Raw genomic sequence first — 57,671 nt, 5'->3', positions numbered from 1 at the left:
GCCGTAAGGCTTGCCGGTCTGCAGATCGACCAAGGGTTGCAGATGCATCTCCAGCCCATGATCGAACAGACTGCTGCGCCAGCGCTGGCGCAGCACCACGGGCACGGGCTGCTGGCGGCCGTGAGCGTGCAGGCGCTGCCAGGCGCGGCTGAGCGTCTGGCCGAGGTTGTCGAGAAAGCTGCGTGCCGCGCCGCGCTCGAACATGGCCGGGTAACCGCCGTACAGGCTGAGGATGACGACCACGCGGCCGTTGCGGTCGGTCAGCGGAACCGAGGCGGCGCTGCGAATGCCAGCGTCGCGCGCCGCCTCGCGCCAGGGGGCGCCGGGGGTGTCGTGCGCGTAGCTCGCCAGGGTGCTGATTTTCTCGGTCTGCCAGGCCGTGGCCGTGGGGCCGAGGCTCTCGGCGTGCGCACCTTGCAGCTTGGGTACTTTGATGCCGCCGTAGTGCTTCTTCATGGCGCGGGCGTAGGGTTCGAGCCCGGAAGACAGCTCGACGACGAACTCGCCGTTGGCATCGGGCGCGCCCAAAGCGGCCGCTTTGACCCCGGGCAGGGCGGCCAGCCGGTCGAGCGCCATTTGCATGAATTCGCTCCACGCGGCGCCGTCCTGCAGCGCGTGTTCCAGCGCGATGACGCTTTGCTGGAACTGCTCGCGGATCGTCTGCGCCGCCTCCACCTCGGTCTGCAGCTCGGTTTGCAGCCGCGCGGTGAACAACTGGACGATGCGCCGACGGTCGCGCGGACGGGCGCTCAAGCCCTGACTGCGATCGATCAGCGCCTGCAGATAAAGCCCTGCAGACTGCACCAGCAGCCGCGTGGGCACGCCCACCAGGGCGTGGATCTGGCCAATGCGCGTGGCTTCGCGCACATGCGTGTCTTCCAGCAGATCCGGGCTGAGCAGCAGCCGGAAATGATCGGCCTGCCGCGCCTTGAGATGATCGAATTCCTCTGGGGTGAGGTGGCTGAGGAGTTGGCGCGATTCGGCGTCGTGTTCGAGCAGGCGGTAAAACTGCGCGATGAATTCCGTTGCCGCAGCGACGAAAGACGAGGCGGCGATGCGCAACAGCTCCTGCGCTTGCGCTCCATAGGGCTGCGGCACCCAGTGCTCGGGGCCGTCGCCGAGAAAGTCGGCTTCGATCTCCTGCCCCCAGTGCAGCCACCAATGGCGACGCGTGTGCTTGTGCAGCTTGACGGTGTGCAGCGCGACGTCGGCGTGGCGCAGCAGGGTGTCGGGATCAGGGCCGTCCTGCGGGAACAGCGCCAGCCCCATGCTGAGCCGCAGGGGATGGGTTTTACCGCCGGGCAGCGGCACACTCAGCGGCAGCAAGGCGCCCAGCGCCTCGATGCGGCGGGCGATGGCTTGCGCTCCGCCTGCGCTGTGGAGCACGAGCACGAACTCATCGCCGCCGATGCGCGCGAGCAGGTCGTCGGGTTCGAGCCTGGCGCCGAGCTGGCGGGCGACCTGCACCAGCACCTCGTCGCCGACGGCGTGGCCCCAGTCGTCGTTGATCGCCTTGAAGTCGTCCAGGTCGAGCAGACCCAGCGCCACGGTGGCGCCTTGCGCCTGCGCAGCTTGCAGCCGCTGCGGCAGCCATTCGTCGAGGGCGTAGCGGTTGGGCAGGCTGGTGAGGGCGTCGTGCCGCGCCTGCCAGCGCAGGCGTTCCTGCGCGGCGCGGCGTTCGCTGATGTCTTGCCCGACCCAGACCGAATCGACTCCGGGCTGGCCCGTGACGGCCTGGCCGGTGAGTTCGCACCAAAACAGGCTGCCGTCGCGCCGCCGCATGTGCACCTCGCGCGTGACCGACTCGCCGCGCGCCATGGCTGCGTAGATATCGGCGCCGATAGCCTCGAACTCGGCGTCGTCGGCATAGATTTCGCGTGCCGGCACGCCCTGCAGAGACTGCAGATCGGGGTAGCCGAACATCTCGACCATGCGCGCATTGCCACTGCGGATGACGCGCTCTCCCACCAGCGCGATGCCCACCAGCGCGTTGTCGAGCATGGCCTGGCGCAGCCGCGCCTCGGTCTCGCGCTCGCGCTGCAGCGCGTCCATGCGCAGCAGCGCGCCGGCCATGGAGGCGACGAATTCGAGCAGCTGGGTTTGCGCCGCATCGGGCAGGCCGGGTACGGTGCTGGTCAGGGCAAAACTGCCGATCACCTGGGCGCCGTCGCGCACCGGCCACGACCAGCAGGAGCGCAGGTTGCATTGCTCGGCTGCGGCGCGCAGGTCGTCCCAGCGATCATCGGTGGGGATGTCTGCAATGAAGGTGGGTGCGTTGTGCAGCACCGCATTGCCGCAGGAACCGGCATGCGGCCCGGGCGTGAGCCCGTCGAAGGCGCCCAACAATTCCGGCGGGCCGCTGGGCAGCGCCAGCGGGTGCAGGTCGCCGTCCGGCCCCAGCCGCAGGAGGCTGGCGAGGCGTCCCGGCACCGCCTGCTCGGCCATGCGGCACAGCAGCGCCGCCAGCTCGGTTACCGGGCGCCCGGCCGCCAGCCCCCGCAGGATTTCGCTGGGCAATTCGAGCAGTCCGAGGGACGCGTTCTGATCGGGCATGATGAAGGATGCAATGGAGATCGGGCGGCAGTCTTTCGCCAGCGCCCAGTAAAACGCGACTTTACGATGCCGCGCCGCGCCGCGGGCGTGAATTTTTCTCGAAAACGCCCAGCCAAAGTGAGACTCGGCGACGCACGCGTGCAAACCCGCTATCTTGCGCAGCTTTGATCCGCACCCTGCGGCCTGACGTTTTTTCTATGCCGAACTCCTCCGCAATCACCTTGGCCGCCATCGGCGGTCTGATGCTCAATGCCTTCGTCTGGGGCGTGTCGTGGTGGCCGTTCCGCCATTTCAATGGTCTGGGCCTCAATCCGCTGTGGGCCACCGCGGCGATGTACGCGGTGAGCACGCTCATCATCGTGGCGGCGCGGCCATCGGCGGTGCGGGCGCTGTGGCGGCATCCGCCGCTGTGGGGCATTCTCATCGCCTCGGGAGCGACGAACGCGGCGTTCAACTGGGGCGTGACCGAGGGCGACGTGGTGCGGGTGGTGCTGCTGTTCTATCTCATGCCGGTCTGGGCCACACTGCTGGCGCGCTGGCTACTGAACGAAAAACTCACAAGGCTGGTCGGCCTGCGCCTGACGCTGGCCCTGGCCGGAGCGATGGTGGTGTTGTGGCCGCAAGGGGGCGGTCTGCCGCTGCCGCAACATCCGGCAGACTGGCTGGGTGTGATCGGCGGCATGTTTTTCGCGCTCAACAATGTGCTGCTGCGCAAGTATGCGCACACGCCGCCCGAGGCGCGCGGCCTGGCGATGTTCGCCGGCGGGGTGATCGTGGCGGGCGGCGTCGCGGCCCTGCTGACCGCCAGCGGCGCCGTTGCGCCCATGCCGGCACCGGCGCCGGGGTGGCTGATGGGCGTGGTGTTGATGGCGCTGGCTTTTCTGGCGGCGAATCTGGGGCTGCAGTATGGCGCAGAGCGGCTGCCGTCCACCTTGACGGCGGTGGTGATGACGGTGGAAATCGTGTTCGCCAGCGGCAGCGCCGTGCTGCTCGGCGTGGAGCGTCTGAGCGCGCAGGCGCTGTGGGGCGGCTGCCTGATTCTGCTGGCGATCTTGCTGGCCGCCTGGCCTGCGCGAAAGCAGGCCGAGGCCGATACGGTGCTGGAGGTCAGTGGCGGAAACCGCCGCTGGCCGTGATGCTGGTGGTGTCCACGTAGTCGGAGCCGGAGTGGTTGTCGGGCGAGAAGTGCACGGTGAAGCCGCCGAGGTTCTCGTTGCCCATGCTGTTGAGGGCGTCCATCAGGCTGGCGCGGGTGAGCGTCTTGCCGGCTTTGCGCAGGGCCTGCACCAGCACCTTGGCGTCGATATAGCCTTCCAGGCTGGTGAAGTCGTAATCGCCCTTATGCCCGGCGCTGTTCATCGCGGCCTGGTACTCGCGCACCAGCGGGGTGACGGTGGAGAAGGGGAAGGGCACGACCTGGGTGATGATCACGCCGTTGCCCTCGGGGCCGAGCGCCTTGGCCAGCGCTTCAGAGCCGACGAAGCTCACATTGGCGAACTGCCCGCCGTAGCCCTTGGCAATGGCCTGCTGATTGAATGCCGCCACTTCGGTGTAGGTGCCGACTTCCACGATGAGGTCGGGCTTGGAAGGCAGGATGGAGGCCAGCGCCCCGGCCACATCCACCGTATTGCGTTTGACCGTGCCGGTGGCCACGGGCTTGAGATTGTGCGCGGCCAGGGCTTTTTGCACGCCCGTCAGTCCAGCCATGCCGTAGGCGTCGTCCTGGTAGAACACGGCGATCTTTTTCAGGCCGAGGAAGAGGAACTGATCGACGATCTTGCGGGTTTCGTCGTTGTAGCTGGCGCGGATGTTGAAAATGTAGGGATCGACGGGAGAGCGCAGCCCCATCGCGCCGGTGAACGGGCCGATGAGGGGAATGCCGGCCTGATCGATCAGGGGTTTGGCTGCCAGGGTGGTGGGCGTGCCGACATAGCCCAGCAGGGCGAACACATCGCCGCCGTTGATGAAGGTCTTGGTATTGGCCACGGCGCGAGCCGGCTCGTAGCCGTCATCGAGGCTGACCAGCTTGAGGCTGCGCCCGGCTACGCCGCCGTCGGCATTGACCTGCTTGAAATACGCCTCGATGCCCATGCGCAGGCGGATGCCGAGCTGCGCCGCCGGCCCGGTGAGCGGGGCCGACTGGCCGATGACGATTTGCGTGTCAGTCACGCCCGGCGTGGCCGCAAATGCGGACGTGGCCGCCATCAGACTCAGGCCAGCAAACAGGGTGGCAAAAAATTTCATCGTGGTCTCGGAAAAAATGCGTCGGCAAGGATTCTGCAGTTCAGCCAGCCGGCCTGCGCTGCGAGCGTAAGGGACATCAGGGGAGGGGACGACCGGGTCGCGGAACAAGCCAGCATCCGCGCGTGAAGCGAGCAGGGCCCCCCGACCCCTGTTTTTTGTAAATTTTTTGCATTGTCCACAACCCGACCGAGGCTGACAACCGCATCCGCTGCGCTCAGAGGCGGAAATCCAACAGCGTTCAGGGTTTGCCGTGCAGCGCTTCGTCGAGCAGTTCCACCCAGTGCTGCACCAGAATGGTGGTGCCGGACTGCAGATGCTGGATGCAGCCGATATTGCTGCTGACAATGCGCTGCGGCGCGGTTTCGGCCAGATGCTGAAGCTTGCGGTTGCGCAGCTCTTTCGACAGCTCGGGCTGCAGCACCGAGTAGGTGCCGGCCGAGCCGCAACACAAATGGCTTTCCAGCGGCAGCTTGACCTCGAAGCCCAGCTCGCGCAGCAGGGCCTCGGCCCCGCCGCGCACCTGTTGCGCATGCTGCAGGGTGCAGGGCGGGTGGTAGGCGAGATGGTCGACCGGCTTGTTTTTCAGCAAGGTTTTGAGTGATGCGGCGAACTGCGGCAGGTACTCGCTGATGTCTTGGCACAGCGCGCTGATGCGCTGAGCGCGTTCGGCATAGGCGGGGTCGTGCAGCAGATGGTGGCCATATTCCTTGACCATGGCGCCGCAGCCCGAGGCGTCCATCACGATGGCTTCGACCGTGCCGCTTTCCACCAGCGGCCACCAGGCATCGACATTGCGTTTCATGTCGGCCAGCGCGCCGTCGTGGTCGGAGAGATGCTGGCGAATGGCGCCGCAGCAACCGGCGCCGTCGGCCAGCAGCGGCTGCACGCCAACGGCATCGAGCACGCGGGCGGTGGCTGCGCCGATATTGGGCATGAGCGTGGGCTGCACGCAGCCGCCCAGCATCAGCACTTTGCGGGCGTGGTCGCGCTGTGGTCGTTTGCCTGCGCGCTGCCGGGGGGGCACCTTGTCGCGCAGCGCGGCGGGCACCAGCGGGCGCAGCGCCTGGCCGAGCTTGATGGCCGGGGCGAACAGGCTGGAGGTCATGCCTTCGCGCAGCGCCCAGCGGGCAAATTTTTCTCCGGCGGGACGTTCCACCTTGGCATCGACCACGGCGCGGCCGATGTCCACCAGACGGCCGTATTCCACCCCGGACGGGCAGGTGGTCTCGCAGTTGCGGCAGGTCAGGCAGCGGTCGAGGTGGAGCTGGGTGGTGCGGGTGGGCGCCTCGCCTTCGAGCACCTGTTTGATCTGGTAGATGCGGCCGCGCGGGCCGTCGAGCTCATCGCCCAGCAGTTGATAGGTGGGGCAGGTGGCGGTGCAAAAGCCGCAGTGCACGCAGTTGCGCAGAATGGCTTCGGCCTGCTGGCCTTCGGGCGTGCTGGCGAATTCGGGGCTGAGATGGGTTTCCATCGGGATCAGAAGAGAGTGGGGAACACGCCGTGCGGATCGAAGGCGGCCTTAACGTTGCGCTGAATGCGCAGCAGCGTGGCCTGCGCGGTGTCGAACACAGGCGCGCTGGCGTCGCCGCCGCGAAAGCGCGTGGCATGGCCACCGGTCTGCCGGGCCGCTTCATGAATGATGGACGCCGGCGCGGCGCTGATAAGCCAGCGCAGGCCGCCGAACCATTCCACCAACTGCGTGCCGGAAAGATCGAGCGCGGGTGCGGTGGAGGGCAGCGACAGTCGCCACAGCGCGGCCTGCGAATCGCCCGGCCAGGTGGGGGCGAACCAGGGCAGGGTCTGCTCGCGCAGCCCGGTCCAGAAAGCGGCGGCTTCCGTCTCGGCCATGCGTTCGCCACCCAGACGGGTCTGCGCGGCCTGCACGGCCGCCTGCGCGCCGCGCAGCCGCAGGGTGAGCACGCCTTTGCCGGTGCCCGCGCTGCGGTCGGGCAGCCAGGCGCTGGCGTTGAGCGGCAGGGGTTGCGCGGCCCAGGTGTTGCAGCGGGTGATGGCTTCGTCCTGCGTCATGGAGAAGCGCAGCGTGGTTTGCGCCGGGGCCACGGGCATGATTTTGAGCGACACGTCGAGAATGACCCCGAGTGAGCCGAGCGAGCCGCACAGCAGGCGCGAGACATCGAACCCGGCGACGTTTTTCATCACCTCGCCGCCGAAGCGCAGTACCTCGCCCTTGCCGCTGAGCAGCGTGGCGCCGAGCACATAGTCGCGCACCCCGCCGGCGCTGATGCGCGCCGGGCCGCTCAGGGCGCTGGCCACCATGCCGCCCAGCGTGGCGCGGCCGGTGCGGGCGAAGTGCGGCGGCTCGAAGGGCAGGAACTGGTGATGCTCGGCCAGCGCCGCCTCAATCTCGGCCAGCGGCGTGCCCGCGCGCGCGGTGATGACCAGCTCGGTCGGCTCGAAATGGGTGATGCCCGACAGCTGCGTGGCGTCGAGCGTGTGTTCGGCGGCATCCACCCCGCTGTGCTGCGCGGCGGCCCACCACGGCGCTTTGCTGCCACCGCCGTGAATGCGAATGCGTTCGCCGCGCGAGGCGGCTTCTCGCACCAGGTCTTGCCAAAGAGGAATCAGATCGTCTGCTTGCATGTACGGGACGCTGCGGCGGGGGGTCGCAGCCAAGATCGGAATGCGACGCGGTTAAAACCGGGGAAGGTTGGGAAACGGCAGCAGGCCGCCGCGCACATGCATCTTGCCGTACTCGGCGCAGCGGGCGTGGGTGGGAATCTGCTTGCCGGGATTGAGCGTTTCACCCGGATCGAAGGCGCGGCGGAAGGCGAAAAACTGCTCGCGCTCTTCAGGGCTGAACTGCACGCACATGGCGTTGATCTTCTCGAAGCCCACGCCGTGCTCGCCAGTGACCGTGCCGCCCATGGCCACGCTGGTCTCCAGAATCTCGGCGCCAAATTCTTCGGCGCGGTGCAGCTCGCCGGGCTGGTTGGCATCGAACAGGATGAGCGGGTGCAGATTGCCGTCGCCCGCATGGAACACGTTGACGCAGCGCAGCCCGTACTTGGTCTCCATGTCCTGAATGGCTTCGAGCATGTCGGCCACGCGCTTGCGCGGAATGGTGCCGTCCATGCAGTAATAGTCGGGCGAGATGCGGCCGGTGGCTGGAAAGGCGTTTTTGCGCCCGCTCCAGAAGCGCAGACGCTCGGCCTCGCTTTCGCTGCACTTGAGCTTGGTTGCCCCGCAGCGAGACAGCACTTCGGTCATGCGGCCGATTTCTTCTTCGACCTCTTCGGGCGTGCCGTCGCTCTCGCACAGCAGTATGGCCTTGGCGTCCAGGTCGTAGCCCGCGTGCACGAAGGCCTCTGCGGCCACCGTCATGGGCTGATCCATCATTTCCAACCCGGCCGGAATGATGCCCGCGGCGATGATGGCCGCCACCGCGTCGCCCGCCTTGCGCAGGTCGTCGAAGCTGGCCATGATGCAGCGCGCCAGAACGGGTTTGGGCAGCAGCTTCACCGTCACTTCGGTGACGACCATGAGCATGCCTTCGCTGCCGATCACGGCGGCCAGCAGATCGGGGCCGGGACAGTCGCAGGCCAGCCCGCCGATGGTCAGCGGCTCGCCCTCCACCGTGTAACCGCGCACCTGCAGCACGTTGTGCACGGTGAGGCCGTATTTGAGGCAATGCACGCCGCCTGAGTTTTCGGCGATGTTGCCGCCGATGGTGCAGGCGATCTGGCTGCTCGGGTCGGGCGCGTAGAACAGGCCGTGCGGCGCTGCGGCCTCCGAAATCGCCAGGTTGCGCACCCCGCATTCCACCGTGGCGGTGCGGGCGATGGGGTCGATGCGCTTGATGCGGTTGAACCGCGCCAGCGCCAACAGCACCCCGTCTTCATTGGGCAGCGCCCCGCCCGAAAGGCCGGTTCCCGCGCCCCGCGCCACCACCGGCACGTTCAGCTTGTGGCAGGCCTTGAGCACCGCCGCCACCTGCGCTTCGGTTTCCGGCAGCACGACGACCAGCGGTTTGCGCCGATAGGCCGAAAGGCCGTCGCACTCGTAGGGCGTGACCTCCTCTGGCTGCCAGAGCAGGATGTGCGGCGGCGCCACCGCACCAAGCGCGGCGACCACTTCGGCCTGCCGCGCCGCGCGCGCGGCCAGGTCAGGTTGGAGGGGGGCATTCATAGCGAGTCTTCCGGAAAAATATATTGGTTTTACTGGCAGATTATCCCGTTTGCTGCGCTGCAGCGGGGCAGGAGTAACCCGGCTTTTTGCGATTTGTCGAAGGCAAAGCTGTGTTGCGCAAAAGTCAGGGCGCGGTGTACAACGGCGAGGCAGACTGATGTCCGTTTTCGGCCAGACTTCGTTGCGCTGTGCGACTAGAGTGAGGGCATGCAACTCGATCCCGACACCTGCTACAGCGCGCTGCTCACCCGCGACCGCCGCTTCGACGGCTGGTTTTACGTCGGCGTGTCGTCCACCGGGGTGTATTGTCGGCCGGTGTGTGCGGTGCGCACGCCGCTCAAACGCAATTGCAGCTTCTATTCCAGCGCGGCGGCGGCCGAGCAGGCGGGCTATCGGCCTTGTCTGCGTTGCCGTCCCGAACTGGCGCCGGGGCACGGCGTGCTCGACCTCTCGGGCCAGTTGGCCCGCGCTGCCGCTGCGCTGATCAACCAGGGGCTGACCAATCCCGCCGGATTGAGCGCCGTGGCCCGGCGCGTGGGCGTCACGCCGCGGCATTTGCGGCGCATCTTCGAGGCGGAGTTCGGCGTCTCGCCTGTGGCGTATGCGCAGACGCAGCGGCTGCTGCTGGCCAAGGGTCTGCTCACGGACACAACGCTGCCGATGGCGGCGGTGGCTGGCGCGGCAGGCTTTGGCAGCGTGCGGCGGTTCAACCATCTGTTTCGCACCCGCTATGGGTTGACGCCGCTGAGCCTGCGGCGCACGGGCGGGGCCTGCGGGCAGGAAGACCGGCTCACCGTGTCGCTCGCCTACCGGCCCCCCTACGCCTGGAGGCAGATGATCGACTTTCTGGCGCGTCGCGCGGTGGACGGTGTGGAGCGCGTCACCGCCGATGGCTACGGCCGCGCGGTGGCGTTCGCCGCCGAGCCGGGGGCGCCGCCGGTTACCGGCTGGATCGCGGTGAACCATGACCCTGAGCGCCACAGCCTGCGCCTCACCCTGCCGCCGCGGCTGGCGCGGCACATCGGCCGCATCGTGGGCGGTGTGCGGCGCTTGTTCGACCTCGATGCCCGCCCCGATCTGATCGACGCCCATCTGCCCGAATTCGCCGCCGAGGCGCCCGGCCTGCGCATTCCCGGCGCCTTCGACGGGTTCGAGATCGCCATGCGCGCCGTGGTCGGCCAGCAGATCGGCCTGCCGCAGGCGCGCCTCATTCTTGGCCGCCTGGCGCAGCGTCACGGCACCTCCGTGCCCGATGCGCCCGATGCGCCCGACGGTCTGCGCCGCACCTTGCCCGACGCGGCCACGCTCGCCGCCTGCACCCCCGAGGCGCTGCGCGCCTGCGGCCTGACCGGCGCCCGCGCCCTCAGCCTGCACGCGCTGGCGCTGGCCGTGACCGAGGGACGCGTGGCGCTGCAGCCGCTCGCCCCGGTCGAGCCCACGCTTGCGGCGCTGCAGGCTCTGCCCGGCATCGGCGACTGGACGGCGCAGGTGATTGCGCTGCGCGGTCTGGGCTGGCCGAATGCCTTTCCCGCCGGCGATTTGGTGTTGCGCAAACAACTCGGCCTGGCCCGTCCGGCCGACATGCTGGCCCATGCCGCGCGCTGGGCGCCGTGGCGGGGCTATGCCGCGGTGCATCTGTGGCGCCGCGCGACTGAAGGAGAAACATCGTGAAAGCCGTCTTGGTCATGGACAGCCCGCTGGGCGCGTTGCAACTCACCGCCGTGGAAGATGGGCTCACTGCCCTGAGTTTTCTCGACGACGCAAAGCCTCCAACCGCCGCCGACACACCTCTGCTGCAGCGCGCCCGCGAGCAACTTCAAGCCTATTTCAGCGGCGACGCCATCACCTTCGATCTGCCCTTGCGGCCCCAGGGCACGCCGTTCCAGCAGGCGGTCTGGCGGGCGCTGCAGACCGTACCCTACGGACAGACGATCAGCTATGCGCTGCTCGCGCAGCGGCTGGGCCTGCCCGCCAGCCATGCGCGCGCCGTGGGTGCGGCAGTGGGGCGCAACCCGCTGCTCATCATCGTGCCCTGCCACCGCATCATCGGCCATGACGGCAGCTCGACCGGCTACGCTGCCGGCCTGCCGCGCAAGCAGGCGCTGCTCGATCTCGAACGCGCCGCCTGAGCATGACGACCAGCGCTGCGCATCATCCGGATCACGCCCATGCCTTTCATCGAACTGTTTTTGCTCGCCGCCATCTGGGGCGCTTCTTTTCTTTTTCTGCGCATCGCCGTGCCCGAGTTCGGGCCGCTGCCGCTTATCGCGCTGCGCGTGGGCATCGCCTCGCTGGTGCTGCTGCCGGTGCTGCGAACCGCCGCGGCGCGCGCCCAGTTTCGCCACAAACTCTGGCCGCTGCTGGTCGTCGGGGTGACCAACTCTGCGTTGCCGTTCACCCTGTTCGCCGTGGGTGCGCTGCACTTGGGCGCGGGCTTCGAGGCCATACTGAATGCCACCACCCCGCTGTGGGCGGCGATGTTGGGGGCGACGCTGTTCGGCGCGCCGATCGGCCGGGCGCAGATCGTCGGGCTGGGCGTCGGCCTGCTCGGCGTGGTCGTGCTGGTGGGCGATCAGCCCGGCCTCTCGCAGGGGGCTGCGCCGTGGGCTGTTGCTGCGGTGCTGCTGGCGCCTGTGTCCTATGGCTTTGCCGTGCATTACGCCCGCCGCCATCTGGCCGGGGTCGATCCGGCGCTCACCGCGTTCGGCAGCCAGCTCACGGCCATGGTGCTGCTCGCTCTGCCCGCTGCATTCACCTGGCCTGCGCACGCGGTGCAGGGCGACATCTGGGCCGCCGTGGTGGCGCTGGGCGTGCTGTGCACCGGGCTGGCTTATGTGGTGTATTTCCGCCTCGTGGCGCAGGTCGGCGCGGCTTACGCCGCCTCGGTCACCTTCCTCATTCCGGTGTTCGGCATGCTCTGGGGCGCGCTGTTTCTGCAGGAAGCCGTCACCGGCGCCATGCTGGCGGGCTGCGCGATCATCCTGGCGGGCACCGCGCTGGCGAGCGGACAGTGGAAGCGGTTGGTGGGCCTGCGGGCGTAGGCCGTCCATCCCCGGCGGTTTGAGGCCGTGCAGGCGCTTAGGACGACGGCCTGTGCAGGCGACCTTCAGCTTCGCTTCAGGAACTCCGATCGCTGGAAAAGAACGAAAAAATCGCCGCGGCGACATCCATGCGCTGCGGCGTTGGATTCAGTTTGAGATAGGAGTTCGATCATGAAGATTCAATCCAAAATCCTGGTCGCAGCGCTGGCGATGACCCTGCCCGCGCTGGCCTTGGCAGCGCAGCCGCTTGCGGTGCGTTACGACGGGCATGACATGCCCATGCACCAGACGGTGGAGGTCATGCACACGGCCGCAGGCCCGGTGCAGGTCAAGACCTGGACTTGGCAAAGCCCGCAGGGCCATGCGCGGGTGGTGATCGAGCAAAGCTCGGGCGCAGCCGCCCCTGCCTGGGCGCTGCGGCAGATGCACGCGCAGTTTGCGCCGATGCAGCAGCTGATCGAGCGGGTGGACGCGCAGATGAATGCGCAGATGAACGCGGTGTTCGGGCCGATGTCCACCCTGCGTGTGCTGTTGCCGCAGTCGCCGTGGCCGATGCCGCCGGTGCTGCCCACGATGGTGCTGTTGACGCCGCTGCAAACCCCGCAAGCGCAACCGCCACAGCAGCACCCGGCGGCTCCGGCCGCGCATCCGGCGCAGCGCTGGCAGGCGTAAAACCCCCGCGCGGCAGCGCCGCTTGCAGCGGGCCACTTGCCAGCGTCATGACAGCATGAAATACTGTGTGTAAAAACAGTATTCCGGCGCGCCGTGCAAGCGGCGCGGGCTGCCATGACACTGCGTTGCCTGCTGGTCGATTTCAATTCCTACTTCGCCTCGGTGGAGCAGCAGCTTTGCCCTGAGTTGCGCGGGCGGCCGGTGGGCGTGGTGCCGATGCTGGCCGACACCACCTGCTGCATCGCTGCCAGCTACGAGGCCAAGGCGTTTGGTGTGAAGACGGGCACGCAGGTGGCCGAGGCGCGCCGGTTGTGCCCGGGCATCGTATTCGTGGTGGCGCGGCATGCCGAGTATGTGCAGATTCACCACCGCGCTGTGGCGGTGGTGGACACCATCGCGCCGGTGGAGCAAGTGCTGTCCATCGATGAGATGGCCTGCAGCCTGCCGATGGGCTGGACCAGCCGCGAGCGCGCCACGCAACTGGCGCTGCGCCTCAAGGCCGCGCTGCGCGAGGCGCTGGGCGAGTGCCTGCGTGTCTCGGTGGGCATCGCGCCCAATGTGTTTCTCGCCAAGCAGGCGTCCAATCTGCAAAAGCCCGACGGTCTGGTGGTGATCGACGCGAGCGATCTGCCCGGCCCGCTGCTGCGCATGCAGCTCACCGATCTCACCGGCATCAATGTGCGCATGCTCGCGCGGCTGCAGGCGCAGGGCATCCACAGCGTGGAGCAGCTCTGGCGGGCGCGGCGCGAGCAACTTCGCGTGGTGTGGGGCGGCATGGCGGGCGAGGCGTTTTACGACCGGCTGCACGGGCTGGCGTCTGGTGTGCAGGCCGCCAATCCGCGGCGTTCGCTCGGCCATTCGCATGTGCTGCCGCCGGAGATGCGCAGCGCCGAGGGCGCGCTGGCCGTGCTCGACCGCCTCACGCAAAAAGCCGCGATGCGCCTGCGCCGCGAGCACCTGCTGGCCGGCGCTATGACCGTGATGCTCAAGCTCACCCGTCGGCACGGCGAGCGTCTGCGTCCCGAGCGCGGCGCCCGCTTCGCGCCGACGGCCGACACCCGCGCCCTGCTGCACACCCTGCGCGAGCTGTGGCCCGGCATGGTGCCTGCGGGCTGGGCGCCGATGAAGGTGGCCATGCTGCTGCACGATCTGCGCCAGCCCGGGCAGACCAGCGCCAGCCTGTTCGAGGGCGATGTGCCCGGCTCGGCTGCGGAGCAGGCCGCGCTGTGGAGCGCGGTCGATGCCCTCAACGTGCGCTACGGCCGCCACACCATCTATTGCGGCAGCGGCTACCAGGGGCGGGAGGAAGCCCCCATGCGCATCGCGTTCAACCACATCCCCGATCTCGAAACGGAGGGGTAAATCGTGATCAGACCGCTTGCTGAACCTCTTTCGCCGGATGGCCCAGCAGGTTGACATGGGATTTCAGAAATTCGAGAAAAGTGGCGGCCACCACGGAGACGCGCTTTTCTTTCGATCTGACCAGGTACCAAGAGCGTCGAATAGGAAAACCTTCAACGTCGAGGACGCAAACCTGATGGTTCAAATGATCCTCGCCGATCGTACTGTCCGAGAGGATGGCAAGGCCCAGGCCGCCGGCCACCGCTTGTTTGATGGCCTCGTTGCTCCCCAATTCCATGCGAATGTTCGGGCGCACGCCATGCTCTTCGAAGAGTCGCTCCATCGTCAAACGCGTTCCAGAGCCCCGCTCTCGAACGAGAAAGTGCTCTTGCGCCAGTTCGGCAAAACGAACGGTGCGCCCCAACGTCGTCAGCCGGTGTGACGAGGGCGCCAAGACGACGAGCGAGTTTTCGAGAAAAGGCTCGCACTCGATGTTCATCCCATCGGGCGGGACGCCCATGACGTAAATGTCGTCTTGGTTGCGTGCAAGGCGCTCAAGCAGACGATCTCGGTTGATCACTTCCAGCGCAATGTCGATGCCGGGATATTGCGCGCAGAAGGGGCCGAGCAAGCGGGGCATGAAGTATTTGGTCGTGGTGACGGAGGCGATTCGGAGTCGACCTTTTTTCACCCCCTTCATGTCGGCAATGGTTTGCTCAAACCGGCCCCACGTTTCCAGCCAGTCGCCACAGGTGGCGTAGAGGTGCTCTCCGGCCTCGGTGAGAAAGACTTTCTTACCGATTTGCTCCAGCAGGGCAAGACCAATTTCATCGCTGAGCAAACGAATCTGCTTCGAGACCGTGGGTTGTGTCACATGAAGTTCTTCAGCGGCCCTCGAAAAGCTCCGCAGCCGTGCGACGGCCTCGAAGGTGCGCAACTGCCTCAAGCTGACATGCATCATGTCCGATCCTTTATGTATAGCTTTTTGTCTATGGTTTTTATTCTAATTATTCATTATTAATTTTGTCAGGTACTCCATAGACTGAGTTCCGCTGCACCACTGTTCTGCCGGAACAACCTCTAGGAGATATGCCATGTCGCCCTCATGGAATTCGCTCGGTCCACTGCTCGCCCTGTGCGTGCCCCTTGCCTTATTGGTCGTCGGCTGCGTTCCGACTGCGTGGGCCAACGCACGGCCTCGATTGATTGCACGGTTGAATGAAGCCATGGCCTGGCTGGCCTTCGTGCTGGCTATCACTGCTGGATTGCTCGGCACGCTGCAGGGCTCCACGCACACTTTCACCGTGGCATCCGCTGCGCTCCCTGCGGAACTGGGGCATCTGACCCTCTCGATTTATCTGAACGCGCTGACGATCATGATGCTGCTGCTGGTGTCCTTTGTGGGCGTGGTCGTATCGCGTTATTCCAAAAACTATCTTGCGGGCGACGCGCAACAGGGCCGGTTTCATAAGTGGCTCGCTTTGACCCTGGCCAGCATTCTCAGCTTGATCGTGTCGGGCAATCTTTTGATGTTCGCCTTGGCATGGATCGCCACCAGTCTGAGCTTGCATCAGCTTTTGATGTTTTACAGAAAGCGGCCGATTGCCGTGCTGTCTGCACACAAAAAATTCGTCGCCAGCCGCATCAGTGATGCCAGCCTTCTGCTCGCTATCGTTTTGATTGGCTCGACACTCCACACGCTGGAGTTCGAGCGCCTGTTTCAACTGATGGCGGCGTTCAGAGGCGAGATGCCGATGAAACTGCAGATCGCGAGTTACCTCATTGTTTTGAGCGCGGCATTGAAATCGGCGCAGTTTCCTCTGCATGGCTGGCTGCTGCAGGTCATGGAAGCACCGACACCGGTGTCGGCGCTTCTCCATGCGGGCATCGTGAATGCCGGAGCTTTTTTGGTGATTCGCATGAGCCCCATCCTGTCGCATTCCACAGGAGCGCTCGTCGCGCTGACCCTCATCGGGCTGGTCACCCTGGTGCTTGCTTCCCTGGTGATGTTGACGCAAACCAGCGTCAAGGTCTCTCTTGCCTGGTCAACCACTGCACAGATGGGATTCATGCTGCTCGAATGCGGCCTCGGGCTGTATAGCCTCGCCATGCTGCATCTCGTTGCACACTCGCTTTATAAAGCCCATGCTTTTCTGGCATCGGGCAGTGCAGTCGATGCCTTTCGGGCGCCCGCCCTGCAAGCGTCCCCCAAAGGCTTTGATCTTGTGCGGCTGATTGCCGCCCTCGCGCTTGGCGTGACCGCGTCACTCGGTATCGGCTCGCTATTGGGTGTCTATTGGCACGGGCAGGACACCTTGCTCGTTGTGGGCGTCATTCTGGCGGTGTCCATGAGTCAACTCGTGTTGCAGGCAGCCACGGCGCTGGGGCTGGTGCCTGCCTTGGTCATGGCGGGGGGGATGAGCGCGCTTCTATGCACGACCTACTTTGTGTTGCACGCATTGTTCGATCGCTTGCTGCTGAACAGTGTTTTGCCGGTGTCGGGGCTTGCTCACACGGCTTACAGCGTGCTCGTGCCCGTCGTGAGCGTGACGTTCGTCGCGCTGTTGATGATGCAGCAATTCCTGCAGGCGAGTGCTTCTCCGGCGCGTTTCAGGCTGTATGTGCACCTCTACAACGGGCTGTATGTCGATGTCTATGTCACCCGTCTGCTGCAAAAGTTGTGGCCTGTTCCCCAAACCAATGAAATTCAACTTCAAGGAGCTTGAGATGAACCTCGCCGACATGCCTACGCTGATGGAGCCAACCTTGTCGATTGATCCTCAGATCGACGCCGCCTGCGGCCGAATCGCGCCGCTCTGGCCGCTGAAGAATTTTGTGGCCGTCAATCCATTTTTTGGGCTGCGTGATCACGACTTTCAGAGCGCCTCTGATCTACTGGCTCGTGTCATGGGCACGAGCCTCTACATGCCGCGCACCTATTTCCAGGAGCAGGTGGCTCAAGGCCGGATCGGCAGCAAGGACATTCGCCAAGCGATCAGGCTCTGCGGCAGCACGCTCAGCCTGGAGGACGTTCAGGAAGCTCTGGCCACAGACCGCCCTCAGCCCCGCATGGGCATGGCGACCGTGAGTGATCTGCTCGACAAAGTCGAGGGAGGTCTGTGGACGCGATTTGTCGTTGAACGCATCAGCATGCACTGCGCCGCGTACTTCGACATCGGCCAGGCCGTCATTCCCATGCCCTATCGTGACCAATCGTTGTTTGCCGCCTGGCGGGAGACCGCCACCATTGACCAGAGCCCGGCGTTGATGGGGTTGCGTGGCCTGCGCGCTGCCATCGCCGAGGTTCCGCATGCCCCACGGGATGCGATTGCATGGGCCGTCGAGAAGCTCGACATTCCTGCAGAGGCCACCGAGCGCTATCTTCACGCCGCTTTGCTGAGCGTGGGGGGATGGGCCGCCTGGACGCGATACCTGAAGTGGCAAGCGGAACTCTCAGGCCAGACCGATGCGTCGATCGTCGATCTTCTGGCGATTCGTCTGGTCTGGGATGTCTTGCTGTTTCAGGAGAAGGGCAGTGCTGCACTTCAGGCCCGCTGGCGGGAGATGCTCGCAGCCAGCATGCGTGCGCCATCGGCCAGACGCCGTGCGGCTGCGGAGGTCGACAGAATCTTGCTCAGTGCCATGGAAATCGGGTTTCAGAACTCGGTGCTCGCAGCGCTGAAAGAAGCACAGCGTCCGCAGCCGCTGCCGACGCGCCCCGCTGTGCAGGCTGCTTTTTGTATTGATGTCCGCTCAGAGATATTCCGCCGCTCGCTGGAAATCGTGGCGCCGTCGATACAGACCATCGGCTTTGCCGGGTTCTTCGGAATTTTCATTGAGGTCGTTCCGCTGGGCGCCGATTGCGGGCACTCTCACGTGCCGATTCTGTTCACCCCCAGCTATTGTTTGCAAGAGCAGGGTGGAGACGAAACGGATCAACTGCGTCAACAGCGCCGAGCTCGGTTGAAATGGGCGAAGGTGTGGAAGGGTTTCAAATTTTCGGCGTCCTCCTGTTTTTCTTTTGTGGAGTCTGCCGGGCTGACCTACGCGCCCAAACTTCTGTCGGACAGCATGGGCTGGTCTCGACCCGTTCCTGACCCTAAAACGCAGGGCATCGGCCGGAAAAGGGCGCTGGCTCTTTCGCCGAGTTTGTTGCCCAAGACAAGTGATGCGTGCTGCTCGCATCACGGCGCAACAGGAATTCCGCAGGACCAACGGGTTGAGAACGCGGAAAGAATCTTGCGCGCCATGGGCCTGACCGGGCCATTTGCGCGCCTTGTCTTGCTCGTTGGGCATGGCAGCAGTTCTGTGAACAATCCGCATGCCACGAGTCTGGACTGCGGCGCGTGTGCCGGACAGACAGGCGAGGCGAGTGCGAAAGTGGTTGCAGCGCTATTCAACGACAAGCAGGTTCGGGTGGAACTGGCACGCCGTGGCATTCTCATTCCAGAAGACACCTGGTTCCTGGCGGCCTTGCATGACACGACGACCGACATCGTGCAGGTGTTCGATGCGCATGCCGTACCGCATGACCTGGCGCCTGATCTCGCCAACCTTGAACGCGCACTCGAACAGGCTGGCGATTTGACCCGCATGCAGCGTGCTTCGTCGATGGGCATCGATGCAATGACAGATCGCGATGTCGCCCAGCATGTGCAGGCGCGCAGCCGGGATTGGTCGCAAGTGCGCCCTGAATGGGCGCTGGCCAATAACGCCGCCTTCATTGCCGCCCCCAGGTTCCGTACACGTGGCGCCGACCTTGGCGGGCGCGCCTTCTTGCATGACTATGTTTGGAAAAACGATGCCGACTTCAAGGTGCTCGAGCTCATCATGACCGCCCCGATGGTCGTCGCCAACTGGATCAACATGCAGTACTACGGCTCGGTTGTCGACAATTCACGCTTCGGAAGCGGCAACAAGGTGCTTCACAACGTGGTGGGTGGCGCCATCGGCGTTCTGGAAGGCAACGGAGGTGATCTGCGGGTGGGCCTGCCCCTGCAGTCTTTACATGACGGTAGCCGTTGGATGCATGAGCCTTTGCGGCTCAGCGTCTATCTGGAGGCGCCAGCTGAAGCGATCGACAACATCATTGCTCGCCATGAAATGATCCGCCAATTGGTGGACAACAAATGGCTTCACATTTTTCGCATTGACGAGAGCGCAGAGGTGATCCGGCGTTTGGTAACGGAGGACGGATGCTGCTGGCAACCAGTCAGCCTTGAAAGCGAAAAAGCGATGACGGCACAGAGTTCATTCCAGACGGCACTACGCCCCTGAGTGCGCCCGACATCACACTGTGTTCACGAGACACGCAGGAGAACCCTATGCCCACAAGAATTCTGCTCGTCCGTCATGGCGAGACCCGTCTGACGCTGGAAGACCGCTTTGCCGGATCGAACGATATATCGTTGTCGAACGAGGGCCGAGAGCAGGCTGCGAGCCTGGGAATCAGGTTGTCCAGCGTGTCCATCGCTGCGGTCTATGCCAGCCCGATGGCGCGAACCCTGGAAACCGCCCGGATCATCGCAGGCCCGCACAATCTGCCCGTGCAAATCATTGATGCGCTGCGCGAGATCGACTACGGCAACTGGGAAGGCCTGACCCGGGACGAAGTCACCTGCCGATTTCCGCAGGCCTACAGCCTGTGGGAGGAAGACCCGCTACTGGTGGCGCCCGAAGGCGGCGAGTCGGGACTGAGCGTCATCCACCGGGCGTTGCCGATCATGCGCGAGATCATCGAGCGGCACCGGCATCAGACCGTGCTGGTCGTCTCGCACAAAGGCACCAATCGCCTGCTTGTCAGCAGCCTGCTGGGCCTGGATGCGCGCGGCTACCGCGAGCGCCTCGATCAAAGCCCCGCGGCGCTAACCATTCTCGATTTCATGAACGAGGTTCGCCCGCGCCTCAAGCTGTTCAACGACGTATCGCATTACCAGTCATATCCCGAGCGCGAGATTGCCGAACGCACCTCGAAATGGTGGCGTCCGACGGTGGAGGGTTGAGGGTGTTGCGGCCGGGGCCGCGTACAGGCGCTCCTTCGGCGTTCAATGTTTCTGCGCTTCGGGCAAAGTCGTGAAGTGCTCGACCACCGGGGGCTGCGCGAAGTAGGGGCCCACAATCGCCCGCCACTGCGAGAATGCCTCGGACTGGCGAAACCCCACGGTGTGGTCTTCCAGGGTGGCCCAGCGAATCATCAGCAGATAGCGTTCGGGCGTTTCAATGCCTTTGCGGATCTCGTAGCCCTCGAACCCTTTGGCATGCGCGATGACGGTGTTCACGCCATGGACGATGGCGGCTTCGAATTCGGCCTGACTGCCGGGCCGGATCTGAATATCAGCGAGTTCATGAATCATGTTGGGGAGTCTCCAGAGTTGGGTTCAACGTTCCTGATCGGTGGGGCGCATCAGGATTTCATTGATGTTCACATGCGCGGGCTGGCCGGCACAGAACACAATGGCGCGGGCGATGTCTGCGCTTTGCAACTGGCGCATGCTGTCGGCCCAGTTGTTGAGCGCCGTCTGCGTGGGCGCGTGGGCGATATGGTCGCGCAGCTCGGTCTGCGCCACGCCAGGCTCGATCACGGTGACGCGGATATTGTCTTTGTAGACCTCGCGCCGCAGCGACTCGCTAAAACCCACCACGCCCCATTTCGAGGCCGAATAGCCCCCACCGTTGGGGTTGGCTTGCCGCCCGGCGGTGGAGGCCATGTTGAAAATGTGCCCGTCCTTCCTGGCGCGCATACCGGGCAGGGCGGCTTGGCAACTGGCCATGAGCGCGAGCAGGTTCAGCTGGATCATGTGCTGCCAGCGGGTCATGTCCGCACTGTCGATGGGCTCCAGGTACATGACCCCGGCGTTGTTGACCAGGATGTCGAGGCGGCCGAAATGCGCTTCGGTATCTTGCACGATGGCTTGCGCGGCTTTGACTTCGGCCAGGTCGGCAGGAAGAACCAGCACCTCGGCGCCCAGTGCGCGCAGGCGTGCGGCCAGAGCGTCCAGCCGGCCGCCGCGGCGTGCGCTCAGGGCCAGGCGCGCGCCGGCTTGCGCGAACAGTTCGGCGGTCGCTTCGCCGAAGCCGGATGAAGCGCCGGTGATGAGGACGACGCGATCTTTGAGCGATGTAGGAGCGAGATTCAGGGACATGTTGTTTCTCCTTGGGCAAAGCCGAAGACTGTACGCGCGTGGCGTGTTTTCTGCAGGCGCGCTAATGGCGAAACTCCGGTGCCCGATGTCGTCCTACGCCGCCCCATCCGTCACGGTCTTGGGCGCTTCGCTGCTGCCTTCCGCAGCCGTGGTCAGGTGCAGCTGGGCGTCGCCCTGGAGAATGTCTTCCAGCTCGGCGCGGGCGTTTTTCGACAGGGCGATGAGCGCGGCCCTGTCGTGAAACACGGCCTGCTGACGGTCGAGCACTCGCAGGTCGTGGGCGGTGAACAGCGCGACCACCCGGTCGGCATCAACCTCGGGCTGCACGGTCTGCAGCGCCCGCCGTCCCAGCTCCACGCTCGTGCCCCAGGTTTCGCGCAGCACGTCTTTCACGCCAAGCTCGCGCAGGCGCATGAGATGGGTGCGGTTGCGCGCCCGCGCCAGCAGCGGCACGTCGGGGAAGTGAGTACGCAGCAGCTCGGCGATCTTCAGGCTGGCCTCGACGTCATCGACGGCGAGGACGAACAGCCGGGCGTCCTGCACGTGGGCGGCGCGCAGCAGCGACAGGCGGGTGGCGTCACCGTAGTAGATCTTGTTGCCGAACTGGCGCACGAAATCCACCTGTTCGGCGCTGGCGTCCAGCGCGGTGAACGCCACGCCTTGCGCGTTGAGCAGCCTTCCGACGATTTGGCCGACGCGCCCGTAGCCCGCGATGACGACGGGCTGGCCGGGTTCGTCGATAGTGCTGAAGGGCGGCGCCTGACGGTTGCGCGCCCACGGCTGGATCAGCCGGTCGTTGAGGATGAGCAGAAACGGCGCCAGGGCCATGGAGACGGCCACCGCCACGGTCAGCAGCTCGGCAGTGGGGCCGTCGAGCAGACCGCCACTGCGCGCGCTGGTGAACAGCACGAAGGCGAACTCGCCGCCGCAGGCCAGCAAAATGGCCAGCGGGCGACTGAGCGTGTCGTCGCCGCCGATAAGCCGTCTCCCCGCATAGAGCGAGAGGGCCTTGAGTAGCAGAATGCCCGCCCCCAGGCCTATCACCTGCAAGGGCTCGGCCATCACCAGTGGCAGCGCAATGCCCATGCCCACTGCGATGAAAAACAGGCCGAGTAGCAGACTCTCGAAAGGCTCGATGGCCGCCTCTAACTCATGGCGGAATTCCGAATCGGCCAGCAGCACCCCGGCGAGAAACGCGCCCAGCGAGGCTGACAGACCCACGCTGTTCAGCCCCACGCCGATGCCCACCGCGCCCAGCAACGCGGCGGCGGCGAACAGTTCGCGGTTGCCGCCACCGAACCGCGCCACATAGCGGAACATGGTGGCCAGCACCGGCCGCCCGGCCAGGGCCACGATCAGCAAAGCCGCCAGGGCGGGCCAGCCCGGCGCCTGCCCGCCGGCGCCGGTGAGGGCGAGCAGCGCCAGAATGGGAATCACGCTCACGTCCTGGAATAGCAGGATGGCGAAGGTCTCCCGACCGAAGCGCGTGGTCAGTTCCCGGCGCTCGGCCAGCAGCGGCAGGATGTAGGCGGTGGACGACATCGCCAGCGCCACGCCCACCAGCGCCGCGCCCGTCCACCCCAGGCCCAGCGCCGCGGCGATGGCGGCAACCGGCAGCGCCACCCCGGCCATTTGCAGCGCGCCCAGGCCGAACACCTGCCGCCGCAGCGCCCACAGGCGGCTGGGCTGCAGCTCCAGACCAATGAGGAACATCAGCAGCGTGACGCCCAGCTCGGCGGTGTGCAGCACCGACTCCGGCCGACTCACCACGCCCAGACCGTAAGGCCCGACGGCGATGCCCGCCACGAGATAGCCTAGCACCGAGCCCAGGCCGAAGCGTTTGAACAGCGGGACCAGCAGGACGCTGGCGGCCAGCAGGGTGAGCAGGGCGGTGGCGGACATGGGGCGATGGTACGAACAGCCGCCGTCTGGCGCTGCCGTCCGGTGCGCCTATCGCGCTCCGGCCGAAGCCGCTGGCGATGGGCCGATGGCCGACGTGTCGCCCGCGCCCCAGCCGCCGCCCAGCGCTTGAATCAGGGCCACGCTGGCGGCGTAGCGGCGGTTCAGCAGGGTGAGCTGCGCATTGCGCGCGCTGGTGGCTGTGGTCTGCGCGGTGATCACGTTGAGGTAGGGCGCGGTGCCCGCCTTGTACTGGTTTTCGGCCAGACGCAGCGAGACCTCGGCGGCCTGCACCACCTCGGCCTGTTGCTGCGCCTCTTGTGCCAGGATGCGCTGTGCGGCGAGGTTGTCTTCCACCTGTTGCAGCGCGGTCAGCACGCTCTGGCGGTAGTTGGCGACGGTCTGGCGGTAGGCCGCCTGACTGCTTTGCACCTGCGCGCGGCGCAGTCCGCCGTCGAACAATGTGGCCGCGAGCTGCGGGCCGATAGACCAGAACAGCGAGGGCGCGGAAAACAGCTCGGCAATACGCGCGGCCTGGCTGCCGCCCTGCGCCGAGAGCGTGAGGTTGGGGAACCAGGCAGTCTGCGCCACGCCGATCTGCGCGTTGGCCGCTTGCACCTGGGCTTGAGCCGCGGCCAGATCGGGGCGGCGCTGCAGCAACTGCGCGGGGATGCCCGCAGGAATTGCAGGCACTTCGGGCAGGGTGTCGCTGGCCGGCAGGGAGAACTCCGCCGGGGGTTTGCCCACCAGCACAGCGATGGCGTTCTGCAACTGCACGCGGGTCACGCCCAGATCGGTCAGGCTGGTCTGCGCCTGCAACAACTGGGTGCGCGCCGAGGCTACGTCGGCGGCGGTGCCCACCCCGGCCTTGTAGCGGTTGTCGGTGATCTGCAGAGCGCGCTGGTAGGCGGCCACGGTGTTTTGGGCCAGCACGATCTGCGCGTCCACGGTGCGTAGTTGCAAATAGCTGGTGGCGAGGGTGGATTGCAGGCTGAGCTGGGTGTTGGCCAGGGTGGCGGCGCTGGCGGCAGCAGTGGCCTGCCCGGCTTGCACCTGCAGCCGCACTTTGCCCCACAGGTCGGGCTCCCAGCTGGCGCCGAGCGAGGCGCTCAGGCTATTGCCCACGGCGCCGTTGCCTGCGGTTCTGGCGCGGTTGGCCGAAGCCCCGGCAGTCACTGCAGGGTAGTAGGCGGCCTGGGCTTGTGCCACCGCAGCTTGCGCCTGTTCGTAAGCGGCGAGCTGGGCGGCGAGGCTCTGGTTGTGCTGCGCCACCTGGGTTTCAAGGCTGGCGAGCACTGGGTCGTCGAACACGCTCCACCACGCGCCGCGTGGCGCCGCGGCCATCGCCTGCGCGGGCTCCCAGCCACTCTGGGCTTGGGCATAGCTGGCAGGCAGGGCGATTTTCACCGGAGCTTCAGGCGGCGTGGCGGCGCAGGCAGCCAGCGTCAAGACCAAGGGGACGGCGAGCGACAGGCGGGGTGGGACGATGGTTTTCATGGGGTTCAGGCCGTGGAATCGAGAGCCGCCGGGCGGTCGGTGCGGCCGAATTTGCGCAGCGTCCAGCGGCGCAGGCGGTCGAGTTCGAGGTAGATCACCGGGGTGGTGTAGAGGGTGAGCGCCTGGCTGACGATCAGTCCCCCGGCGATGGAGATGCCCAGCGGCTGGCGCAACTCGGCGCCGTTGCCGGTGATGAAGGCCAGCGGCAAAGCCGTGCCCAGCGCGGCCAGCGTGGTCATGAGGATGGGGCGCAGCCGCAGCGTGGCGGCCTGATAGATGGCGTCGCGCGGGCTGGCGCCATGTTCGCGTTCTGCGGTGAGGGCGAAATCGACCATGAGGATGGCGTTTTTTTTCACGATGCCGATCAGCAGGAACACGCCGATGAGCGCGATGATGGAAAACTCGGTGTGCGTGAGCTGCAGGGCCAGCAGCGCGCCTAGGCCAGCCGGGGGCAGGGTGGACAGAATGGTGAGCGGGTGCAGGGTGCTTTCATACAACATGCCCAGCACGATGTAGATGGCGAAGATCGCGGCCATGATGAACAGCGGCTCGTTTTTCAGCGTGTCCGAGAACAGTTGCGCCGTGCCCTGGAAGCCGCCGTGAATCTCGGACGGCAGGCCGATGGCGGCGGTGGCGTCGTCGATCTTGGTCTGGATGCTGCCGAGCGACACGCCCTTGTCGAGGTTGAACGAAATGGTGGACGAGACGAACAGCCCCTGATGGTTGACCGCCAGCGGGGTGTTGGTCAGTTCCTGATGCGCCAGCGCCGAGAGCGGTACGCGCTGGCCGCTGCTGCCCACCAGAAAAACATCGTTCAGCGCCTGGGCGTTGTTCTGATATTGCTGCGCGGCTTCCATCACCACGCGGTACTGGTTGAGCGGCTTGTAGATGGTGGACACCAGGCGCTGGCCGAAGGCGTCGTTCAGGGTCTGATCGATGGTGGACACGGCAATGCCATAGCGCGCCGCGGCCGCGCGGTCGATCACCAGAGAGAGCTGCAAGCCGTTGGCCTGCTGGTCGCTGTTGACGTCGTTCAGGCCCGGAATGCGCTTGAACGCGGCCAGCACCTTCGGCTCCCATTCGCGCAGGGTGTTCAGGTCGGAGGCCTGCAGGGTGTACTCATACAGCGCCGCCGAAGGCCGCCCGCCGGCGCGGATGTCTTGCACCGGGAACATGAAGGTCTGCGTCCCGGGTACGCGCGACAACGCCCGGCGCAGCTCGACGATGATGCTCTGCACGCCTTTGCGCTGATCGATCGGCTTGAGCTGCATGAACATGAAAGCGCTGTTGGTCGTGCCGCCGCCGGTGAACGCCACCACGTTTTCCATGCCCGGGTTCTTGCGCACGATGGCAACGATCTGCTGCAACTTTTTGCTCATGTCCTGGAACGAGATCGACTGATCGGCCTGCACCGAGCCGATCAGCAGCCCGGTGTCCTGCGTGGGGAAAAAGCCTTTGGGCACGACCTTGAACAGATACACCGTCAGCCCGATGGTGGAGAAAAACAGCACCAGCATCAGCAGCGGGTGCAGCAGCGCCCGGCGCAGGCTGCGCGCGTAGCCGTGATGGACATGATTCCAGCCCCGTTCCAGCCAGGAGCTTGGTTTGGGCGCGCCGTGAGCCGGGCGCGCTTGCGGCCGCAGCCAGCGCGAGGCCAGCATGGGCGTGACGGTGAGCGACACCAGCAGCGAGATGCCGATGGCCACCGACAGCGTGACGGCGAACTCGTGAAACAGCCGCCCGACAATGCCGCCCATGAACAGCACCGGGATGAACACCGCCACCAGCGAAATGCTCATCGACAGCACGGTGAAGCCCACTTCTCGCGCGCCCTTGAAGGCGGCAGCCAGCGGCGACAAGCCTTCCTCCACATGGCGCATGATGTTTTCGAGCACCACGATGGCGTCGTCCACCACAAAGCCGGTGGCCACGATCAGCGCCATCAGCGAGAGGTTGTCGAGCGAATAGTCGAGCAGCCACATGGCGGCGAAAGTTCCCACCAGCGACAGCGGCACGGCGATGGCCGGAATGAGCGTGGCGCGCCAGTCGCGCAGGAACAGCCAGACCACGGCAATCACCAGCAGCACCGCGAGGATGAGGGTTTTTTCCACCTCGTCTAGCGACGCGCGGATGGTGGTGGTGCGGTCGGACATGAGGGTGATGTTGATGGCCGCCGGGATCGAGGCTTTGAGCTGCGGCAGCGCCGCCTTCACCCCTTCGACCGCATCGATGATGTTCGCCCCCGGCTGGCGGTAAATGATGAGCTGCACCGAGGGCTGGCCGTTGGCCAGGCCCATATTGCGGTCGTTCTGCAGACCTTCATACACCTGCGCAATCTGGTCGAGGCGGATCGGCGCGCCGTTGCGGTAGCCCACCACGATGTGCTGGTACTGCTGCGGGGTGGAGAGCTGGTCATTCGCGCCCACCTGCCAGCGATGCGTGGCGCTGTCGATGGCACCCTTGGGCGTATCCACATTGGCGCTGGCGATAGCCTGGCGCACCTGCTCCAGCCCCAGCCCCATGCCGTTGACGCGGGGCAGGTCGAGCTCCACCCGCACCGCAGGCAGCGCCGCGCCGCCCACGGTGACCGAACCGATGCCCGCGATCTGCGAAATTTTCTGCGCCAGAATGGTCGAGCCGGCATCGAACATCTGCCCGCGCGACAGGCTCTTGGAGGTGAGCGACAGAATCATGATCGGCGCGTCCGCCGGGTTCATCTTTTTGTACGTGGGCCGCCCGGTCAGGCCGGATGGCAACAGCGGAATGGCCGCATTGATCGCCGCCTGCACCTCGCGTGCGGCATCGTTGATGTTTTTCGACAGACTGAACTGCAGAATGACGCGGGTCGAACCCAGCGAACTGCTGGAGGTCATCTGCGAAATGCCGGCTATCGTGCCCAAGCTGCGCTCCAGCGGCGTGGCCACCGTGGCAGCCATGACCTCCGGGCTGGCCCCGGCCATGCTGGCGTTGACCACGATGGTGGGGAAATCCACCTGCGGCAGCGGCGACACCGGCAGCAGCCGGAAGGCGATCAGCCCCGCCAGAAGCACCGCCAGCGCCAGCAGACTGGTGGCGATGGGACGGCGGATGAACAGGGCGGACGGGTTCACCGCACGTCCTCGTCGGATAGCGCTGTAGCCGGTGGCGCCGAGCCGAAGGTGCGCGCACGCCAGGCCGCCGTGCGGGTGGCGAGCCGGTCGAACGCCAGATAGATCACCGGCGTGGTGAACAGGGTGAGCACCTGCGACACCAGCAGGCCGCCGACGATGGCGATGCCCAGCGGCTGGCGCAGCTCCGAGCCCATGCCTGTGCCCAGCGCCAGCGGCACCGCGCCGAACAGCGCGGCAAAGGTGGTCATCAGAATGGGCCGCAGCCGCAGGTGCGCCGCCTGCAGCATGGCCTCATCGGGCGGCAGGCCCTGGTTGCGCTGCGCGTCCAGCGCGAAGTCCACCATCAGAATGGCGTTTTTCTGCACGATGCCGATGAGCAGAATGATGCCGATGATGGCGATCACCGTGAGGTCATGCCCGGTGGCCATCAACGCCAGCAGCGCGCCGATGCCGGCCGAGGGCAGGGTGGACAGAATGGTGATCGGGTGGATGTAGCTCTCATACAGCACGCCCAGCACGATATACATGGTGGCCACAGCGGCGAGCAGCAGCCAGAGCTGGTTGGACAGCGCCGACTGAAAGGCGCTGGCCGAGCCCTGGAAGGCGATGGTCACCGAGGCGGGCAGCGCAGCCTGCTTGGCCGCCTGCTTGATCGCGTCGACCGCTTCGCCCAGCGACACGCCGGATGCGAGCTGGAAGGAAATGAGCGCCGCTGGAAACTGGCCCAGATGGTCGATGGCCAGCGGCGTGGCGCGCGGCTCGATGGTGGCGATGGTGGACAGCGGCACCGCCTGCCCGTTGCTTCCCGTGAGATACACGCTGTTGAACGCGCCAAGGCCCTGGTCGGGCTGTTTTTCCACGCCGAGCACCACGCGGTACTGCGCCGATTGGGTGAAGATGGTCGACACCAGCCGCTGGCCGAAGGCGTTGTACAGCGCGCTGTCGATCGCGCTCATGGTGATGCCCAGGCGCGAGGCCGCGCTGCGGTCCACGTCCACATAAGCCTGCAAGCCTTGGTCTTGCAGATCGCTGGTCACGCCGGAGAGTTGCGGCAGCGCCTTGAGCCGGTCCATCAGCGCGGTGTTGGCGCGGGAGAGCTGCGCGGCGCTGGTGGCCGACAGGCTGAACTGATAGGGGTAGCGGCTGGCGATGTCGTTGATGGTCAGGTCTTGCACCGGCTGCAGATAGGTAGCTATGCCTTCGACCTTGGCGGCGCGCGAGCCGAGCCGGTTGATGAGGGCTTGCACCCGCGGGCGTTGTTCCAGCGGCTTGAGGTAGATGAGCAGCCGCCCGGTGTTCATGGTGGTGTTCACCCCGTCGATGCCGACCACCGATGACACCGATTCCACCGCCGGATCTTTGAGCAGCGCATCGACCAGCGCCTGCTGGCGCGCGTTCATCGACTGGAACGACACGTCCTGTGGCGCCACTGTCGTGGCCTGGATCATGCCGGTGTCCTGCACCGGGAAGAAGCCTTTGGGAATGAGCACGTACAGCACCACCGTGAGCACCAGCGTGCCCGCCGCGAACAGCAGCACCAGCGGCTGATGCCGCAGCACCCAGCGCAGCGCGCGGGTGTAGCGGGCCGAAAGCCGGTCGAAAAACGCGCCAGTGGAACGGAACAAATGACTTTGTTTTTCTTCCGGCGTATGCCGCAGCAGGCGGGCCGACAGCATGGGCGTGAAGGTCAGCGACACGATGGCCGAAATGACAATGGCCACCGCCAGGGTGATGGCGAATTCGCGGAACAGACGCCCCACCACATCGCCCATGAACAGCAGCGGAATGAGCACGGCGATGAGCGAGAAGGTGAGGGTGATGATGGTGAAGCCGATCTGCCCCGCGCCCTTGAGCGCGGCGGCGAGCGGCCGCTCGCCGGCTTCGATGTAGCGCGAGATGTTTTCAATCATCACAATGGCGTCGTCCACCACGAAGCCGGTGGCGATGGTCAGCGCCATGAGGGTGAGGGTGTTGATCGAAAAGCCGAACAGATACATCGCGCCGAAAGTGCCCACCAGCGCCAGCGGCACTGCGGTAGCCGGAATGAAGGTGGCGCGCACGCTGCGCAGGAACACGAAGATCACCAGCACCACCAGCAGCACGGCCAGCAGCAGCTCGAACTGCACGTCGGCAATGGCCGCGCGGATGGTCACGGTGCGGTCGGACAGCACCGTGAGCTGCGCGGCGGCCGGCAGTTGCGTCTGCAGGCTGGGCAGCAGCTTGTGAATCGCATCGACCACGGCGATGACATTGGCGCCCGGCTGGCGCTGCACGTTGATCACAATGCCGGGCTTGCCGTTGACCAGCGCGGCCTGCCAGGCGTTTTCGGCGCCCGTGCTGATGGTGGCCACGTCGCCCAGCCGCACCGGCGCGCCGCCGGAGTAGGCGATGATCATGTCGCGGTATTGCTGCGGCGATTGCAGCTGATCGTTGGCGTCGATGCTGAACGACTGCTGGCTGCCGCTGATGCTGCCTTTGGGGCTGTTGACGTTCGCCCCGGAAATCGCGGTGCGAATGCTGTCGAGCGTCAGCCCCAGCGCGGCCAGCGCCGGGCCGTTGACCGTCACGCGAATGGCGGGTTTATGTCCGCCCGAGAGGGTGACCAGACCCACGCCCGACACCTGCGAGAGCTTCTGGCTCAGGCGCGTATCGGCCAGGTCGTACAGGGTGGTGAGTGGCAGCGTGGCCGAGGTCAGGCCGAGGGTGATGACGGGGGCGTCGGCCGGGTTGACCTTGGCGTAGATCGGTGGCTGCGGCAGGTCGGAAGGCAGCAGATTGCTCGCGCCGTTGATCGCAGCCTGCACTTCCTGCTCGGCTACGGAAAGCGACAGCGACAGATCGAAGCGCAGGGTGATGACCGACGCACCGCCGGAACTCACCGACCACATCTGCGCCAACCCCGGCATCTGCCCGAACTGCTGTTCCAGCGGGCCGGTGACCGAAGAGGCCATCACGTCCGGGCTGGCACCGGGGTAAAGCGTGGTGACCTGGATGGTGGGGTAATCGACTTCGGGCAGCGCGGCTTGCGGCAGCAGCTTATAGCCCACGAACCCGGCTACCAGCACCGCAATCATCAGCAGCGTGGTGGCGATGGGGCGCAGGATGAACAGCCGTGAGGGGCTCGGCCGGTCTTCGAGCGGCTCCCCCTCCCAACCTCCCCCACGAGTGGGGGAGGAGAGGTCGGCGCTGCGTGTTTCCTTCGGATGCCCCTCCCAACCTCCCGCACGAGTGGGGGAGGAGAGGTCTACGCTGCGCGCTTCCTTCGGCTCCCCCTCCCAACCTTCTCCACCTGCGGGTGAGGGGTTTGCTCCCTCTCCGCTTTGCGGGGAGGGCTGGGGAGGGGAGGCTTTGTCGTCGTGTGGCGCACTCATGCTCAGCGTGCTCCGCTGGCGGCGGGCTTGGCGTGGGCGTCAGGCCGGGCACGCTCCTTCCCGGCGCCGCCTGCGGACTGCACCATTGCCTGCACCACTTTCACCTCGCGGCCGTCCCGCAGGCGGTCGAGGCCGTCGGTGACGACGCGCTCGCCCGGCCTCAGGCCGCTGACGATCTGCGTGAGGTTGTCAAACGCCACCCCGGTTTTCACCACCCGCATCTTCACCTTGTTGTCCGGCCCGATGACGTAGACATAAGTGCCGGGCGCGCCAACCGCCACGGCGGTGGTGGGCACGACGATTGCGTCGGGAATGGTGCGCACCAACAGTCGCACGTTGACGAATTGGTTGGGGAACAGGGTCAGCTTCGGGTTGGCGAACTCGGCGCGCAAATTGAGCGTGCCCGTCGTGCTGTTGATCTGGTTGTCGGCTGCGACCAGCTTGCCGGTTTCGAGCAACTGGGTGTTGCGCGCATCCCAAGACTGCGTTTGCAACTGTTTGCCCGCCATGAGCTGGCTCACCACCTCGCCGATCTGCTGCTGCGGCAGAGCGAAGGTCACGTCCACCGGCTGCACCTGCGCGATGGTGGCAACCGGTGAGGCCGAATTGGTGCTGCTGCTGGTGTTGCTGCCCACGGCGCCCGAAGTCGTCACCATATTGCCGGCGTCCACCGGGCGCAGGCCAGTGAGGCCGCTGACCGGAGCGGTGATGCGCGTCCAGCTCAGTTGCAGTTTGGCGTTGTCGAGCGCGGCCTTGTTGGCGTCGAGCGTGGCTTTGAGCTGGGCCACGGTGGCACGCTGGTCGCTGACCTGTTGCGCCGAAATCGAATCTTGCTTGAGCAGGGTTTCATAGCGCAGCAAATCGCTTTGCGCACCGGCGAGCTGCGCCTGCGTCTGCTCCAGTTGCGCCTGCGCCTGCTCCACCGCGATGCGGAAAGGCCGCGGGTCGATCTGCGCGAGCAACTGCCCGGCCTTGACCGTCTGCCCCTGCTTGTAGTCCACGCTCTGCAGCAGTCCGGCCACCCGCGGCATCACGTTCACATAGCTGCGCGGCGTGACCGTGCCCAGCGCGGTCAGCCATACCGGCACGTCCTGCGTTCTGGCGACGGATGCCGTGACCGGCTGCGGCGGCATCTGCCCTTTTCCCATTCCGCCCGGGCCGCGCATCTGCGCCTGCGCCGGGTGCTCGCTGCCCAGTAGGGCCAGACCGCCCGCGGCGAGCAGGGCCACGCCCAGCCCGCCCCAAAGCCAGCGGCGCGCGGTCAAGGGACGGCGATTTTGTTCAGGGGAGGGGGAATTCGCAGTCATGGGCGGGGTGTCACGGTGGAAAAACAGATCGGTTGGCAGTCTTCACATCCTGCCAGTGCGACGTGAAAGTCGTGTGCAGGCAGTGTGAAGAAGTATGTCGCTTTGAGTCTGCCGCTGGGGCGTCAAGCCTTGGGCTGACGCTGATGATTCCAATACACCTCGGTGCTGGCGGCGTCGCCCGCGCGGTTGAGCGTGCGCGCCAGCACGAACAGCAGATCGGACAGGCGGTTGAGGTACTGCAGCAGCTCGGCGCGCAGCAGCGTGGGCGCCTGCTCCCCGCCGGCCTGCGCCACTTCGCAGGACACGGCCACCACCGCCCGCTCGGCGCGGCGCGCCACGGTGCGGCACACATGCGCCTGCGAGGCCGTTTGCGTGCCTCCGGGCAAAATGAACTCGGCCAGCGGCGGCAGTTTGGCGTTGTAGTCTTTCAGCGCGTCATCGAGCGCGGCCACCTGCTCGGGTTTGAGCAGCGTCATGCCCGGCACCGAAAGCTCGCCGCCGAGGTCGAACAGATCGTGCTGCACCTGCGAGAGCAAGGCGTCGATGGCCGACGGCAACCCCATGCTGCGCAACAGCCCGAGATGCGAGTTCAGCTCGTCCACCTCGCCCAGCGCCTGAATGCGCGCGGCCGATTTCAGACAGCGCGAGCCGTCCCCCAGCCCGGTGGTGCCCGCGTCGCCAGTGCGGGTGGATATGGCGGTGAGGCGCAGCCCCATGATCAGGCCGCCTCAGCAGAAGCCGCAGGAGCCGAAGAAGCCGCCGAAGAAGCTGCACTAGGCCCGATGCGCCGAGTATGTTCGGCAAGCTCCGACAGGATGTTTTCTGCCGCTTTTGCGCTGAGATCGAGCGGCGAAAATCGCGCTTCGAGCGAATAGGCCAGAAATAGACTGCGATTTTTTTCCGTGCTCAAGACATAACCCATCGACCAATCACCAAACAGCCGTTTATCAATCTCTTGATAACTCAGGATGGCCGACTGGTTGTGCCGCGGGTCGCGCAGAATTTTGGCGTAAAGGGTGTTGATTTTCGAGCGAGCGCCTTCTAGAGCCTGGAGAAAAAATCCGTCAGCAAACACCAGCATGCCGGTCAAACCCAGAGGCTGGTTGTTGCGCCGCGAGGTGTTGAGAATGTCATGCACATCCGCCGGGCCAAAATTGGGAGAAATGCGGCTGGCGTAAATCATGCGAATCATGGGGTCCATACAGGCTCCGAAGTAGAGTAAGAACTAGCGCAGTGCATTGTGCCCGATGCGAAGATGCCTTACAGCGCGCGATCCTCAAGCCCGACTCCTAGCCCCGCTGCGCCCTCGCGGGCGAGCGTCTATCCTTGCAGCCGCAAACCCTGACCGAGGACATCCCATGAACGCCCCCCTCACCCCGAAAATTCTCACCCGACCCACGCCGCCCGCCCTGCTCGACGCGCTGGCCACGCGGTTTGGCGCGCAGCTTTCCACCGCGCAGGCGGTGCGCGAGCAGCATGGGCGCGATGAATCGCCCTTCGATGTGCCGCCGCCTTCCGCCGTGGTGTTCTGCGAGAGCACGCAAGACGTGGCCGACGCGGTGAAACTGGCCGCCGCGCACGACGTGCCGGTCATCGCCTTTGGCGCCGGATCGTCGCTCGAAGGCCAGTTGCTCGCGGTGCAGGGCGGCATCAGCCTCGATCTCACGCGCATGAACCGCATCCTCGACGTGGCCGCCGCCGACATGCTCGTCACCGTGCAGGCCGGGGTCACGCGGCTGCAGTTGAACGACGAACTGCGCCATACCGGCCTGTTCTTCCCCATCGACCCCGGCGCCGACGCCACGATAGGCGGCATGGCCGCCACGCGCGCCTCGGGCACCAACGCCGTGCGCTACGGCACCATGCGCGAAAACGTGCTGGCGCTCACCGTGGTGCTGGCCGATGGCCGCATCATTCGCACCGGCACCCAGGCGCGCAAAAGCAGCGCGGGCTACGACCTCACCCGCCTCATGGTGGGCAGCGAGGGCACGCTGGGCATCATCACCGAAGTCACCCTGCGCCTGTACCCGCAGCCCGAGGCGGTGGCCGCCGCGGTGTGCTCTTTCCCCGACGTGGCGCACGCGGTGGACTGCACCATCGCCCTCAATCAGGCTGGCATTCCCATCGCCCGCGTGGAACTGATGGACGCGGGCGCGGTGCGCGCGGTCAACGCCCACGACCATCTCGGCCTGCCCGAGCAGCCCCTGTTGCTGATGGAATTCCACGGCTCGCCCGCCGGGGTGCGCGAGCAGGCCGAAACCGTGCAGGCCCTCGCCGCAGACCATGCCGGCTCCGACTTCGCCTGGGCCGACACGCCGGAAGAACGCACCAAGCTGTGGAAGGCTCGTCACCACGCCTACCTTTCCGCGCTGCAAATGAAACCCGGCTGCCGCTGCGTCACCACCGACACCTGCGTGCCCATTTCGCGTCTGGCCGAGAGCATCAACGACACCATCACCGAGGCCGACGCCGCCGGGCTGCCCTACTTTGTCGTCGGCCATGTGGGCGACGGCAACTACCACATCGGCTACCTCATCGACCCCGCCAAACCCGAAGAGCGCGAACTGGCCGAACGTCTCAACGCCCAACTCGTGCGCCGCGCCCTCAAACTCGGCGGCACCTGCAGCGGCGAACACGGCATCGGCCTGCACAAGCAGGGCTTCCTGCGCGAGGAAGCCGGCGACGACGCGCTCGACGTGATGCGCGCCATCAAGCAGGCGCTCGATCCGAGGGGCATCCTCAATCCGGGGAAGATTTTTGCGTGAAAGCGGGACCAGTAAGGCCATGTTCACCTACCTCATGCTCGGCAGCAACGATCTCGTTCGCGCGGCCGCGTTTTACGACCCGGTACTGGCCGCGCTTGGGCACGCGCGCTGCGTGACCGAAGACGACGATCCCGCCCATGAAATCGGCTGGGGCCGCTACGCCGACGAGGGGCGGGTGGAACTGGCGCTGTGGCTATGCAAGCCCTTCGACGGTCAGCCCGCCACAGTGGGGAATGGATCCATGATCGCGCTGGCCGCCCGCAGCCGGGCGCAGGTCGATGCCTTTCATGCCGCAGCAATGGCGCATGGCGGTCGCAGCGAGGGCGCGCCGGGTCTGCGCCCGCACTACGGTCCGGATTTCTACGCCGCTTACGTGCGCGACCCCGATGGCAACAAACTCGCCGCCGTCTGTCGTGCAGCGGCGTAGGGGTGCAATCACCCAGCGGGCGTTGGCTCCAGCCCGCTGAACACTTCCGTCAAGGGGATGCGCAGTTGCACGCTGGCGAGTTCCATCTCCGCCAGCCCGGTGAAATCATGCAGCTCGAACAAGCCGCGTTCATTGCGCACGAACACCTCCACGCTGCGGCTGTCGGGGTCGATCAGCACATATTCGCGCAACTCGGCGATGCGCCGGTACATGGCAAACTTCAGGCTGCGCTCAAAGCCCTGCGTGCTGTCAGACAACACCTCAACGATGAGCACCGGATGACGAAACACCATCTCGGTGCGCAGGTCGTCGGCATGGCAGGTGACGAAGACGTCCGGGTAAAACACCGCCTCATCGGCCACCTGCACCTTCAGGCTTTGGCTGAACACCTGGCAGGGCCGCCCGAGTAGCGCTAATTTCAGGGCGACGGCCAGATTCCCTGACGCCACGCCATGCACCCGGCGCACCCCCACCATGGTGAAGGCTTCGCCGCGATAAAACTCGTGCCGCTCGGGCTGCGCGTTTTCCCAGACGAGGTAATCGCCCAAATTCAGTTTGTGTTGTGCCAAGGCCATGTGGTCATCCTAGTCGTGTCCAAGCGGCGAAAGTGCAGCGTATTCTCGCCGTATTGGCTAGGTTGCGGTGTCCACATGGCGCCAGCCCCTGCCTGCTTACTGCGCATACAGATTGAAGAAAGTGCGCGCCGCCACGGTGCAGAACGGGCGCTCGTCGGTGTGGTAGCTCTCCATCGCGTAGGCAGCGGCCTGCTGCGCCGTGTAGCCCTGCGCTTCAGCCGCTTGCACCACACCTTGTTGATACGCGATGAAACCACCTTGCACCGTGCTCGCCACGGTCTGCAGGGTCTGTTGCTGTGCGGTGTTCAGGCCGTAGCTGGTCAGGCCGTTGCTGTAGGTGCCGGGGCTGCCCTGGTTGTCGAGGTCGAGGGTGGCAAAGCGCAGGCCGGGGTTGGTGGTCTGGGCCTTGTTCATCAGGGTGGCAGTCATGGCGGCGGCGTCCTGGTTCCAGAACACTTCGGGGTCCTGGTCGCCACCGCACATCAGCAGCGGCATGCTCGGGGTGTAGCCGCGCAGATCGTTGGCCAGGAGAATTTGCCGCAGGGGATCTTGCGGGTTGCTCGCAGGCGTTGGTGTGCCGGTGGCGAAGTTAGGCGCAGAGCCATCAACGGGCGCGGCGCCGTCGGGGTGGGCGAGCACGTCGGCCACATATTGCGCGCGGTAGGCGGTGCTGATGAGGTAGTTGGTCGGATCGAAGCCCAGCGGGCCGAGCGGCCAGCCTTCGCTCAGGCTATCCAGCGCAGCGTTGCCGGTGGGCGGAGATTGAAAGATGGCGGTGTACGGAATCTTTCCGGCCTGCGCCAGTTGGCCAAAGCCCGCAAAGCCCACGGGGCCGGGGAACAGGGTCGGCGCGTCCGCATAAAGCGGGTTGAACATGGCGGCAAGATCGATTTGCGGCGACCCCGCGGGCAGATGGGCGTAAGAGTTGGCGACCAGCGGCAGGTAGGCGGTGCCGCCAACGTTGGGATGTCCGAGCATGATTTCATCGCTGATGGCGAGCATGCCGTAAGGCCCGGACATCGGCGCGCCCGCCGTGGCCGGGCGGCCCTGGGCATCGAGCTTGGCCAGTGTGGCCATCGACACAAAGCCGCCTTGCGAATAGCCGGTGACGAACAGCTTGCCGTTGTCGCTCACGGGCAGGTTCAGTTGCATCAATGCTTGCCGCGCGGCCGTGAGGCTGTCGATCATGTCCTGCGACTGCTGCTGTTTATTGAGATAAGGCGCGTAGGGCAGGGGCGAGGTGTCGTAACCGGCGTAGTTGGGCGCAACGACGATGTCGCCCTGCGCGGCGAAGATCATGGCCACGCGTGAGGCGGTGCCGAAGGCGGGGTTGCTCGGGTCGCCGAGTGCGGCCAGGTCACGGTTCTTGCTCAGCGCGGTGCCGTGGGCGTAGAGCACGATGGGCTTTGCGCCCTGACATTGCGCGGTGCTGCCGGAGGGAATCATCAGCGCGCCGGTGGCGGTGGTGGGTTCGTTCTCGCCGCCTACGGTGGCGTAGGTGTACTTGTAGACTGTCACGCCGCAAACCGGGGCGCCGATGAGCTGCTGCACCCCGCTGGGGTAGCGGCCCATCCAGTGGCTCGACGTGGCGATGGTGTTGGTCGAGATCGCCGCGGTGGGCGTGGCGCTGGCTGAAACCAGGGTGTCAGCCGTGCCGGTGGTGGGAGTGGGCGTGCCGCCACCGCCACCGCAGGCCGCGAGCAGCAGGGTGCTGGAACTGACGGCCAGGGCCGTCTTCAGCGAGAAGGTGTGCATGGGTTGTCTCCGTCGTCTGGCCTTGTCGCGGCCTTAGATTTATCTGAAAATCGAACGCTCGTTCTTTATCAAGAATTCTCCGCTTCTCCAGAGCACGTCAACGGTATTTACAAAGCGTTTCAGAAGGGGTGGGGCAGCCCGGGCATCGGACCCTTTGGCTCTGACAATTCACAAGCCCGAGCGGCCATGCCGGGCCTATGCTTCGCACTTGTCGTATTCGCAGAGCCCCTTCATCATGTCTGACCATTTTGTTGTACTCGGCGCGGGCTTTGCCGCCCTCACCGCGGCGCGCACCTTGCGCTCCAAGGCGCCGCAGGCGCGTATCACTCTGGTGGCGCCCAAGGCCGAGTTCGTCTATCTGCCCAGCCTGATCTGGGTGCCCACGGGAGTGCGCAAGAGCAGCGATCTGGTCATCGACCTGGCGCCGTTTTTGCGCAAGCACCGCATCGACTTTCTCGCCGCCGAAGTGACCGGACTGCAAGACGGCGGCCGCACGGTGCTGACGACCGGCGGGCCGGTGGAGAACGACGGCCTGATCATCGCCACGGGCGGGCGCTTCATCAAAAAGCTGCCGGGCATCGAGCACGCCATCGCGCTGTGCGAGGGCGTGGCGGCGGCGGAAAAAATCCGCGAGCGGCTGCTTGCGATGGACAGCGGGCGCATTGCCTGCGGTTTTGGCGGCAACCCGCAGGAGCCCACGGCGGCGCGCGGCGGGCCGATGTTCGAACTGCTGTTCGGCATCGACACCTGGCTGCGCCGCCAGCGCAAACGCGACAAGGTGGAACTGGTGTTTTTCAACGCCTCGGACAAACCCGGCCAACGCCTGGGTGAGCGCGCCGTCACCGGGCTGCTGTCGCACATGGCCAAGCGCCGCATCGACACCCATCTGGGCCACAAGCCGCTGCGCATGTCGCCCGAAGGGGTGGAGACCGAGGGCGGCCTGGTCAAGGCCGATCTCATTCTGTTCATGCCCGGCATGACGGGGCCGGGCTGGACGCACAACTCCGAGCTGCCGCGCTCGCCCGGCGGCTTCATCCAGGCCGACGCGCACTGCGCCGTGCCCGGTTTCGAGCGGGTGTTCGTTGCCGGAGATGCCGGCAGCTATCCCGGCCCGGACTGGCTGCCCAAGCAGGCGCACATGGCCGATCTGCAGGCCAAGGCCGCTGCCGAGAATCTGCTGCTGGTGATGCAAGGCCAGCCTGCGCAGCATGTGCCCAAGGCCGAGTTGGTGTGCATCGTCGATACCGTGGACAGCGGCATTCTGGTGTTCCGCGACGAGAGCAAAACCATCGTCCTGCCGCCTTCTCGCGCCTTCACCTGGGCCAAGCGCTGGTTCGAGGGCAAATACCTCAAGGACTACCGCTCGGCCTAATTCAGCGCAAACGACCTCACCCCACCCCAACCCTCCCCACGGGTGGGGAGGGAGTTAGAAACGTCTCTCCCACCGCGCCGGAGATGGTTTGCTCCTCCCCCACTGGTGGGGGATGTTGGGAGGGGGTGCGGGTTTGCGCCGACTCAGTTGGCGCCAAGCCAACAGCGCCAACTCACTGCGTCTTCTGGTCGATCAGCACATTGCCCAGTGCATCCTTGAGCTGCACTTCATCCACCCGCAGCAGCAACCCTTGCGTCTTGGCGTCGCCGCCGAGCACGGTGGCGAAAATGGTCATGTGAAAGTGCTGGTAATTGGCGATGGCGGCGTCGAGGGTTTTCATCACAGCGGCATCGGCGCAAGCCAAATGGCGAAATGCTTCGGGGTGATCGTAGGTGTAGTGATACGGCGAGTTGTCGAAGTAATACCCGGCGCCGTGGATGAACAGGCGGTTGTCGATGGGGTAGTACTTGTCCTGCGGTACATAGGCGTCGAGCGCGATGTCATCGACGTCGATGCGCAGCTTGGGGTGCGCTTTGTCGAAAGCAATCATGGCGTCGATCTGCTGCTTTTCCTTCGCGCTGGCCTGCACCGGCGCGGGCGGTTCGATCATTTCGGTATTCGGCGTGAGGATGCCGGTGTAGTTCACCGCCTGCTTGGAATACGCATAGACATAGGTCTTGAGCAGCACGGCGTTGTCCAGCTCGACAAACCCGTCGCGCTGCTTGATGGCGTGTACGCCCAGGCTTTGATCGATGCGCACACGCGAGGGCGAGCCGGGCAAATCGGTGAGCGAGGCGCTTTCCAGATTGATTTGTGTCGCCGGGGCCGAGGCGGGCTTGGCCGCAGGTTCGGCAGCCTGCGCCAGGGTATCGAGGCTCAGAACGGCGCCCAGGCTCAGGGCCGAGAGTGCGGCGCCCAGCACGGTCAACTGCAACAGACGGCCGGGGCGGGAGAGTCGGGTATCAGCCATGGTGAGGCTCCGGTTGTGCGGCGCTGGAGGAAGAGGGTGCGGCCGGTTCGTCTTCATCTTCCCAGCCGGTGATCATGGCCTTGATGTAGGCGGTTGGCGGGTGCGCCGTGGTGCCCAGATAGACGTGCAGGATGAAGAACAGCAGCATCATGTAGGCGGCAGCGGTGTGGGTGAGCGCCACCCAGTCGAGCTGCAGCCCCAGGGGCGAGAGCCGAATCCAGCCATAGCTGAAAAACAGCAGCAGCAGGCCGCTAGCCCAGATGAGCGGATTGATCATCAGCTTGAGCCACAGATACGCCAGCCGCTGCAGCGGGTTGTGTTTGCGAAACGGCTCCTTGTGATACGGGTGATGTTCACCGATGAACATGCCCCAGGCGTAATAGCGCGCCACCGTCCACAGGCTTTTCGGGCGCAGGTCGGGGATGTAGTTCTTCCAGGCGCCGGTGGTGAAGTGCCAGAACACGGCGAAAGTCCACAGGGTCATCAGCAGCCAGGCGGCGTATTCGTGGATGAGCAGGGCGTGCTCGAAATTGAAGCCGCCCAGATAGCCGTGAATCTCGAAGCCGGTGAACAGCATGGTGATGATGAGCGCGGCCTGGCTCCAGTGCCAGAAGCGCTCGAAGCGGGTGAACCTGTAAACGCGTTGTGTCGTCATGATGATGTCCTTTCAATGACCGCGGCGACGCAGCCACAGACCGAAGCGGATGAGGCCGTGCAGCAGCACCCCAACCAAGGCGAGCGCGGCGACGGTCAGGCCGATGCGCTCCAGCCAGGTGTTGTGGTCTTTCGGGCGATGCGGCATGTACACGCCGTTGATGTTTTGCAGCCGGCCGTCGCTGGCGTGGCACTGCATGCAAGAGAGTGCCTGCGTCTTGGGCGCCACCATGTGCTCGATCGGCCAGTACATATCGGTCTTGACAAAGCCGTAGTGCCCTGAATACGGCAGGTGCGCGGCCTTCATGCCAGCCTCGATCGAGGTCTGCCAGTCGTAACTCATGGTGTAGGAGTCTTTGTCGAAACCGAAGGAATGAAACACCGCGAGGATGCCGGTCTGGGTGTCATACGGCTGGTTGTTGCGCATGATCTTGAACGGGAAGATCTTGGACTTGCCGTCGGTCGGGCTGCCCTCGATGGCGTTGAGCTGCACCACGCCGTTGGTGTCTTTGAAGTCCTGCACCTTGTCGCCGACATTCATCCAGCGTTCCACGCCGTTGAACCAGCGGTATTGCGGCACCACGTTTTCCGCCCACTTGAAGCTGCCTTTGACGCCCCAGTAGGTGTTCCAGCCGTGGCTGTCGTTGATGACCAGCGGCGAGCCGTTGGGCGCGAGCTTGCCTGCGGTGGCGTAGTTCCACTCCATCTTGGTGGGCAGACCGCCGCGGGCGAACTCGGGGATGTGGCAGGTTTCGCAGGCGATGTCGCGGGTGTGCATGTTCAGCGTCGCGGCCTGAATCTGGCTGTTGAGGTCGTTGCCTTTGTGCGGCGTCTGTCCGTGGCACGACACGCAGCTCGCCGCCTGGGTGTTGTGCGGGTTGCCGCGCATGAACTGTTTGTCGCCGAACATCATGTCGGTGACGTAGCGCGAACCGCTGACATTGTGGTTCTCGGTCTTATGGCACTCCTGGCAAGAGAAGTTCAGGCCATTGGTCGCCATGTGCACGTCTTCAGCGCGCGCGGGGTTGACCAGCGAGCTGTCCATGTCGCCGTGCTTCACGCCGTCGCCGCCGCCGCCGTAGAAGTGGCACTGGCCGCAGGTGTAGCGCGTGGGCGAGCCCACATGCTGCGCAATATTGGCGAGGTTCTCCGGTTCGACGAAAGGCTTGTCGGTGCCATAGACCTCGCCGCAGCCGGGACGCACCGCGATTTTTTCCATCGCCGGATTGCCGCCGATGAACGGAATCTTGTGATAAGTCTTGGTCTGATCGTGGCACACCAGACAGTCCACATGATCCTGGCTGCGGTGGTCGAACGGCACGAACTTGTTCGGGTCGGTGCTGCCATAGCCCACATGGCACACGGTGCAGAACTGCTCGTTGCTGATCGGGCTGACGCAGAAGTTGTTGTAGACGTGGTTCTTGCCCACCAGCGTCTTGGTCTTGGGGTCGTAGGCCTTCCAGGTCCAGTGAATGGTGGACATGACCTGCTTGGCCGCGTCGGTGTGGCAGCTCAGGCAGGCTTTGGTGACCTGCTCGGGCGAGGTGAACGGGCCCTTGAGCTGCGGAAACTGGCTGTGATCCTGCGGCATTTCCCTGCCCACATTGCCCTTCTGCACCGTGGGCACGACACTGGGCACCACATGCCAACTATCCTGCGCCGCCTCGGCGGGTTGAACTTTTACCCCGTTCTGTGCCACGAAGGTTGCGGCGTCCTGCGCCCGCGCCAAGGGGCTGAGCGCCAGTAGCCCGGCGGCTAAGAGAACGGCCTGCGCAGATCGCGCCGCGCGCGCGATCCGGCTCTCTCCGGTTTGTCGATGGAAATCCATGGCCCACACTCGTCTCGTTGGAAGAATGGGCGAGATGCTGCGCCTGCCGTTGTTTGAAAAGATTGACCGTTCGCAATCGATTTCTGGCGCCGTGTTTCGGTGAAGCCATCTCTTGATCTGGCCACACAAAAGAAAAATAAAGACACCATTAGAGACAACTAATTACATTCAAATCGAGCTTGCGCGCGGCCAGTTTTGCGGTATCGTTTGCCGCTTCGATGGAGACCGTCATGCCCCTGCTTGAGCGCACTCACGCCGCCCTGGATCGCCTGGCCGATCTGCCGCCCCTCGGCGCACTGCGCCGCCAGCGAGCCGAGGCGGCTTTTGCCAACAACACCGATGCCAACCTGTTTCGCGGCGTTTATTCCAGCTTCGACGCCGCGCAGGCCAGCGCGCCGCCCACCCGCCCGCTGGGCTATGACAACGCCGATGCGGCGGGCATGTATCTGGAGCGCATCAAGCGCATCTACCCCAGCGACTATCCCGTCATCTTCTGGCTGCAAAAACTGTTTGCACAGGGGCAGAGTTCGGTGTTCGATCTAGGCGGGCATATCGGCATCGGCTACTACGGCTATCAGCGCTACCTAGACTATCCGCCGGGTCTGCGCTGGACGGTAAGCGACGTGCCTGCGGTGATGGCGCGGGGCGCAGAGATCGCCCGCGAGCGCGACCCCGCGGGGCGGCTGAGCTTCAACGGCGATTTCCGCGTCGCCGAGGGTGTGGACGTGCTGCTGGCGCTGGGCGTGCTGCAGTACCTGCCCGACACGCTGGCGCAGCGCCTGGCCACGCTGGAGCGTCCTCCGCGTCACATCATCCTCAACCTCACACCGCTGCATGTGCTGGACAACGGCGGGCAAGACTACTTCACCCTGCAGAGCATCGGCACCGCTTTCTGCCCGTACCGCATCGCCGCCTACGCGCCGTTTCTGGAGGGCTTTACTCGCTTGGGCTACCAGATCGTCGACCGTTGGCAAAACCCCGACAAACATTGCCACATCGCCTTCGAGCCCGAGCATTCAGTCGATGTGTATCACGGGTTTTATCTGCTGCGGGGGTGAGTGTCAGGCTGCGGGCGCGCCGTGGCGCAAGCCGGGAAGTTGTAGAAACTTCGAGGGCTCGACGGGGGGTGAATACAGATAGCCCTGCAACTCGTGACAGCCCAGTTCGCGCAGCATGCGCGCCTGCGTCTCGGTTTCCACGCCTTCGGCCACGAGGTGCAGATGCGAGGCCTGCGCCAGCGCCACGATGGCGCGTACCGCGGGCAGGGCGCTGGCGCCGGTTTCCAGATCGATGACAAACGATCGGTCGATTTTCATCACGTCGATCGGCAGCTTGCGCAGCGCCGCCATGGACGAATAGCCGGTGCCGAAGTCGTCGAGCGCAAGGGTCACGCCCATGTCGCGCAGTGCGGTGAGCTGGGCGAACAGGGCGTCGTTTTCGTCCACCAGCAGGCTTTCGGTAATTTCGAGTTCGAGCGTGGCGGGCGGGACGGCGTGGCGTTCCAACGCGTTTTGCACCTGCCCGACGAGTTCGCCCGATTCAAACTGAACGGCGGAAACATTGACCGAAACCCGCGCGATATCGATGCCTTCGCGCCGCCACTGGGCCATTTGCTGGCAGGCGGCGTCAAGTATCCAGCGGCCGATGGGCGCAATCAGCCCATACGACTCGGCCACGGCAATGAACGCATCGGGAAACAGCAGCCCGCGCTGCGGGTGATGCCAGCGGATCAGCGCTTCGGCAGAGGTGATGCGGCCATTGGCGGCGTTGACACGCGGTTGATAGAAAGCGACAAATTCACCGCGCACCAGCGCCTGCCGCAGGTCGGCCAGCAGCTGGGCCAGGGTGCGGGCTTCGGCGTCGAGCGTGGGGTTGAACAGTTGGGCGCGGCCACGGCCATAGGCCTTGGCGGCGTACAGCGCAATGTCGGCGCAGCGCAGCAGTTCGTTGCGCTCGCAGGCATGCTGCGGGCACAGGGCAATGCCCACGCTGGCGCCCACTTGAACCGGGCCGCCCACCAGCTCGAACGGCTCGCGCAGGGCGCGAATCATGGCATCCGCCGTGGCCTGCGCCGTGGCCGCGTCGGCCAAGGGCAATACCAGGGTGAACTCATCTCCGCCCTGGCGCGCCACGATGCCGTTGGCCTGCAGGCGGGTGCGCAGCCGCTCGCTGGCCTGACACAGCAGCGCGTCGCCCGCTGCATGGCCGCGGCTGTCGTTGACGTCCTTGAAGTTGTCGAGGTCGATGTAGAGCAAGGCCAGAGAGGCAACGGCTTGACCGGGCGCCAGCAGGGCGTCGAGCTTTTCGTGCAGGCCGTGGCGGTTGAGCAGGCCGGTGAGGCTGTCGTGTGTGGCTTGATGCACCAGCGCCCGCTCGCGGTCTTGCGCGGCCAGACCCACGGCCAGGCGATCACGCACTTCGGCGGCGGGTTGCAACTCGCTCGCGGCGGGCTCAGCGGGCAGGCCGAGGGCGATGAGGGCTTGTACCGCTTCGCCCTGCCGCAGCGGCAGCAGCGCCACCCAGCCGTCCGCAGGGGGCATGAGGCTGCGCAGACAGGGGGCGTCGCGCAAGGCGTTTTCGCCCAGACTGTTGATCTGAAACTGCCGATCGCCTTGCAGCCCTGACCACTGGGCCTGGGCGGCCGCATCGCAGGCCACGTCGCGCACGTCGAACACGGTTTTATTCGTCTTGCCGTCGTGCCACAGCACGGCGCGGCGGAAATTCCGCGGCTCTTTCTGCCAGATCACCGCGGCGCTGGCTTCGGGGTAGAGCCCTTCGAGCTGATCGAGCACACGCCGGGCCAGGCTGTCCACCGAAGCGCCCGACAGAATGTCGCGGTCCATCGCGGCCAGCCCTTCGAGTGCATGAAACTGCGCGCCGATCTTGGCGGCCATGTCGTTGAACGCGCCGGCCAGCACGCCGAATTCGTCTTGGCTGTGCACTTGCACGCGCGCGCTGTTGTCGCCGGCGGCCAGGCTGCGTGTGCCCGCGGTGAGTTGTTCCAACGGCACCAGCGTGCGGCGAATTTGCCGCTGCGCGAGCAGGGCGATCAGCAGCAGCGTGGCCGCCGCCACAAGGCCCAGCCACACCGCCAGGGCCAGCCCAGCCAACTTACGCGGGGCGGCGGCGCTTGTTGAATGAACAGCCAGTCTGGCGCGCCAAACTCGCCGCCGAGAAAGAGCTGAAAGCGAAACACCGAGTCGGCCGCCGCGCCGCGCTGGGCGGCGGGCGCGGTGACGTTGGCAACGGGGTAAAGCAAGGCGCCTTCGGCATTGCGCACGCTCCACACGCCGCCGTCCATCGCATCATGCACCGGGCCCCAGAGGAATTTCGGGTTGAGTTCTGCAATCCACCGGGGCTGCCCGTTTTGCAAAGCGGCGAGGTAGACCCTTGTCGGCTCGCCCGTCGCGCGATGCGTGCGCAACAACACCTGCGTCAAACCGGCGCTGGCATCCATGAGGGGTTGAACCGGCGGGATGGCGGGGAAGGCGCGCTGCCAGTTGCGCCACAGATTGGCGGCGTTGGCGGAGGCCCATTCCGGCTTGCCCTGCGGCGTTTGCAGCAGCAGGGCGTCAAACGCCCGCCCCAAGCCTGGGAGCTGCGCGCCTGCTTGCGGCGCGGAGGACGGCAAGGCGAGCAGCAGGGTTTTGGCCGTGAGCAAGCGGTCGAACACCTGACGGCTGACCTGCCGGGTCATGCGCTGCTGGCTCTGCATATTGAGCTGCCGCGCCACCTGATTGACCGCCGTGCTCGACAACCAGTCCGACAGCGCCAGCGGCACCAGTGCCGCAACGACGAACAAGGCAAACAACTGTCGCCCCAGGCGGCTGCCGGAAAACCAGGTGGACAGGCGCGGCGGACGCATCGTCGCTCAACAACAACGCGGCGTAGCGCCGCAGGGGAAGTAAGCAGCGCAGGCCACGGGCTCAGTAATTGGCGGCCAGACCGATATACGCGCCGTTATTGGCGCGGATGATGTCATCGAGGCTGACCTTGTTGCTGATCTGCGATTGGGTCTGCCCGTTCGCCCCCATGCTGTAGAGATCGAAGTCGGTGTTGATGGGGTTGAGCGCCTTGTCCTTGCGCGCGCCGCCTTTGCCGTTTTCCTCGATGTTGTAGTAGACATAGGGGTGGCCCCAGGGATCGAGCTTGCCCGCCATGCCGATGTCGGCCAGCGAATTGGGCAGCGTGCGGTTGTAAACCCAATAGTTCTGGATGGCCGCAGAGATGGACACCACGTCTTGCTGCGCCTGCGCATTTTCAACCTTGAGCCGGTAGCCGCTGTAAATCGGCAGGGCAATGGCGGTGAGCACGCCCACCAGGGCGATGGCCATCATCAGCTCCAGCAGGGTGAAGCCGCGCGAGCGCTTGCTGGGTGTGCAGGAGGAGATGGACAGATTCATGCCCGCTTTGTAGCGCCGCCACGCAGCCCGCAACAGGGGCCGCGCTTCAGCGAGTGGCTGGTTTTGTGAAATGCTGCACAAACCGGCGGCGCGCTGTGGAGGAAAACCCACAAGGCGCCGCCGGGCTGCCAATCCCGCTCAATATTGCCGCCAGGCGATGGGCTTGTTCATCACGTTGCCGCCCAGCGTGACCGGAGTTATGGGCGGAGGATTGCCGCTGGCGTCGGGCACATTGGCCGTGGTGTAGGGGTAGAAACCCGCGCCATTGCTACTGACGAAGAGCGAGGGCGACAGCGGAATGCCCGAACCCAGGCTGATCACTCCCGAGGTCACGCTGTTGCCCTTGTAAGTGACGTTGATCTTGGGTGTGCCGCCGCTGACTAAATCGAACAGGTCGTAGTAGCCCACACCTACGCCGCAACTCGTGGCGCTGGGAGGCACATATACGGGTACGACTAGCAGACCGTTGGCCACGGCAGGCGATGCGGAGATCTGCCCGTTCGTCTGCAGGGGCGCCACCACGTTGCTGGATACCGCCTGCAGGCTGCCGCCGCTGGACTGATAGCCGCTGCTGCCGTCGCTGGCCCAAAGAAGCTGCGAGCTTGCGCCCGACAAGGCGAACACACTGATTTCGGTTTGCGACGCCGCCCACACATAAGGCAGGCCATTGATTTCGTAGTAGCCCACATAGTTCAGCTTTTGCTGCGGGCTGGTGGTGGCGACCTGCAGTGCGCTGATCACATCGTTGGGGGCCGTGCCGGAAAGGTTCAGACTCCAGACGCCGCCGTTGCTGTCGCCCATCCAAAGCGTGCCACTGCCCGCGTCGTAAGACATCGAACTGCTGGGGACGAAGGGCAGCGGGGCGGAAAGCACCGTGCCGCTGGCGGGCTGCCCGGTGGCGACGTTGATCTCATACAGCGTGCTGGTCGTGGTTTTGGTGCTGCCGCTGCCGCTGGTGGTGTTCACCACGAACACCGCGTACTGCATGCCGTCCACCGTGATCACCAGAGGGGCCTGTTGCTGCGGCGAAGTGCCGCCCGGCACGTTGATTGCCCAGGCCACAGACTGCGGTGATGGGGGCGTGGTGACCGTGCTGTCATTGTTGCTGCTGAGCTTGAGCGCGTAGTGATAACCGCCGCTCTGAGCGGTGCCGACCACATAGCTGGCCCAATCGCTGGCTTGCGCGTTGGTCGCGGTGTCGACCGCGTCAGTCAGGGTATAGCCGCCGTCGAAGTTTTGCGCAGTCTGGAACTGGGCGTAGTTTTGCAACTGCGAAAGGAAAGGTCGGGGCATCCAGCCCCACACCAGATTGCCGGTGGTGGCGTCTGCGGCATACAGGAAGCCATCATTGCCGGTAAAGAGCACCAGCTTTTCGCGGTCCTTATTGTTCACGGCGAATTGCACATAGCCCGGCAGGGTGGTGAATGCCGCCGTTCCGGGGGCGCCTAGATAGCTGGTCTGGTCATTCGGGCTCATGCTGCCCAGCATCCAGTTGAGCTGCCGACCTGCCAGATACGAACAACCGCTCACGCCACTCGGAAAGCCCAGACTGCCGTATTGCGGCTGGGCGTCGTCGCCCGCGTTATTGAAAGATGGGTCGACGGTATAGGCCACTTCGGTGGCGATGTTGGGCACGCAGGTGGTCGCACTCAGTGCGAAGGCGCTGGGGTCGTAAACCGCATTGGTGCTGGTGCCCATGTCCGCGAGGTTTTCCACCAGCCCCGATCCGGGTGGCGGGTTGCTCAAGGTTGACACGGCCGTGGAGTACATCGCGGCCTTGCGCATGGTTGCGGACATGTGCGTGTCATCGCCAGCGTCCCACTTGGCCGGACCGCTGGCCGTACCCACCGGGGTAGCCACGGTGGACTGTGCGGTGGCTACGGTGGCGTAGGCCTTCACATGGCCGGCAATGGCTCCAGGCACGTAGTTGCTAGTGGCGCTGTAGACCAATGTGCCACCCTGCACACTGCTCGGCGCAATGGGCGCACTGATCGCAACACTCTGGAAAATCTGCGCGGCAATACTATTGATCGCTGCGTTGAAAGCAGGAATGTTGTTGGCCGGAAATTCCTGCCCCGTGCCACCCGCGATCGCCATCGCGTTGAGCGCTGCGTAAGCCGCTGGATTCGCGTTGGCGTCCACACCCGCTCCAAGGCCGACGACATAGGTCTTGATGCCCTTTTTGTTCAGCGCCTGAATGGCGGTGATGGTGTCGATCAGCGCTTGGTCATTGGTATTGGCCGCATCTAATGCGCCCTGGGTCTGTCCGCTGGGCAAATTGTTGCTGTCGTCGTTGATGCCGTAGTTGGAATTGCCCGCAATCCCGTAGAACGCTGCATTGACCCCATAACCCTGTCCCGCAGCGCTGCCCAGTGGCGGCCAGTTATTGCCGTTCAAGTCCATCGTCGGCAGACCATCCGTCACGAGAATGACATATTGACCTGCACAAGAAGCGGTGAGATTGCTCAACACATTGCCCGCGCCCTGCACCAGCCCCGCCGTCGGCGACTGATAGGCCAGCGCCTTGATCTCGCTGGACGATGAATTGTTGGTCTCTGGCTTTAACGCTGTGGTGAAGGGCGTCAGTGCCGTGTTGACTGCAGATGTGCCGGGATTGGAGCCCAGATTGGTCATGGAAACGACCTGGTTGCCGCTGGTCGCGTTGAGGCTTTGCACGTAGTAGCCGAAACCGCGCTCGGCGTACATGACCTGATCCGTGTACGGCACGTATCCGGCATTGGTGGGCCCTGTGACCTTGTTCGCTGAGGGTGCGGACTTGTTATATCCGACACTGACGACACCGTCGTTGTAATTGCCGAGATTGAAATAGGTGTAGGGTGTATTCGTGGAAGTGATTGGCCCAAGATAAGTGGAATAGTTGTAGGCCGCATATGCACCGCCGTAGTCAACAAATAGGCCGGGTTGTCCTGACGAGTAGAGGACGTCATTGATGTTTGGGTCGTCGCTAGACGCTCCGATCTGCATGTACAGATTGCTTGAAAGCGTGCTGGCAGCCGTGCTCGCACTACTGCCATACAAACCCGAATTCGCAATGCTGCTGCAATAACTCTTGACCGAAGACGAGGCGCTGCCGTATTGATAACAGGGATTGTTGACCCAGCGCGTGGGTGCGGGGGAAGCATTCGGATTGGCAGCGACAAAACTCTGGTAAGCCGCGTAGCTGGTGAAGCCATGTGTCGGCAGACTATTGGCGAAGGTGAAACCGCCGCTCGGTGACATGTAATACACCCAAGTGGTGTAAAGGCTCGTCCCCGAGGTTGAATAGTCTTCCAGCGCAAAGTCCATGCTCGGGAGATACTGGCTGAGCACCGAGGATAGACCGGCCTTGGCCACATTCAGTCGGCTCGCGCCGTTGTCCACCAGGGTGCCGTTGTTGTTGTAGGTATAAGGCGCCGAGGCGGTCTGGCTCGGGGTCATCGGCGGTGTGAAGCCGGAGGGCACCGAGTAGTTGACCGGCGAACTGCTTTTGTACAGGCTGGTCAGGCCGCTGGAGAGATTGCCCGATCCGGTCATGATGGCGCCGCTGAGGTCGCCGTCCATCGACTGCGAGTTGCCGATGGCGATGACCACTTGCGGGCGGGGCTGGGTCTGGGAGATTGAGGTTGCCAAACCGGCGTGGGCGGGCACTGCCGCCCACGGGGCAAGCACTAGGGCGCTACTCGTAAGTAGCGCGATGAATCGACGGGGCGTTGATGCGTTCATATCGTGCACAGTTTGATGACGGATTGGGTATTGATGGCTGTGCTCCCGCTTGCCTCGGCAATATGCAGGAATACGGCGTAGTAACTCGCGGTGTAGCCCGTGGTGCCGCAGGAGTAGGCGTTGGTCGGCAGGTTGGTGGGCCAGACGCTGACCAGCACCCGGTAGGGCTGGCCGCTGGCGTCGTTGATAGGCGGCGGCGGCGGATTAAGCACCGAAACCACGCTCGATAGTGGGGCGCATTGCTTGTCGGCGCTGCAGATGGTCCAAAAATTGGCGTAAGGGCCGGTGGCTCCGGGCACGGCACCGGCTGGCGTAGTTGACGAGGCCGTCGGCGTATAGAACCAGGGCTGCCCGCTGGCGGCGATGTCGAGCACCTGATTACCCGATCCCTGCACGGTGGCAATCAACGCCTGCTGCACCTGCCGCAGTGCCATGTCACCGGCTTGCACGTCTTTCTGCCGCTGCACGGTGTTGCCGGTCATCACCCCCTGGAGCAGTGTTCCGCGCATGGTGAACAACACACCGAATAGCAGCACCACCAAGGTGATGAGAGTGAGCAGCAGCACGTAGCCGCCCTCGTCACGACGCGTCAGGTTAGGGGTCAGTGCGGCCATAGCTGGTTCCGAACGGCAAATTCGGATTCGATGACGGAAAAATGGTTGTGGCTGTAATCAGGCAGGCCACCAATGCCTGTGGGTACGGTGTAGGGGGTGAACTGTGCCGGGCCCAGACTGGGGCTGGGCAGGGCGATCGTTGCAGGCGCGGTGTATCCGGGGTCGTTCTGTAGCGATTTGGTCACCAGTGCGAACAGCACGCTGCGCACATTTGCCGTGTACTTCCCGCTCACGACGGCGGGCCATGTGAGGTAGTTGGTCACGCTGCCGGAGTTGCTTTCATCCACCCCGAACAGTGCCTGCAGGCTGACCACGCCTGCCGCTACCGGCACTGGCGAGCTCACAAGCATGTCGGTCTGGGCATTGAGCACGGCACGCACCAAGACTGGATAGGAGCCGCCGCCCGCATTCGCATATTGGCCGATGTAATAGACCACGGTCTGCACGTTGCTGCTGGTTTGCGGCCCCAGATCGGTGAGGCGCGATTGCACGAAATTCGGATTGGTCAGACTGCCGCCTGGCGGCAGCGCCCCGGCAGCGATCAGCTGATTGTTGAAGGGTGCGTACCCGGTGCTGGGAAACAGACTGCTGCTACTGCTACTGATGTAAGTGGATGAGGGTGAAGTGCTGGGCCCGATATCGGCGATCGGAACCCGGAAACACACCAGTTTCCCGTTGAGCGGCATGCGCAGCAGGGCGGCATCGCCCACACTCAGTCCGGCGGTGGAAGCCAGGGGCAGTTCACTGCTTTTGAGCGCACCTTGGCCGTTGGCGGCTTGGGTGGTGGAGTTCTGCACGACGTAAGCGGTGGGGTTGCCGTTGCCCGGCGTCTGCAGCGCGCTGGTGGCGCCGGTAAAGAACAGCATGTCGGTGAATTGCTGCTTGGTGCCATAGGCCGAGGGGTCGGGTGTGATGCTGGGATAGTTGGTACTGCCTGCTGGGGTGCTGGTGGGCAGGGTCAGCGGCTGCGACGCAGCAGAGACCGGGTACTGGGCAAACGGCTGGCTGCCGCCAATGCCGCTGTCGTAGGCCAGCAGCACGCTGCAGCGCGACTGAGCGCCGCCGAGCATGAACCCGGCATTGGACAGATCGCGACTGATGAGATCGAGCGCGGCGCGGGTCTGGGTATCGCGCTGCATCACATCGCTCATTTCCACGTTCTGCTTGGTGAGGGACGACTGCACCAGCAGCACGGCGATGGCGAAGATCAGCCCGATGACCAGGGCCACCATCAGCTCGATGAGACTCAGGCCGTGCTGGCGGTGGGCGGCGGATAAGGAAGGAGAGGTGGAGAGGTGTCGCATGTCAGAAGCCCACCTGGTACTGATACGTCTGGCTGCGCGCGCCGCCACCGCCCTTGCCTGCGGCCCAAGCAATGGTCAACGTCACGCCGCATAGCGGGGCAGTGGGGTTACTCACGTCGCAGGGGTTACCGTCGGCGCCCGCCCCGGTGGTGATGGTGACTTTGGCGCCTGGAAGCATCATGGATGGAGTGCTGAAGATATTGGCCAGCCAGGGCTGCAACGCGGCGGGGGCGCTGGCCGATGCGCTGGTGTAGCTTTGCGTGACGCCCGCGCCGAGCTGCGGTACGACTTGCGGGCTGGCTTGCAGAATGGCCCAGAACTGGTTGCCGAAAGCCGCAGTGTCTAGCGCTTCCTGGTTGGCGGTCTGCGCCGGAACGGCCAGGCTATAGAGCGATGCGATCGACAGCATCCCCAGGCCGAAAATGACGATGGCAACCAGCACACTGATGAGCGACATGCCGGCCTGATTTGCGGCTGCGCGAGCGGGAGGAGGGGGCTGGAGCGTCATGATGCGGTGTTGGCGTTGAGAATCACACTGCCGGAGGCGAGTACCTGCAGCGTCCAGGTCTGGCCTTGCGCAGCGGTCACGGTGATGGTGGGCGCGGTGTTGATGAAGCCTTGGCTATCGAAAGTGAGCGTCTGCGTGTTGCCGCCGGTGATGCTGCAGGTAATGCCCGGGTAGCTGGCGGCGATTTGGCTTGGCGACATTGAGTGCTCTGCAATCACCGTTCCGCCCACACTGGTGCTCCAGGTACAGGTGTTGTTTGCCCCAAGGGTGATGGTGACCGGCTGCTGCGTGGTCACCGCCTGATTGCGTGCCCAGGCCACGTCTTGGGGAAACTTGTTGACCAGCACCGAGGTTTTGCCGGAATCGACCATGCTCACCAGATTGGGCACGACCATAAGGCCGAGCAGGGCGGCGATGGCGATGGTCACCATCATTTCGATGAGGGTGAAGCCCGTCTGACGTGACTTGATGAGGGACATGTCAGGTGTTTCCGGATTGATCGCGCGCCCAGCCATTCGATGTGGTTCCAGCGGGCAAAGGCGGGGAACTGGTTCCGGGTGGCATGACCCAGCCTGATGCGGGCACGCTGGTGGTGTATTTATTGCCGTCCTGGTCGATGGCGTAGCTGGGTGCGACGAGGCCGCCCGTCGGCGTGGCGGTGAGGGTGAAAGTCGTCGCCGTCAGGGTGGGGCAACTGAACTGGTAATCCTTTCCGGCGGGCGGTGTCGCGCAGATGGGAGCGCCAACATAGGTGCGGTTGTCCTGGTAGTACTGCTGCAGGGCCACGCTCATGCTGGAGAGGTTCGAGAACGCCTCGGTCAGCTTGCTGCGAGTAACGTAGCTGGTGTAGGCCGGAATGGCGATGGCCGACAGAATGGCGACGACCGCCACGACGATCATCAGTTCAATCAGGGTGAAACCGCGGTTGCGCTGCATGGATGAACTCTCCTTGCGTGCATTCTGGAATTGCTTTGCACAAACTGCCGCAGCGAGCCGACGAACGGTGTGAATCTGGCGACGAACGGTCGATTTTTTCCAATATTTACCTTACGTACATTTAGTGACGAGTGTGGCGGCGCGATGAGGCGGCGGGCGACCTCTCGGCGGACTTCTTGTCGATCACCTCCGCTCGCGAGGTTTGTGCGCTGGCTCTTGAAACCCGAAAGTCCGTCCCTATAATTAGCACTCGTTGAAGGTGAGTGCTAACAACGGCTTCATCGCACTGTCATGTACGCGCCTTCAAAATGGGTTTCTGGCCGTCGGTTCCGGGCATCGTCCGGGAGGCGGTTTGTCATTGGGCTCCGAGCAGGCGCCCGGTTTTCCACAAACTTCAGGAGATTTGCATGAAATTGCGCCCTCTGCATGACCGTGTCGTGGTCAAGCGTATCGAACAAGAAACCACTACCGCCTCGGGCATCGTGATCCCGGGCAGCGCGGCGGAAAAGCCCGATCAAGGCGAAGTGCTGGCCGTGGGGCCGGGCAAGCATGACGACCAGGGCAAGCTGGTGGCCATGGCAGTGAAGGTGGGCGACCGCGTGCTGTTCGGCAAGTACGCCGGCCAGACCGTCAAGGTCGACGGCGACGAGCTGATGGTGATGCGCGAAGACGACCTGATGGCCGTCATCGAGAAGTAATTCACGTCATTCGCGTGATCTGATTCCTGCTTCAACTGCAAATTTACGGAGAATTTCAATGGCTGCAAAAGACGTGATTTTTGGTGCGGACGCCCGCGCCCGCATGGTGGAAGGCGTGAACATTCTCGCCAACGCTGTCAAGACGACCCTGGGCCCCAAGGGCCGCAATGTGGTGCTCGAGCGCTCGTTCGGCGCCCCCACCGTGACCAAGGACGGTGTGTCCGTGGCCAAGGAAATCGAGCTGAAGGACAAGTTGCAGAACATGGGCGCGCAGATGGTCAAGGAAGTCGCTTCCAAGACCTCCGACAACGCCGGTGACGGCACCACCACCGCCACCGTGCTGGCCCAGGCCATCGTGCGCGAAGGCATGAAGTATGTGGCCGCCGGCATGAACCCGATGGACCTCAAGCGCGGCATCGACAAAGCGGTCACCGCGCTGGTCGAAGAGTTGAAGAAGGCCTCCAAGCCTTGCTCCAACACCAAGGAAATCGCGCAGGTCGGCTCCATCTCGGCCAACAGCGACGCGAATGTCGGCCAGATCATCGCTGAGGCGATGGACAAGGTGGGCAAGGAAGGCGTGATCACCGTCGAAGACGGCAAGAGCCTGGAAAACGAACTCGACATCGTCGAAGGCATGCAGTTCGACCGTGGCTATCTGTCGCCCTACTTCATCAACAACCAGGACAAACAGGTTGCCGTGCTCGACAACCCGTTCGTGCTGCTGCATGACAAGAAAATCTCCAACATTCGCGACCTGCTGCCCGCGCTGGAGCAAGTGGCCAAGTCCAGCCGTCCGCTGCTGATCATCGCGGAAGACGTGGACGGCGAAGCGCTGGCTACCCTGGTGGTCAACAGCATCCGCGGCATCCTGAAGACCGTGGCCGTCAAGGCGCCGGGCTTTGGTGATCGTCGCAAGGCCATGCTGGAAGACATCGCTATCCTGACTGGCGGCAAGGTCATCGCCGAAGAAGTCGGCCTGACGCTGGAGAAGGTCACGCTGGCCGATCTGGGCCAAGCCAAGCGCATCGAAGTGGGCAAGGAAAACACCATCGTCATCGACGGTGCTGGTGTGGCCGCCGACATCGAAGCCCGCGTCAAGCAAATCCGCATCCAGATCGAAGAAGCCACCTCTGATTACGACCGCGAAAAGCTGCAAGAGCGCGTGGCCAAGCTGGCTGGCGGTGTGGCCGTCATCAAGGTCGGCGCCGCCACCGAGATGGAAATGAAAGAGAAGAAGGCTCGTGTCGAAGACGCTCTGCACGCGACCCGCGCTGCGGTGGAAGAAGGCATTGTGGCTGGCGGCGGCGTGGCGCTGCTGCGTGCCCGTCAGGCCGCAGGCGAGATCAAGGGCGACAACCACGATCAGGAAGCTGGCATCAAGATCGTGCTGCGTGCCATTGAACAGCCGCTGCGCGAAATCGTTGCCAACGCCGGTGGCGAGCCCAGCGTGGTGATCAACAAGGTGCTTGAAGGCAAGGGCAATTTTGGCTTCAACGCCGCCAATGACACCTACGGCGATATGCTGGATATGGGCATTCTCGACCCGACCAAGGTCACCCGCACCGCGCTGCAGAACGCCGCCTCCGTGGCGGCCCTGATGCTGACCACCGAGTGCATGGTGGCCGAGGCGCCGAAGGACGAGAGCGCACCCGCCATGCCCGGCGGCGGTATGGGCGGCATGGGCGACATGGGCATGTAATTTCAGGTCCCGTTCAGCAGCCTGCTGCAACGCAAGCCCGCCATCCGTGAGGATGGCGGGCTTTTTTGTCATGAAAAACGCATGAAGCTGTCAACGCTCTCGCTAAGATCGTTGCCATTTCGATTTGGGGGCCAACATGCCACGTTTTTGTACCCAATGCGGCACGCAGAACCAAGAAGACGCCAAGTTTTGCCGACAGTGCGGCGCGTTGTTGCCGACTCAGGTCAAGCCGATGCAGCCCCCAGAGGCTGCTGCCTCCCATCCCCAGAATGAGGCGAGCCAGCAAGCCGAGCAGGCGGCACAACTTCAGGCGGCGCAACTTCAGGCGCAGCGCGAGGCGCAGGCCTTGAGAGACGAAGAGGCGCGCCGGGCTGAAGAGGCGAGACGGGCCGAAGCCGAGGCCGAGCAGTCCCGGCGGCAAGCCGAGCGACAGGCGCAGGAGGCCGCTGATCGGCAAGCGCAGGCCCAGGCGCAACTGCAGCGCGCGAAGCAGCAGCAGGCGGAGAAAGAAGCAGAAGCCGCCGCGGCTGCGGCTGCGCGAGAAGCCGAACAGACCGCGCAGCGTGAGCGCGCGCAGCGCGAGGCCGAGCGCCTTGCCGCCACGGCCCGGTTGGAAGCGGAAATACGCGAGCGTGCACAGGCGGCCCGCGCCGCGCCGCCGCCCCGCAGCAGTGCCTCGCCCGATCAATTGCCTCGATCCGGGCTCGGCCAAGGCGCCCAGCAGCCGGTGAAAGGCAGCAACGCGTTTCTCATCGGCGGTATCGCCACGGGCGTGATTGCGCTGCTGCTCATAGGCGGGGGAGGGCTGTGGTGGTCGATGCAACATCCGCAGCAAGACAAGACGGGCGCTTCCGTAGGTGCGAGCGAGGCGGCGTTTGCGGCGTCGGCCCCGGTTCAGTCAACGGCGGCGAGTGCATCCCGCACCGCTGCGGCCGCGCCTGCCCCAGCGTCGCAGGCCGTGCCGACCACACCGGCGGTGGCGTCTGCGCCGCCTGCGGTCGCACCCAAGCCTGAGCCTGTCGTGCGCAAGCCCAGCACGGCCACGCCTGCTCCGGCGGTGCCGCAGCGTCAGGCCCAGCCGGAGACCTTTGCGCCCGTTGCTGCGCCTGCGCGCCCT

Annotated in this window: 45 protein-coding genes (1 of these 45 running past the window's edge); 16 read left to right on the top strand and 29 right to left on the bottom strand. The window is 64.9% G+C overall.

The window, feature by feature from the left end; translation table 11 throughout:
- On the bottom strand, positions 1–2,553 hold the 5' portion of the coding sequence (locus tag B3H47_RS04335; RefSeq protein ID WP_276707448.1) for an EAL domain-containing protein. 807 nt of this gene lie to the left of the window's left edge; only the first 2,553 of its 3,360 coding nucleotides appear in the window; it begins with the start codon at positions 2,551–2,553; the stop codon falls past the left edge of the window.
- Between the two features lie 197 nt (positions 2,554–2,750).
- Between B3H47_RS04335 and B3H47_RS04330 the strand changes: the two genes are divergently transcribed.
- Positions 2,751–3,689, top strand: coding sequence for a DMT family transporter (locus tag B3H47_RS04330; RefSeq protein WP_276707446.1), 939 nt, complete (start codon positions 2,751–2,753; stop codon positions 3,687–3,689).
- Here the strand turns inward: B3H47_RS04330 and B3H47_RS04325 are convergent.
- From B3H47_RS04325 to B3H47_RS04310, 4 genes are all read right to left on the bottom strand, one after another.
- Positions 3,661–4,797 (bottom strand): ABC transporter substrate-binding protein, encoded by a 1,137-nt coding sequence (locus B3H47_RS04325; RefSeq protein ID WP_013122354.1) that lies wholly within the window; start codon positions 4,795–4,797, stop codon positions 3,661–3,663. The genes B3H47_RS04330 and B3H47_RS04325 overlap by 29 nt on opposite strands.
- Before the next feature lie 238 nt (positions 4,798–5,035).
- On the bottom strand, positions 5,036–6,268 hold the full coding sequence (glcF, locus tag B3H47_RS04320; RefSeq protein WP_286986192.1) for a glycolate oxidase subunit GlcF: 1,233 nt from the start codon (positions 6,266–6,268) through the stop codon (positions 5,036–5,038).
- Between the two features lie 5 nt (positions 6,269–6,273).
- The gene (gene glcE, locus B3H47_RS04315; protein ID WP_013104852.1) at positions 6,274–7,398 is read right to left on the bottom strand and encodes a glycolate oxidase subunit GlcE; all 1,125 of its coding nucleotides are present in this window, start codon (positions 7,396–7,398) and stop codon (positions 6,274–6,276) included.
- 51 nt (positions 7,399–7,449) lie between these two features.
- Positions 7,450–8,943, bottom strand: coding sequence for an FAD-linked oxidase C-terminal domain-containing protein (locus B3H47_RS04310; RefSeq protein WP_276707438.1), 1,494 nt, complete (start codon positions 8,941–8,943; stop codon positions 7,450–7,452).
- Positions 8,944–9,150: 207 nt separating this feature from the next.
- On the opposite strand from B3H47_RS04310, the gene B3H47_RS04305 reads away from it, so the two are divergent.
- From B3H47_RS04305 to B3H47_RS04285, 5 genes are all read left to right on the top strand, one after another.
- Entirely contained in the window at positions 9,151–10,614 is a 1,464-nt protein-coding gene (locus tag B3H47_RS04305; protein ID WP_276707436.1) for an AlkA N-terminal domain-containing protein, read from the top strand.
- The gene (locus B3H47_RS04300) at positions 10,611–11,072 is read left to right on the top strand and encodes a methylated-DNA--[protein]-cysteine S-methyltransferase (RefSeq protein ID WP_276707435.1); all 462 of its coding nucleotides are present in this window, start codon (positions 10,611–10,613) and stop codon (positions 11,070–11,072) included. Before B3H47_RS04305 ends, B3H47_RS04300 begins: the two co-directional genes overlap by 4 nt.
- Positions 11,073–11,111: 39 nt before the next feature.
- Positions 11,112–11,984, top strand: coding sequence for a DMT family transporter (locus tag B3H47_RS04295; protein WP_276707433.1), 873 nt, complete (start codon positions 11,112–11,114; stop codon positions 11,982–11,984).
- A gap of 171 nt (positions 11,985–12,155) precedes the next feature.
- Positions 12,156–12,656, top strand: coding sequence for a hypothetical protein (locus tag B3H47_RS04290; RefSeq protein ID WP_286986191.1), 501 nt, complete (start codon positions 12,156–12,158; stop codon positions 12,654–12,656).
- A gap of 114 nt (positions 12,657–12,770) precedes the next feature.
- Positions 12,771–14,018: a Y-family DNA polymerase gene (locus B3H47_RS04285; protein ID WP_276707430.1), complete on the top strand. Its 1,248-nt coding sequence runs from the start codon at positions 12,771–12,773 to the stop codon at positions 14,016–14,018.
- A gap of 7 nt (positions 14,019–14,025) precedes the next feature.
- Here B3H47_RS04285 and B3H47_RS04280 read toward each other — a convergent pair whose 3' ends face one another.
- Positions 14,026–14,958, bottom strand: coding sequence for a LysR family transcriptional regulator (locus tag B3H47_RS04280; RefSeq protein ID WP_276707428.1), 933 nt, complete (start codon positions 14,956–14,958; stop codon positions 14,026–14,028).
- A gap of 133 nt (positions 14,959–15,091) precedes the next feature.
- Between B3H47_RS04280 and B3H47_RS04275 the strand changes: the two genes are divergently transcribed.
- Genes B3H47_RS04275 through B3H47_RS04265 form a run of 3 tightly spaced genes read left to right on the top strand, consistent with a single transcriptional unit; the run spans position 15,092 to position 19,999 of the window.
- Positions 15,092–16,723: an NADH-quinone oxidoreductase subunit L gene (locus B3H47_RS04275; protein WP_286986190.1), complete on the top strand. Its 1,632-nt coding sequence runs from the start codon at positions 15,092–15,094 to the stop codon at positions 16,721–16,723.
- A 1-nt stretch (position 16,724) separates the two neighbouring features.
- A complete protein-coding gene (locus B3H47_RS04270) occupies positions 16,725–19,274 on the top strand; it encodes a YbcC family protein (RefSeq protein ID WP_276707424.1) in 2,550 nt (849 codons plus the stop codon).
- Positions 19,275–19,321: 47 nt separating this feature from the next.
- On the top strand, positions 19,322–19,999 hold the full coding sequence (locus B3H47_RS04265) for a histidine phosphatase family protein (RefSeq protein WP_276707423.1): 678 nt from the start codon (positions 19,322–19,324) through the stop codon (positions 19,997–19,999).
- Between the two features lie 42 nt (positions 20,000–20,041).
- On the opposite strand, the gene B3H47_RS04260 is transcribed toward B3H47_RS04265, so the two are convergent.
- The 9 genes from B3H47_RS04260 to B3H47_RS04220 all read right to left on the bottom strand — a co-directional run bounded on the left by B3H47_RS04260 (position 20,042) and on the right by B3H47_RS04220 (position 33,506).
- Positions 20,042–20,350 carry an antibiotic biosynthesis monooxygenase family protein gene (locus tag B3H47_RS04260; protein ID WP_276707422.1) on the bottom strand — a complete coding sequence of 103 codons (309 nt, stop codon included), beginning with the start codon at positions 20,348–20,350 and terminating at the stop codon, positions 20,042–20,044.
- A 24-nt stretch (positions 20,351–20,374) separates the two neighbouring features.
- Complete coding sequence (locus B3H47_RS04255) at positions 20,375–21,139, bottom strand: SDR family oxidoreductase (protein WP_276707420.1); 765 nt, start codon at positions 21,137–21,139, stop codon at positions 20,375–20,377.
- 93 nt (positions 21,140–21,232) lie between these two features.
- Positions 21,233–23,041 carry a cation:proton antiporter gene (locus B3H47_RS04250; protein ID WP_276707419.1) on the bottom strand — a complete coding sequence of 603 codons (1,809 nt, stop codon included), beginning with the start codon at positions 23,039–23,041 and terminating at the stop codon, positions 21,233–21,235.
- A gap of 48 nt (positions 23,042–23,089) precedes the next feature.
- Positions 23,090–24,535 (bottom strand): efflux transporter outer membrane subunit, encoded by a 1,446-nt coding sequence (locus B3H47_RS04245; RefSeq protein WP_276707418.1) that lies wholly within the window; start codon positions 24,533–24,535, stop codon positions 23,090–23,092.
- 5 nt (positions 24,536–24,540) lie between these two features.
- Positions 24,541–27,645, bottom strand: a complete 3,105-nt coding sequence (locus B3H47_RS04240) for an efflux RND transporter permease subunit (protein WP_276707416.1) — start codon at positions 27,643–27,645, stop codon at positions 24,541–24,543.
- Entirely contained in the window at positions 27,642–31,016 is a 3,375-nt protein-coding gene (locus tag B3H47_RS04235) for an MdtB/MuxB family multidrug efflux RND transporter permease subunit (protein ID WP_286986188.1), read from the bottom strand. Before B3H47_RS04235 ends, B3H47_RS04240 begins: the two co-directional genes overlap by 4 nt.
- Before the next feature lie 2 nt (positions 31,017–31,018).
- Positions 31,019–32,323 (bottom strand): efflux RND transporter periplasmic adaptor subunit, encoded by a 1,305-nt coding sequence (locus B3H47_RS04230; protein ID WP_286986187.1) that lies wholly within the window; start codon positions 32,321–32,323, stop codon positions 31,019–31,021.
- A gap of 122 nt (positions 32,324–32,445) precedes the next feature.
- Positions 32,446–33,039: a cob(I)yrinic acid a,c-diamide adenosyltransferase gene (locus tag B3H47_RS04225; protein ID WP_276707413.1), complete on the bottom strand. Its 594-nt coding sequence runs from the start codon at positions 33,037–33,039 to the stop codon at positions 32,446–32,448.
- A gap of 2 nt (positions 33,040–33,041) precedes the next feature.
- Entirely contained in the window at positions 33,042–33,506 is a 465-nt protein-coding gene (locus B3H47_RS04220) for a BLUF domain-containing protein (RefSeq protein ID WP_276727758.1), read from the bottom strand.
- Between the two features lie 175 nt (positions 33,507–33,681).
- Between B3H47_RS04220 and B3H47_RS04215 the strand changes: the two genes are divergently transcribed.
- Entirely contained in the window at positions 33,682–35,088 is a 1,407-nt protein-coding gene (locus B3H47_RS04215) for an FAD-binding oxidoreductase (RefSeq protein WP_286986186.1), read from the top strand.
- A gap of 19 nt (positions 35,089–35,107) precedes the next feature.
- Positions 35,108–35,515: a VOC family protein gene (locus tag B3H47_RS04210; RefSeq protein WP_013104880.1), complete on the top strand. Its 408-nt coding sequence runs from the start codon at positions 35,108–35,110 to the stop codon at positions 35,513–35,515.
- Positions 35,516–35,523: 8 nt separating this feature from the next.
- Here the strand turns inward: B3H47_RS04210 and B3H47_RS04205 are convergent, their stop codons facing one another.
- Complete coding sequence (locus B3H47_RS04205) at positions 35,524–36,090, bottom strand: Uma2 family endonuclease (protein ID WP_286986185.1); 567 nt, start codon at positions 36,088–36,090, stop codon at positions 35,524–35,526.
- Between the two features lie 96 nt (positions 36,091–36,186).
- Positions 36,187–37,845, bottom strand: a complete 1,659-nt coding sequence (locus B3H47_RS04200) for an alpha/beta hydrolase family protein (RefSeq protein WP_286986184.1) — start codon at positions 37,843–37,845, stop codon at positions 36,187–36,189.
- 235 nt (positions 37,846–38,080) lie between these two features.
- Here B3H47_RS04200 and B3H47_RS04195 point away from each other — a divergent pair, with 235 nt between their 5' ends.
- Positions 38,081–39,217 carry an NAD(P)/FAD-dependent oxidoreductase gene (locus B3H47_RS04195; RefSeq protein ID WP_286986183.1) on the top strand — a complete coding sequence of 379 codons (1,137 nt, stop codon included), beginning with the start codon at positions 38,081–38,083 and terminating at the stop codon, positions 39,215–39,217.
- Positions 39,218–39,389: 172 nt separating this feature from the next.
- Here B3H47_RS04195 and B3H47_RS04190 read toward each other — a convergent pair whose 3' ends face one another.
- The 3 genes from B3H47_RS04190 to B3H47_RS04180 are packed head-to-tail and all read right to left on the bottom strand — an operon-like array spanning position 39,390 to position 42,669.
- Complete coding sequence (locus B3H47_RS04190; protein ID WP_286986182.1) at positions 39,390–40,187, bottom strand: hypothetical protein; 798 nt, start codon at positions 40,185–40,187, stop codon at positions 39,390–39,392.
- On the bottom strand, positions 40,180–40,842 hold the full coding sequence (locus B3H47_RS04185; RefSeq protein WP_286986181.1) for a cytochrome b/b6 domain-containing protein: 663 nt from the start codon (positions 40,840–40,842) through the stop codon (positions 40,180–40,182). The genes B3H47_RS04190 and B3H47_RS04185 overlap by 8 nt, the downstream gene beginning before the upstream one ends.
- A 12-nt stretch (positions 40,843–40,854) precedes the next feature.
- Entirely contained in the window at positions 40,855–42,669 is a 1,815-nt protein-coding gene (locus tag B3H47_RS04180; protein WP_286986179.1) for a tetrathionate reductase family octaheme c-type cytochrome, read from the bottom strand.
- Between the two features lie 230 nt (positions 42,670–42,899).
- Between B3H47_RS04180 and B3H47_RS04175 the strand changes: the two genes are divergently transcribed.
- Positions 42,900–43,727, top strand: a complete 828-nt coding sequence (locus B3H47_RS04175) for a TIGR04325 family methyltransferase (RefSeq protein WP_276706302.1) — start codon at positions 42,900–42,902, stop codon at positions 43,725–43,727.
- A gap of 3 nt (positions 43,728–43,730) precedes the next feature.
- On the opposite strand, the gene B3H47_RS04170 is transcribed toward B3H47_RS04175, so the two are convergent.
- The 9 genes from B3H47_RS04170 to B3H47_RS04130 all read right to left on the bottom strand — a co-directional run bounded on the left by B3H47_RS04170 (position 43,731) and on the right by B3H47_RS04130 (position 54,157).
- Complete coding sequence (locus B3H47_RS04170) at positions 43,731–45,779, bottom strand: putative bifunctional diguanylate cyclase/phosphodiesterase (protein WP_276706300.1); 2,049 nt, start codon at positions 45,777–45,779, stop codon at positions 43,731–43,733.
- Positions 45,719–46,534 carry a hypothetical protein gene (locus B3H47_RS04165; protein ID WP_276706298.1) on the bottom strand — a complete coding sequence of 272 codons (816 nt, stop codon included), beginning with the start codon at positions 46,532–46,534 and terminating at the stop codon, positions 45,719–45,721. The genes B3H47_RS04170 and B3H47_RS04165 overlap by 61 nt, the downstream gene beginning before the upstream one ends.
- Positions 46,535–46,595: 61 nt before the next feature.
- Positions 46,596–47,072 (bottom strand): type IV pilin protein, encoded by a 477-nt coding sequence (locus B3H47_RS04160; protein ID WP_276706296.1) that lies wholly within the window; start codon positions 47,070–47,072, stop codon positions 46,596–46,598.
- Positions 47,073–47,210: 138 nt separating this feature from the next.
- Positions 47,211–50,702: a hypothetical protein gene (locus B3H47_RS04155; RefSeq protein WP_276706294.1), complete on the bottom strand. Its 3,492-nt coding sequence runs from the start codon at positions 50,700–50,702 to the stop codon at positions 47,211–47,213.
- An 89-nt stretch (positions 50,703–50,791) separates the two neighbouring features.
- A complete protein-coding gene (locus tag B3H47_RS04150; protein ID WP_276706292.1) occupies positions 50,792–51,409 on the bottom strand; it encodes a hypothetical protein in 618 nt (205 codons plus the stop codon).
- Positions 51,397–52,713 carry a PilW family protein gene (locus tag B3H47_RS04145; protein ID WP_276706289.1) on the bottom strand — a complete coding sequence of 439 codons (1,317 nt, stop codon included), beginning with the start codon at positions 52,711–52,713 and terminating at the stop codon, positions 51,397–51,399. Before B3H47_RS04145 ends, B3H47_RS04150 begins: the two co-directional genes overlap by 13 nt.
- A gap of 1 nt (position 52,714) precedes the next feature.
- Entirely contained in the window at positions 52,715–53,221 is a 507-nt protein-coding gene (locus B3H47_RS04140; protein WP_276706287.1) for a type IV pilus modification PilV family protein, read from the bottom strand.
- Positions 53,218–53,700: a GspH/FimT family pseudopilin gene (locus B3H47_RS04135; protein ID WP_013104894.1), complete on the bottom strand. Its 483-nt coding sequence runs from the start codon at positions 53,698–53,700 to the stop codon at positions 53,218–53,220. The genes B3H47_RS04140 and B3H47_RS04135 overlap by 4 nt, the downstream gene beginning before the upstream one ends.
- A gap of 1 nt (position 53,701) precedes the next feature.
- Positions 53,702–54,157, bottom strand: coding sequence for a type IV pilin protein (locus B3H47_RS04130; protein WP_156054467.1), 456 nt, complete (start codon positions 54,155–54,157; stop codon positions 53,702–53,704).
- A gap of 407 nt (positions 54,158–54,564) precedes the next feature.
- Here B3H47_RS04130 and B3H47_RS04125 point away from each other — a divergent pair, with 407 nt between their 5' ends.
- The 3 genes from B3H47_RS04125 to B3H47_RS04115 form a co-directional block, all read left to right on the top strand.
- A complete protein-coding gene (locus tag B3H47_RS04125; RefSeq protein ID WP_013104897.1) occupies positions 54,565–54,855 on the top strand; it encodes a co-chaperone GroES in 291 nt (96 codons plus the stop codon).
- Between the two features lie 58 nt (positions 54,856–54,913).
- Positions 54,914–56,554 carry a chaperonin GroEL gene (groL, locus tag B3H47_RS04120; RefSeq protein WP_013104898.1) on the top strand — a complete coding sequence of 547 codons (1,641 nt, stop codon included), beginning with the start codon at positions 54,914–54,916 and terminating at the stop codon, positions 56,552–56,554.
- A gap of 136 nt (positions 56,555–56,690) precedes the next feature.
- Positions 56,691–57,671 (top strand): zinc ribbon domain-containing protein (locus B3H47_RS04115; RefSeq protein WP_286986172.1); only part of this gene is annotated, 981 nt, incomplete at its 3' end.

The organism is Thiomonas sp. UBA7699, assembly GCF_002482605.1.
GTDB lineage: Bacteria > Pseudomonadota > Gammaproteobacteria > Burkholderiales > Burkholderiaceae_C > Thiomonas > Thiomonas arsenitoxydans.
The sequence above is the reverse complement of the archived record's forward strand: the minus strand, read 5'-3'. Positions and strand labels throughout refer to the sequence as shown.

What these genes read in the sequence shown, in the direction of transcription:
- B3H47_RS04330 (WP_276707446.1), top strand. Translation starts at nt 2,751, where the DNA reads ATGCCGAACTCCTCCGCAATCACCTTGGCCGCCATCGGCGGTCTGATG.
- B3H47_RS04325 (WP_013122354.1), bottom strand. Translation starts at nt 4,797, where the DNA reads ATGAAATTTTTTGCCACCCTGTTTGCTGGCCTGAGTCTGATGGCGGCC.
- glcF (WP_286986192.1), bottom strand. Translation starts at nt 6,268, where the DNA reads ATGGAAACCCATCTCAGCCCCGAATTCGCCAGCACGCCCGAAGGCCAG.
- glcE (WP_013104852.1), bottom strand. Translation starts at nt 7,398, where the DNA reads ATGCAAGCAGACGATCTGATTCCTCTTTGGCAAGACCTGGTGCGAGAA.
- B3H47_RS04310 (WP_276707438.1), bottom strand. Translation starts at nt 8,943, where the DNA reads ATGAATGCCCCCCTCCAACCTGACCTGGCCGCGCGCGCGGCGCGGCAG.
- B3H47_RS04305 (WP_276707436.1), top strand. Translation starts at nt 9,151, where the DNA reads ATGCAACTCGATCCCGACACCTGCTACAGCGCGCTGCTCACCCGCGAC.
- B3H47_RS04295 (WP_276707433.1), top strand. Translation starts at nt 11,112, where the DNA reads ATGCCTTTCATCGAACTGTTTTTGCTCGCCGCCATCTGGGGCGCTTCT.
- B3H47_RS04290 (WP_286986191.1), top strand. Translation starts at nt 12,156, where the DNA reads ATGAAGATTCAATCCAAAATCCTGGTCGCAGCGCTGGCGATGACCCTG.
- B3H47_RS04285 (WP_276707430.1), top strand. Translation starts at nt 12,771, where the DNA reads ATGACACTGCGTTGCCTGCTGGTCGATTTCAATTCCTACTTCGCCTCG.
- B3H47_RS04280 (WP_276707428.1), bottom strand. Translation starts at nt 14,958, where the DNA reads ATGATGCATGTCAGCTTGAGGCAGTTGCGCACCTTCGAGGCCGTCGCA.
- B3H47_RS04275 (WP_286986190.1), top strand. Translation starts at nt 15,092, where the DNA reads ATGTCGCCCTCATGGAATTCGCTCGGTCCACTGCTCGCCCTGTGCGTG.
- B3H47_RS04270 (WP_276707424.1), top strand. Translation starts at nt 16,725, where the DNA reads ATGAACCTCGCCGACATGCCTACGCTGATGGAGCCAACCTTGTCGATT.
- B3H47_RS04265 (WP_276707423.1), top strand. Translation starts at nt 19,322, where the DNA reads ATGCCCACAAGAATTCTGCTCGTCCGTCATGGCGAGACCCGTCTGACG.
- B3H47_RS04260 (WP_276707422.1), bottom strand. Translation starts at nt 20,350, where the DNA reads ATGATTCATGAACTCGCTGATATTCAGATCCGGCCCGGCAGTCAGGCC.
- B3H47_RS04255 (WP_276707420.1), bottom strand. Translation starts at nt 21,139, where the DNA reads ATGTCCCTGAATCTCGCTCCTACATCGCTCAAAGATCGCGTCGTCCTC.
- B3H47_RS04250 (WP_276707419.1), bottom strand. Translation starts at nt 23,041, where the DNA reads ATGTCCGCCACCGCCCTGCTCACCCTGCTGGCCGCCAGCGTCCTGCTG.
- B3H47_RS04245 (WP_276707418.1), bottom strand. Translation starts at nt 24,535, where the DNA reads ATGAAAACCATCGTCCCACCCCGCCTGTCGCTCGCCGTCCCCTTGGTC.
- B3H47_RS04235 (WP_286986188.1), bottom strand. Translation starts at nt 31,016, where the DNA reads ATGAGTGCGCCACACGACGACAAAGCCTCCCCTCCCCAGCCCTCCCCG.
- B3H47_RS04230 (WP_286986187.1), bottom strand. Translation starts at nt 32,323, where the DNA reads ATGACTGCGAATTCCCCCTCCCCTGAACAAAATCGCCGTCCCTTGACC.
- B3H47_RS04225 (WP_276707413.1), bottom strand. Translation starts at nt 33,039, where the DNA reads ATGGGGCTGCGCCTCACCGCCATATCCACCCGCACTGGCGACGCGGGC.
- B3H47_RS04220 (WP_276727758.1), bottom strand. Translation starts at nt 33,506, where the DNA reads ATGATTTACGCCAGCCGCATTTCTCCCAATTTTGGCCCGGCGGATGTG.
- B3H47_RS04215 (WP_286986186.1), top strand. Translation starts at nt 33,682, where the DNA reads ATGAACGCCCCCCTCACCCCGAAAATTCTCACCCGACCCACGCCGCCC.
- B3H47_RS04210 (WP_013104880.1), top strand. Translation starts at nt 35,108, where the DNA reads ATGTTCACCTACCTCATGCTCGGCAGCAACGATCTCGTTCGCGCGGCC.
- B3H47_RS04205 (WP_286986185.1), bottom strand. Translation starts at nt 36,090, where the DNA reads ATGGCCTTGGCACAACACAAACTGAATTTGGGCGATTACCTCGTCTGG.
- B3H47_RS04200 (WP_286986184.1), bottom strand. Translation starts at nt 37,845, where the DNA reads ATGCACACCTTCTCGCTGAAGACGGCCCTGGCCGTCAGTTCCAGCACC.
- B3H47_RS04195 (WP_286986183.1), top strand. Translation starts at nt 38,081, where the DNA reads ATGTCTGACCATTTTGTTGTACTCGGCGCGGGCTTTGCCGCCCTCACC.
- B3H47_RS04190 (WP_286986182.1), bottom strand. Translation starts at nt 40,187, where the DNA reads ATGGCTGATACCCGACTCTCCCGCCCCGGCCGTCTGTTGCAGTTGACC.
- B3H47_RS04185 (WP_286986181.1), bottom strand. Translation starts at nt 40,842, where the DNA reads ATGACGACACAACGCGTTTACAGGTTCACCCGCTTCGAGCGCTTCTGG.
- B3H47_RS04180 (WP_286986179.1), bottom strand. Translation starts at nt 42,669, where the DNA reads ATGGATTTCCATCGACAAACCGGAGAGAGCCGGATCGCGCGCGCGGCG.
- B3H47_RS04175 (WP_276706302.1), top strand. Translation starts at nt 42,900, where the DNA reads ATGCCCCTGCTTGAGCGCACTCACGCCGCCCTGGATCGCCTGGCCGAT.
- B3H47_RS04165 (WP_276706298.1), bottom strand. Translation starts at nt 46,534, where the DNA reads ATGCGTCCGCCGCGCCTGTCCACCTGGTTTTCCGGCAGCCGCCTGGGG.
- B3H47_RS04160 (WP_276706296.1), bottom strand. Translation starts at nt 47,072, where the DNA reads ATGAATCTGTCCATCTCCTCCTGCACACCCAGCAAGCGCTCGCGCGGC.
- B3H47_RS04150 (WP_276706292.1), bottom strand. Translation starts at nt 51,409, where the DNA reads ATGGCCGCACTGACCCCTAACCTGACGCGTCGTGACGAGGGCGGCTAC.
- B3H47_RS04145 (WP_276706289.1), bottom strand. Translation starts at nt 52,713, where the DNA reads ATGCGACACCTCTCCACCTCTCCTTCCTTATCCGCCGCCCACCGCCAG.
- B3H47_RS04140 (WP_276706287.1), bottom strand. Translation starts at nt 53,221, where the DNA reads ATGACGCTCCAGCCCCCTCCTCCCGCTCGCGCAGCCGCAAATCAGGCC.
- B3H47_RS04135 (WP_013104894.1), bottom strand. Translation starts at nt 53,700, where the DNA reads ATGTCCCTCATCAAGTCACGTCAGACGGGCTTCACCCTCATCGAAATG.
- B3H47_RS04130 (WP_156054467.1), bottom strand. Translation starts at nt 54,157, where the DNA reads ATGCAGCGCAACCGCGGTTTCACCCTGATTGAACTGATGATCGTCGTG.
- B3H47_RS04125 (WP_013104897.1), top strand. Translation starts at nt 54,565, where the DNA reads ATGAAATTGCGCCCTCTGCATGACCGTGTCGTGGTCAAGCGTATCGAA.
- groL (WP_013104898.1), top strand. Translation starts at nt 54,914, where the DNA reads ATGGCTGCAAAAGACGTGATTTTTGGTGCGGACGCCCGCGCCCGCATG.